We start from the raw sequence: 57,671 nt of genomic DNA on the forward strand, positions 1-57,671 counted from the left end.
CGATGACGGTGCGCTCGCCGCAGCGCGAGCAGAAGCGGTGCAGGCGCTGCCAGTTCTCCAGGGCGACGGCGTGCACCATCAGGCCCGCGTCCCGGGGTGAGAGCAGCAGTCCCGCCTCGCGCAGCCCGGCCGGGCGCGCCGACTGGTCCATGCGGCCCGGCAGGGTGTCCTTCTGGAGCGCGAAGTAGCTGACGCCGTCGTCGTCGGTGCCGAGGAAGTAACGGTGTTCCTCGGTGAGCGGCGCCTCGAAGGCCGGGGTCATCACCAGTTCGGTGCGGCCTTCGGGCGTCTCGTCGATGAGCACCTGGCCGCCGGAGACCACGAAGACCCGGGTGGTCGGGTGGCTCCAGGCGGCGGCCAGCCAGGCCTCGTCCATGCGGTGATGGGCCGCGCGGTCGATGCCGCTCGGCGCGGTCAACGACACGGGGCGCTCGGCGGTGCTGTCGGTCCAGGTGGTCACAGGTGCTTCCTACTCCCCCGGTGGAATGGGTGGTTCAGCCAGGCGTGCGGCAGGACGTGGTCGGCGTCGCGGGGATGGTCAGGGCGCATCGCGCCAGTTCTCCGCGAGATCGCCCCACAGGTAGGCGGCCGTCTCGACGCCCTTGAGGAGGAGGTCGATCTCGACCTTCTCGTTCGGCGCGTGCCAGCCGTCGGACGGGACGGAGATGCCGAGGAAGAGCACGGGTGCGGCGAGGACGTCCTGGAGGTCGGCCGCGGGTCCGGAGCCGCCCTCGCGCGTGAAGCGGATCGGCTGCTCGAAGGCGCGGCCCATCGCGCGGGCCACGGACTTCAGGGCCGGGTGGTCGAGCGGGGTCAGACACGGGCGGGTGCCGGGGCTGAAGGTGACCGTGTGGCGGATTCCGGCGGGCACCTGGTCGGCGGCCCAGGCCCGTACGGCTTCTTCGACGTGCCCCAGGTCCTGACCGGCGACCAGCCGGAAGGAGATCTTCGCCAGGGCGGACGACGGGATGATCGTCTTGCTGCCCTCGCCCTGGTAGCCGCCGCCGATGCCGTTGACCTCGGCCGTCGGGCGGGCCCAGACGCGCTCCAGGGTGGTGAATCCGGCCTCTCCCCGGGTGCCGTGCGACTTCGCGGTCCGCAGCCAGCGCTCCTCGTCGAAGGGCAGCTCGGCGAAGAGTTCGCGCTCGCGGTCGGTCAGTTCCGTGATGCCTTCGTAGAAGCCGGGGATCGCCACGCGCCCGTGCTCGTCGTGCAGGGCGGCGACCAGGCGGGCGATCTCGGTGGCCGGGTTCGGCACGGCGCCGCCGAACGAGCCGGAGTGGATGTCCTGGTCGGGGCCGTGCAGCACGATCTCGCACTCGGCGAGGCCGCGCATGCCGGTGCAGACCGTGGGGGTGTCCCGCGACCACATGCCGGTGTCGGAGACGATCACCGCGTCGGCGGCGATGCGCTCCTTGTGGGCCTCGATCAGCTCGCGGAAGTGCGGGGAGCCGGACTCCTCCTCGCCCTCGACGAGCAGCTTGAGGTTCACGGCCGGCGCGTGGCGGCCGGTGGCGGCGAGGTGGGCCCGGACGCCGAGGGTGTGGAAGAAGACCTGGCCCTTGTCGTCGGCCGCCCCGCGCGCGTGGAGGCGGTTTCCCTGGACGACCGGCTCGAAGGGGTCGGTCGTCCAGCCGTCCTCGCGGGCCGCCGGCTGCACGTCGTGGTGGCCGTAGACGAGCACTGTAGGGGCCTGCGGGTCGTCCGAGGGCCACTCGGCGAAGACGGCGGGCGCTCCCGGGGTCTGCCAGACCTCAGCCGTCGGGAAGCCGGTCTCCTTGAGGGCGGCGGCGAGCCACTCGGCACTGCGGCGCACGTCCCCGGCGTGGTCGGGCTGGGCCGACACGGACGGGATGCGCAGCCACTCGGCGAGGTCGTCGAGGAAGGCGGCACGGTGGTGGTCGATGTACGTGCGGACGGCGCTGTCCGGTGTCTCGCTCATGGTCACGAGCCTATCCGCCGTCCGGGGCGGGCTCGTCCGGTGGTTCCGCGAGGAGCAGGCGTTCGAGCTCGGCGCGGCCCGGGAGGTTCCTCGGCCGGGCCGTCTCCCCGCTGCGCACATACAGGAAGGCGGCCTTCACCGACTCCAGGGGGACGCCCTGCTGCTCGGCCCAGGCGAGGCGGTAGACGGCGAGCTGGAGCGGGTCGGCGCTGTGGGTGCGGCTGGTCTTCCAGTCGACGATCTCGTACGTCGTGTCGTCTCCGTCACCTTCCTTGTAGACGGCGTCGATGCGCCCCCGGATCACGCGGCCGGCGATGACGAACTGGAAGGGCACCTCGACGCGGTGGGGCGTGCGGCGGGCGTACTCGGTGCGTTCGAAGGCTTCCTTGAGGGCTTCCAGATCGCGCTCGTCGGCGATCTCGGCCTCGTCCGGGCCGCCGCCGGGGAGGTCCTCGGGGGCGAGCATCGGCAGGGTCAGTTCCTCGAAGCGGGACTCGACCCAGGCGTGGAAGCGGGTGCCGCGGCGAGCCGCGGGCTGTGGCGGGCGGGGCATGGGCCGGGCGAGGTCCTTGGCGAAACCGTCGGGGTCGGCGGCCAGGCGCATCAGCTCGGACGCGGTGAGCGACGGCGGCACGGGGACGTCCCTGACCGCCTCCCGGGAGCGCAGGAGCTCTCCGGTGAGGGCGTCCAGGTCGCGGTCCCAGGAGGCGAGGGTGCGGGCCTCCTCGGGAGTGAGACGCGTCCGCTCGCCCCGATCGTCTTCGCCGTCAGCGGGGTGCGGGCGTGCTCCGGAAGGCTGCGCGGGGAGCGGTACGCGCGCGTGGGCCGCCGAAGCGGCGGGACCGGCGGGGCCGCTTCCCTCGGCGGGAGGGGCGTCCGCGGGGCGCGGGATCGTGGGGCGCTCCGTCGCCAGGGCGTCCCAGTCCGCGGGGTCGGCGCCGGCTTCGGCGTCGGGGAAAGCGGCGTCCTCGTAGGCGTCGGGGAAATCGACGTCTCCGTAGGGGCCGTCTTCGTCCTCTGGAGGGGGCGGCCACTCCGGGTCCTCGGCCGGCGGGACGTCGTCGTGCGCCGACGGGTGGGCCTCCGTATGGGCGCGGGCGGGTTCCGGCGTGCCGTCGCGGGTCAAGTGCTCCAGATGGTCGAGGACGGTCCGGGCGGCGGCCCGGCGGCGCGCCAGGGAGGCGTCGTCCAGCGGCAGCGGCCACGCCTGGTCGGCGCTCCCCTCGCGCAGGGCGGGGTTCTCCTCGTCCTCGGTCGGCTCGTCGGTCCAGGCCTCGATCTCACCGTGGCCGGCCACGCAGTGGTCGTGCAGGGCCCACAGGAAGTCGGAGGGGCCGCGCGGCTTCTTCTGGGAGGGGCCCCACCAGTGGCCCGAGCCCAGGAGCAGGGAGCGCGGGCGGGTGAAGGTCACGTAGCCGAGGCGCAGTTCCTCGGTGCGCTGGTGGTCCTTCATGGCTTCGTGGAAGGCCTTCATGCCCTTGGCGTCCCACGTCTCGATGTCGGGCAGGGTGGCCGCGTCGCCGCGCAGTGCGTGCGGGACGACCTTGGCCTGGGCGGTCCATTTCTCGCGGCCCTGAGCGCTCGGGAAGGTGCCCTCGACCAGCCCGGGGACGGCGACGACGTCCCACTCCAGGCCCTTGGACCGGTGGGCGGTGAGCACCTTGACGGTGTTCTCGCCGCCCGGCAGGGCGTTGTCGAGGCCCTTTTCGTACTGCGCGGCGGTGCGCAGGAAGCCGAGGAAGGCCAGCAGTGTCGCGCCGCTGTCGTTCGCGGCGAAGGAGGCGGCGACGTCCAGGAAGTTGGAGAGGGTCTCGCGGCGGCGGGCCGCGAGGGCGCCCGGCGACGCGGACAGCTCCACCTCCAGGCCGGTCACGGCGAGCACGCGGTGCAGGACGTCCATCAGCGGGTCGGACAGCGACCGCCGCAGTTCGCGCAGCTCGGCGGCGAGCCGGGCGAAGCGCACCCTGGCGTCGGCGGAGAAGGGCAGGCCGTCGTCCCGCCGGGACGCCTCGTCCGGGCCCAGGGAGGACTCCAGGAAGGTGTCCAGGGCGTCCGCGAGCGATATCACCTCGGCCGGGTCGACCCCTTCGACGGCCTCGGCGAGGCGCCGGTCCGGGTCCTCGGGGGCGGTGTGCCCCGGGCGGACGAGGAGGCGGGCGCGGCGGCCGAGGAGGGCGAGGTCGCGGGGGCCGATCCGCCAGCGCGGTCCGGTGAGCAGCCGCACAAGGGAGGCGTTCGCCCCCGGGTCCTGGAGGACCTCGCAGACGGCCACGAGGTCGGCGACCTCGGGGAGGTGGAGGAGGCCGGAGAGGCCGACGACCTCCACGGGGATGTCGCGGGCGACGAGCGCGCCCTGGATCTCGGCGAAGTCCGTCGCCGTGCGGCACAGGACGGCGATCTCGCCGGGGGCCTTGCCGGTGCGTACGAGGTGGGCGATGGAGTCGGCGAGCCAGTCGATCTCCTCGGCATGCGTGCGCAGCAGCGCGCAGCGCACCACGCCGTCGCGCTCGGCGCCGGGCGCGGGGCGCAGCGCCTCCACGCCCGCGTGCATCGCGCGCAGGGGCTCCGCGAGGCTGTTGGCGAGGTCCAGGAGGCGGCCGCCGCTGCGGCGGTTCTCGCTGAGCGCGTGCCGGGTGGCGGGGCGGCCGTCGGCGTACGGGAAGTGCTCGGGGAAGTCGTCGAGGTTGGCCACCGAGGCGCCGCGCCAGCCGTAGATCGCCTGGCAGGGGTCGCCGACCGCCGTCACCGGGTGGCCCGTGCCGCCGCCGAACAGGCCGGACAGGAGAATGCGCTGGGCGACGGACGTGTCCTGGTACTCGTCGAGGAGGACGACGCGGAACTCGTCCCGCAGGATCTCGCCGACCTCCGCGCGGGTGCGGGCGAGCGTGGCGGAGAGGGCGATCTGGTCGCCGAAGTCGAGGAGGTCGCGGGAGCGCTTGGCCGCGCGGTACAGCCCGACGAGTTCGGCGAGCTCCAGGCGCGCCGCCGCCGTCTCCGGGACCTTGCGCAGGTCGGCGTTGGAGAGCTTCACGCCGTCCAGGGCGCGCAGCAGTCCGGTGTCGTACGCGCGAAGGCTCTCGGGCCGGACGAGGTGCTCCGCCAACTCGCTGTCGAGGGCGAGGAGGTCGCTGACGAGGTCGGGGAAGGAGCGGGTCAGGGCCGGATAGGGCCCTGGGGCCTCGCGCAGCACGCGTGCGGCGAGCTGGAAGCGGGTGGCGTCGGCGAGCAGCCGGGAGCTCGGCTCCAGGCCGATGCGCAGGCCGTGGTCGGTCAGGAGGCGGCCCGCGAAGGCGTGGTACGTGGAGATGACCGGCTCGCCCGGCGGATTGTCCGGGTCCACGGCCTCCGGGTCGGTGACGCCGGCCCTGATCAGCGCCTGGCGCACCCGGTCGGCCAGCTCGCCCGCCGCCTTGTTCGTGAACGTCAGGCCGAGGACCTGCTCCGGGGCGACCTGGCCGGTGCCGACCAGCCAGACCACGCGGGCCGCCATCACCGTCGTCTTGCCGGAGCCGGCTCCGGCCACGATCACCTGCGGGGCGGGCGGCGCGGTGATGCACGCCGTCTGCTCCGGGGTGAACGGGATCCCCAGGAGCTCCTTGAGCTGCTCGGGGTCGGTGATACGAGGTGGCACGTCAGAGAGGCTAGCGGTGGCCACTGACAACCGGGGCGAGCCGGTCGCCCGCGACCACCGCCGTCGCGCGCGTGCGTCAGGAGCTCATGAGTTCCTTGAGGTCCATGATCTCGCCGGCCGGCGGGGCCTTGACCTCGACGGGCTTGCCGTAGTCGGAGAAGTACATCGTGCCCGGGTCGTCCTTGCCCGTGTTGACGACCTTCAGGAAGTAGGGCTTGCCCTCGGTGGCGACGTAGAAGGTGGACTTCTTGCCCGACTTGGTCTTGGTCAGGACGGCCGCCGTCTTGCCGTCGACCTCGGCGTCCTTCTCCCGCTTGAGGCCCTTCAGCTCGCCCGACTTGAACATGTCGTCCGCCTGGCAGGCGCCTTCCTTCTTCTGGTTCGGCGTCTTGACCCACTTGTCCTTGAGACGCGAGGCCTGGGAGCCGCCGCCCATGGCGTCCTTCCAGAACGCCTCGTCGCCCTTCATGTACTGATTGCCGTCGACGACGAGCAGCTCGGCGGCGCCCTGGGCGCCACCGTCCATCTTGCCCTTGCACTCGCCGGACTGGGCGACCGAGAAGTCGACCTTGATCGCCTTGCCGTCCTGCTCACCCTTGCCGGAGACCCGGAAGGAGCCCGCGTCCTTGGAGGCGTCGGACGCCTTCTTGGCGATCTTGTCGGCGCTCATCCCCTCGAAGGGGTCCTTCTTCTCGTCGTCGCTGCCGCAGCCCGCCAGGCCGATGACGGCGGCGGAGCAGGCGACGGCCACCGCAAGGAGCTTCCGATTGGCTGCCATATGTACGTGTCTCCTCAAAAATGGTGCACCGTCGATCGGTGCACAGCATGTCTTTACTGAGACCTTAGATCGCGGGAGGGAGTGCTCCGGCACCAGGTCACTCCACGACCTGCCGCCCCTCCGGGCGCGCGCTGCACGAGGCGCGGAAGGCGCAGTGGGTGCAGTGCTGGCCCGTGGTGGGTGTGAAGCGTTCGTCGAGCACCTTGCCCGCGGCCGTCGCGAGGAGGTCGCCGATCCACTCTCCGGAGAGGGGCTCCTGGGCCTGGACCTTGGGGAGGGTGTCGCCGCCGTTCTTCTTGGCGGCGCCCTGGCGCAGCTGCACCAGTTCGGCGCCGCCCGGCTCGGGGCGGGCGCCCGCGAAGACGTCGTCGGCGGCGCCCTCGCGGACCGCGAGCTGGTAGACGGCGAGCTGCGGGTGGCGGGCGACCTCGGCGGCGGTCGGGGCGTGCTTGCCCGTCTTGAAGTCCACTACGTAGGCGCGGCCTTCCGCGTCCTGCTCCACGCGGTCCATCGAGCCTCGTACGCGTACTTCGTAGGGGCCCGCTTCGAGCGTCACGTCGAAGCCGTGCTCGCTGGCGACGGGTGTGCGGCCGCCGCGCGTGCCGTTGGAGTCGACGTGCCACTGGAGGAAGCGTTCGAGCGCCACGCGCGCGTGCTCCTTCTCCTGGGCCGACTTCCAGGGGGCGTCGAAGGCGAGGGCGTCCCACACGGAGTCGAGGCGCTCCATGAGGACGGCGAGGTCGGCGGGGGTGCGTCCGGAGGCGACCTCGTCGGCGAGGACGTGCACCACGTTGCCGAAGCCCTGAGCGGCGGTCGCGGGCGCGTCCGCCTTCACCTCGCGGCCCAGGAACCACTGCAGGGAGCAGGTGTTGGCGAGCTGGTCCAGCGCGCTTCCGGAGAGCACCACAGGCTTGTCGCGGTCCCGCAGGGGGACCTCGCTCACCGTCGGCTCGTACATGCCCCACCAGCGGTAGGGATGGGCGGAGGGCACCAGCGGGCGCCCGTCGCCGTCGCTGAGCGCGGCCAGGCGGGCCAGGCGCTGGGCGGCCGCCTCGCGCAGGGGCTCCGAGACGCGCGGGTCGACGGTGGTGGCCCGCAGTTCGGCCACGAGCGCGGCCACGGACAGGGGGCGGCGGGGGCGGCCGGTCACGTCCTTGGGCTCGACGCCGAGTTCGGTGAGGAAGCGGGAGGGCTGGTCCCCGTCGTCCGCAGGGGCCTTGACCGCCGTCACGACGAGGCGCTCTCGCGCGCGCGTGGCCGCCACGTAGAACAGGCGGCGCTCTTCGGAGAGGAGCGCTCCGGGGGTGAGCGGTTCGGCGAGACCGTCGCGGCCGATGCGGTCCGCCTCCAGGAGGGAGCCGCGGCGGCGCAGGTCGGGCCAGAGGCCCTCCTGGACGCCCGCCACGACGACGAGCCGCCATTCCAGGCCCTTGGAGCGGTGGGCCGTCATCAGACGTACGGCGTCGGGGCGTGCCGCGCGGCGCGTGAGGGTGTCCGCGGCGATGTCCTGCGCCTCGGTCTCCTCCAGGAAGTTCAGGGCGCCACGGCCGCCGATGCGTTCCTCGGCGCGGGCCGCGGCGGCGAACAGCGCGCAGACCGCGTCCAGGTCGCGGTCCGCGTTGCGGCCCGCCGCTCCTCCGCGCCGCGCGGTGCGCTCCAGGCGCGCGGGCCAGGGTGTGCCGTCCCACAGCTCCCACAGGGCCTCTTCGGCCGTGCCGCCGCCCGCGAGGCGCTCCCGGGCCTTGCGGAGCAGCGCGCCGAGCCGCTGGGCGCCCCGGGCGTAGGCGGGGTCGTGCGCGACGAGCCGCTCGGGCTCGGCGAGGGCGCGGGCCAGCAGCTCGTCGGAGGGCGGCGGCAGGTGGTTGCCCGCCGCGCGCTCCTCCTCACGCAGGGCGCGTCCGAGCCGCCGCAGGTCGGCGGCGTCCATCCCGGCCAGCGGGGAGGTCAGCAGGGTCAGCGCGGTCTCGGTGTCGAGCCAGGAGGGCACGGTACGAGCGGCCGCGGCGGTGCCCGCCGTGGTCCCGGTCGCGTCAGCCGCGTTCCCGGGCGCGCCTACTGCGGTCTCGGGCGCGCCTGCCACGACCCCGCTCGCGTCTGCCGCGGTCTCGGCCGCGCCTGCTGCGATCCCGGCCGTGTCCGCCGCATTCCCGAGGACGCCCGCCGCGATCCGGGGTGCGCCCGGCGCATTCTTGGGTGCGCCTGCTGCAGTCTCAGCCGCCGCGATTCCGGCCCCGTCCGCCGCAATCCCGGTGGTGCCCGCTTCAGAGGGCGTGCCTTTTGCGAGGGGGGCGGCTTCTGCGGAGGACGTCGCTTCGGCGAGGGGCGTCGCCGTGTCGGGGCCGGGCAAGGGCTCCGAGGTCGCTGCCTCCGAGGCGGAAGGCTCCGTGGACGCCTCCGAGATGACCGCCGTGGCCACCACCCGCAGCGCGGTCAGCAGCGGTGTCACCGCCGGCTCGTGGCGCAGGGCGATGTCGTCGCCGTCGATCTCCAGGGGGACGCCCGCAGCGCTGAGGCTGCGGCGTACCGCCGGGATGGTGCGGGCGCCGGCCCTGACCAGGACCGCCATGTCGCCCCAGGGGACGCCGTCCTCCAGGTGGGCGCGGCGCAGGATGTCCGCGATGTTGTCCAGTTCCGTACCGGCCGTCGGATACGTGTACACCTCGACCCGGCCGCCGTCCCTGACCGGCGTCAGCTCCCGGTGGGCCCGCACCTTGTCCGCGGGCAGCCTGGTGAGCGGCATGCGGCGGGTGAGCAGCCGGGTGGCGTCGAGCAGCTGCGCGCCGGACCTGCGGGACGTCGTCAGGACCTCGACCGGCGCCGGCGTGCCGTCCGCGCGCGGGAAGTCGTACGGGAACTCCAGGATGCCGTTCACATCGGCACCCCGGAAGGTGTAGATCGACTGGTCGGGGTCTCCGAAGGCGACGAGGGTCCGGCCGCCTCCGGAGAGGGCGTGCAGCAGCCGTACCTGTGCCGGATCGGTGTCCTGGTACTCGTCGACGAAGACGGCGTCGTACCGCGTGCCGAGTGCCCGTGCCACCTCGGGGCGGCGCGCGAGCAGCACCGCGCGGTGCACCAGTTCCGCGTAGTCGACTACTCCTTGCAGGTCGAGCACGTCCAGGTACTCGGCGAGGAAGGCCGCCGCCGCCCCCCAGTCGGGGCGGCCGCTGCGGCGGGCGAAGGCGTCCAGGGCGGCCGGGCCGAGGCCCAGCTCGCGGCTGCGGGCGAGCACCGCGCGCACCTCGTCGGCGAAGCCGCGGGTGGTGAGGCAGGCGCGCAGTTCGTCCGGCCAGCGGACGTGCCCCCGGCCCTCCTTCGCGAGGTCGATCTGGCCCGCGAGCAGCTCCCGTACCGCCACGTCCTGCTCGGGACCGGACAGCAGCCGCAGCGGCTCGACGAACAGCTCGGCGTCCTGGTGGGACCGCACGAGGGCGTAGCAGAACGAGTGGAACGTCGTGGCCTGGGGGGCGCGCGCCGCCCCTATGCGCAGCGCCATGCGGTCGCGCAGTTCGACGGCGGCCTTGCGGCTGAAGGTGAGGACCAGCAGCCGGGCGGGGTCCGCGCCCCGGGCGACTCGCGCGGCGACGGCCTCCACCAGGGTGGTCGTCTTGCCGGTGCCGGGGCCCGCGAGGACGAGGAGCGGACCGTTCTCGTGGTCAACCACACGGCGCTGACCTGCGTCCAAGCGAGGGGGTTCCGTCCGAGCCGGCGGGGTGCGCACCAGTCGGTAGGCACCCGGGGACCCCTGTCGTACCTGGTGGTGCGACGGGTGCCGGATGTGCCGGGCGGAAGAGGGGGAACTCACGTGGGTCGCCGGTCCTGGTGGGGGTGCTGGTCGAGAAGTGGGCGCGCGGGGGTCATGAGGTGACGGGGATGCGCGCTGTCGACGCTACGCCAGTGGGCACGGGGGACGTGTGGGTTCCCCCGTACGGGCCACCGGCTCCCCGCCGGGCCTCCCGATGCCGGAAGCTGTCAGGTGTGAGCCTTCGGAGCCTGCGGGCGCGCGTCATCCGCGCCGTCGCCCTGCGCCCGCAAGGGACGGACCGACATCACCTCCGCCCCCTCGGCGATGTCACGCATGTCACTCACGTCGCGCACATCACACCCGTCCCAGCGCGCCCGCCGCATGTCGAGCTTCGGGACGTGCCCTTGGGTGGCGCGCGAGGCCTGGCGCAAGGGGGTGCCCTCCTCGCGGTAGCGCTCCAGGGCCCGCAGTTCGTGCCCCGGCAGCAGGACGCCGTCGGAGCGCACGACACGCCACCACGGGACACCTCCTCCGTAGAGGGCCATCACGCGTCCCACCTGGCGCGGGCCGCCCTCCTCCAGCCACTCGGCGACGTCCCCGTACGTCATCACGCGCCCCGGAGGGATCAGTTCCGCGACACCGAGGACTCGCTCCGCGTACTCCGGAAGCGCCTGTTCCGCCTCGGGCGGCGTCTGTCCCGCTCGGCTCTGCTCGCTCATCCGGACCATCCTGCCGTACCCCACCGACACAGCGGCCCGGCTGCCGCGCAGGGCCCCGGAAGGCGGCCCACCGGGCGCCCCAGGGTCCGCGATGTGCCGTTTCGTGACCACTTCGCGTCCTCGCGTTGCCCCCTGATGCCCCCCTGCGGCGACGCGGCATGCCACCATCGTGCGGGCGGTGACTGGTGATACGAGATCAAGAAGAGACGACGGAGCAGCAGGGCGTGCATCCCGATGAGAAGGCGGGCACCTCTGCGTCCGAGTCACACCTGGACACCGGTGAGCCCGCCCTGACGAAGGACGACGAGAGGCTCGGCGGCGACGACTGCGCCGAGGGCGGAGCCCACCCGGACCGCGTGGAGCGCGACGAACCGCTGCTCTCCGCGCGCGTGCACCGCCCCTCCGACCTCATGCGGCTGCTCGTCGGCGTCCTCGCGCTCGTGGTGCTCCTCTCGATCGCCGCGTTCGCGCACGGCACGACGTCCGGGCTCGAACAGGACATCGACAAGGGCACGGACCAGGCCCCCGACCTGCTGATCAAGGTGGCGGGGCTCGTCGCCAGCATCGGCGTGCTGCTCGTCCCCGTCGCGTTCGCGATCGAACGGCTGATCAAACGCGACGGCCTGCGCATCGCCGACGGGGTCCTGGCGGCCGTCCTCGCGCACGGCGTGACGCTGGCGACCGACCTGTGGGTCGCCAAGGCCGCCCCCGACTCCATCCAGGACGCGCTCACCAAGCCGTCCCCGGCAGACCTCCACGCGTTCACCGACCCGGTGCACGGCTACCTCGCGCCCGTCATCGCGTACATGACGGCGGTCGGCATGTCCCGCAGGCCGCGCTGGCGCCTGGTGTTGTTCGTCGTGCTGCTGCTCGACGCGTTCACGATGCTCGTCACCGGCTACACCACGCCGTTCTCGATCCTTCTGACGGTGCTCATCGGCTGGACGGTGGCGTACGGCACGCTCTACGCGGTCGGCTCGCCGAACGTACGGCCCACCGGGCAGACGCTGCTCGCGGGCCTGCGGCACGTCGGCTTCCGGCCCGTGAGCGCCTCCCGTGAGGAGTCCCCGGACAGCGAGCACGGCGACCGGGGGCGCCGCTACTTCGTCACCCTGGAGGACGGCCCGCCCCTCGACGTCACGGTCATCGACCGGGAGCAGCAGGCGCAGGGCTTCTTCTACCGCGTCTGGCGCAGGCTGACACTGCGCGGCATCACGCAGCGGCGCAGCTTGCAGTCGCTGCGCCAGGCACTGGAGCAGGAGGCCCTGCTCGCCTACGCGGCGATCGCCGCCGGGGCCAACGCCCCGAAGCTGATCGCCACCTCCGAGCTGGGCCCCGACGCCGTGATGCTCGTGTACGAGCACACCGGTGGCCGCTCCCTGGACTCCCTGCCGGACGAGGCCGTCACCGACGAGCTGCTGTGCGAGACCTGGCGGCAGGTGCGGGCGCTGCAGTCCCGGCGCATCGCCCACCGCAGGCTGGCGGGCGACGCGGTCCTGGTGGATCGTTCCGGCGCGGTCATCCTCACGGACCTGCGCGGCGGCGAGATCGCCGCGGGCGACCTGGTCCTGCGGATGGACATCGCCCAGCTCCTGACCACCCTCGGCCTGCGCGTGGGCGCCGAGCGGGCGGTCGCCTCCGCCGTCGAGATCATCGGTCCGGACGCGGTGGCCGACTGCCTCCCGCTGCTGCAGCCCATCGCCCTCACCCGCTCCACCCGCGCCACGCTGCGCAGGCTGGCCCGGGAACGGTCCCAGCGCGAGCGCGAGGCCGTCCTGGAGGCCTCCCGCAGGTCCAGGAGCGTGCGCGCCGAGGCGGCCGCGGAGGACTCGGCGCACAAGGCACACCAGGCGCTCCAGACGCCCAAGCCGTCGCAGAAGGCCGAGAAGCAGGCGGCCAAGCAGGAGCAGCAGGCCGAGAAGCAGGCCATAGAAGACGCCCTGGAGCAGGCCCGCGAGGAGGACCTGCTCACCCAGATCCGCCACCAGGTGCTGCTCATCCGCCCGACGGCGCCGGTCGAGCCGGCGCAGCTGGAGCGGATCAGGCCCCGCACGCTGATCAGTTTCATCGCCGGCGCCATCGGCGCGTACTTCCTGCTGTCGCAGCTCACCCACGTCGAGTTCGGCAAGCTCTTCCAGGAGGCCGAGTGGGGCTGGGTGGCCGCCGCCGTCGGGTTCTCCGCGCTGAGCTACTTCGCGGCCGCGATGAGCCTGCTGGGCTTCGTGCCGGAGCGGGTGCCCTTCCTGCGGGCGGTGGCGGCGCAGGTCGCCGGGTCGTTCGTGAAGATCGTGGCGCCCGCCGCGGTCGGCGGTGTCGCGCTGAACACGCGCTTCCTCCAGCGTTCCGGAGTGCGCTCCGGGCTCGCGGTCGCGAGTGTCGGTGCCTCGCAGCTCTTCGGGCTCGGCTCGCACATCCTGCTGCTGCTGATCTTCGGCTATCTCACGGGGACGGAGAAGACGCCGTCGTTCACGCCGTCCCGCACCGTCATCGCCGGGCTGCTGTCGGTCGCGGTGCTCGTCCTCGTCGTGACGGCGATCCCGTTCCTGCGGAAATTCATCGTCACGCGCGTGCGGTCGCTTTTCGCCGGTGTCGTGCCGCGCATGCTGGATGTGCTCCAGCGGCCGCAGAAGCTGCTCACCGGCATCGGCGGGATGCTGCTGCTCACCCTCATGTTCGTGCTCTGCCTGGACGCCTCCGTGCGGGCCTTCGGCAACGAGGAGATGACCTCGCTGAGTCTCGCGAGCGTCGCGGTGGTCTTCCTCGCGGGCAACGCCCTGGGATCGGCGGCGCCGACTCCCGGCGGTGTGGGCGCGGTCGAGGCGACACTGACGGTCGGTCTGATCGCGGTCGGTGTCCCCAAGGAGGTGGCGGCGCCCGCCGTGCTGCTCTACCGGCTCCTGACCCTGTGGCTCCCGGTGCTCCCCGGCTGGCTGTTCTTCAACCACCTCACAAGGAAGGGGCTGCTTTAGCTCCGCGGAGCGCGGGGAGCGGCTCACCCCGCCCCCAGCAGCACACCGCCGCGCCCGCCCGCCCACGCACCCCCACCTCACCCGCTCGGCCCGTGCCCCGAGCGGCCGGGCAGGGCCCCGCGCAGGATGGACACATGCCCTCACCGCCCCAGCCACGCGCCGGCGCCCTGGCCGCCGCCACCCTGCTCCTGACCGTCACGCTCGCGGCGTGCGGCGACAGCGACGCCAAGGACGAGGACCTGACGGCCCAGAAACTGAGCTGGAAGGACTGTCCCGCGCCCGCCACGTCCGAGGGCGGGGGCGAGGCGCCCTCCCCGCTGCCCGGCGGCGCCGAGTGGCAGTGCGCCACCATGAAGGCGCCCCTCGACTGGTCGAAGCCGAAGGGCGACACGATCGACATCGCGTTGATCAAGGCCGCCGCGAGCGGCGGCAAGGGCGAGCGCATCGGCTCCCTCGTCTTCAACTTCGGCGGCCCCGGCGGCTCGGGCGTCACCACGCTGCCCGCCTTCGGTGCGGAGTACGCCAAGCTGCGCACCCGCTACGACCTGGTGAGCTTCGACCCGCGCGGGGTCGGCCGCAGCGCGGGCGTCGCGTGCGAGGACGACGAACAGCTCGACACCTACTTCCAGCAGGACTCCACCCCCGACGACGACGCCGAGAAGAAGAAGCTGGTCGCCAACGTCAAGGCGTTCAACAAGGCCTGCGAGCAGAACTCCGGCAAGACGCTCCCCCACGTACGCACCACCGACGCGGCCCGCGACATGGACCTCATGCGCCAGGTGCTCGGCGACGACAAGCTGCACTACTTCGGCATCTCCTACGGCACCGAACTCGGCGGGGTCTACGCGCACTTGTTCCCGGCCCGCGTGGGCCGAGCCGTCTTCGACGGCGTCGTCGACCCCACCCAGAACGCCGAGGAGAGCTCGCTCGGCCAGGCCAAGGGCTTCCAGCTCGCCCTCGACAACTTCGCGAAGGACTGCACCTCCAAGGTCGCGGACTGCCCGGTCGGCGACACGGAGCGGGACGTCAAGGACAAGATCGCCACGTTCCTGAAGGACCTGGACGCCAAGCCGATCCCGGGCCTGCCCCCGCGCGAACTGACCCAGACGGCCGCCACCACCGGCATCGCCCAGTCGCTGTACTCCAAGGACTTCTGGCCGTACCTCACCCAGGGGCTCGAAGAGGCGTACGACGGTGACGGCAGGATCCTGATGTCGCTCGCGGACTCGATGAACGGCCGGAACGAGGACGGCGAATACAGCAACCTCCAGGCCGCCAACGTCGCCATCAACTGCGCGGACGACAAGGCGCGTTACTCCACTCGGGACATGGAGGGCCGACTGCCCGCCTTCCGCAAGGCGTCACCGCTGTTCGGCGACTATCTGGCGTGGGGCATGGTCAGTTGCACCGACTGGGCCGTCCCGGGCCAGGCCGACCACCCGGACGTCACGGCCAAGGGCGCGCCGCCCATCGTCGTCATCGGCAACACCGGCGACCCGGCCACGCCGTACGAGGGTGCGCGCGCGATGGCGCGGGCGCTCGGCGAGGGCGTCGGCGTCGAGCTGACGTACAAGGGCCAGGGGCACGGGGCGTACGACAGCGAGAACCGGTGTGTGCGCGACGCGGTGGACGGCTATCTGCTGGACGGCAAGGTCCCCGGGGCGGGCACCGTCTGCTCCTGAGAAAAGCCCGGCCACGTCACTGTCAGTGACCCCGCCTACTATGGCGTGACTGTCTTCCAAGGGGGGAAGCGCCACATGCAGCGTTTCGTACGGTCCGCGGCCATGGCCGCCGCAGGAGTGCTGTTGGCGGGGGTCGCCGTCGGCTGCGGCGGCTCTTCCGACGACGACAAGCGCGACGGGAAGCGCGGGGGAAGCGAAGGCAAGGGCGGCGGAAAGGGCCGCGCCGCGCAGAAGCTGGACTGGCACGGCTGCAAGGCCCCCGAGGGCGGCACCGCCCCGGGCGCCGCATGGCAGTGCGCGACGCTCCAGGTCCCGCTGGACCACGCGAAGCCGGACGGCGAGACCATCGGCATCGCCCTGATCCGCGCCAGATCCACCGGCAAGGGCGACCGCATCGGCTCCCTGCTGTTCAACTTCGGCGGGCCCGGCGGCTCGGGCGTCTCCGGCCTGCCGTCCTTCGCCGACATGTACGGCACGCTGCGCGAGCGGTACGACCTGGTGAGCTTCGACCCGCGCGGGGTCGGCGCCAGCGAGGGTGTGCGCTGCCGGGACGACAAGGCCACCCAGGCCGCCGAGGAGAAGGTCGACCTGACGCCGGACACCCGGGCCGAGGAGAAGGCGTACTTCAAGGACGCGGCGGACTTCGGCGCGGGCTGCGCGCGGGGCGCCAAGAAGCTCATCGGGCATGTGTCGACCGTCGAGGCCGCCCGCGACATGGACCTCATGCGCCAGGCCCTCGGTGACGACAAGCTGCACTACATGGGCATCTCGTACGGCACCGAACTCGGCGGCACCTATGCCCACCTGTTCCCCGAGCGCGTCGGCCGCCTCGCCATGGACGCGGTCAGCGACCCCAGTGCGGACTCGGTCGGCCACGCGGAGAACCAGGCGCGCGGCTTCCAGCGCGCCCTCGACAACTACTTCACGGCCCAGGGCGAGAATCCGAAGGCGGGCGCCAAGAGGATAGAGAAGCTGCTCGCGCGCCTGGACCGCGAGCCGATGCGCACCTCCGGCGACCGGAAGCTGACCGAGTCCCTGGCGAGCACGGGCGTCCTCGTCACCCTGTACAGCAAGCAGACCTGGCCCGCGCTGACCGGCGCCCTGCGGGACGCCGAGAAGGGCGACGGCACGGCGCTGCTCCGGCTGGCCGACGCCTACAACGAGCGCGATCCCTCGGGCCGTTACAGCACGCAGAGCCACTCGCAGCGGGCGATCTCCTGTCTGGACGCCAAGGACCGCTCCACTCCGCGGGAGGCCGAGAAGCGCCTGGACCGGTTCCGCGGCATATCGCCGGTCTTCGGGGAGTTCCTGGCGTGGGACACGGCCGGCTGGTGCTACGACTGGCCGGTGGCCGGTCTGCACGACTCCCCCGACGTGCGCGCGCCCGGCTCCGCCCCCATCCTCGTCCTCGGCAACACCGGCGACCCCGCCACCCCCTACGAGGGCGCCCGCAAGATGGCGGACGAGCTGGGCGAGGGCGTGGGCGTCCACATGACCTGGAAGGGCGAGGGCCACGGGGCGTACGGCAACGGCAGCGAGTGCGTGGACGACGCGGTCGACGCCTACCTGCTGCACGGCAGGACGCCGAAGGACGGGAAGGTCTGCGCGTCCTGACCGACGGCATGGCAAGGGCCCCGCACCATCGCTGCGGGGCCCCTCCCGAGCGGACCTGAGCCGCTAGGGCGTGTTGCTAGTAGACCGGCTTCTCGGGCTCGATCTGGTGGACCCAGCCGATCACGCCGCCGCCCACGTGGACCGCGTCGGAGAAGCCCGCCGACTTCAGGACGGCGAGGACTTCCGCACTGCGGACACCCGTCTTGCAGTGCAGGACGATCTTCTTGTCCTGCGGGAGGCTCTCCAGGGCGGTGCCCATGAGGAACTCGTTCTTGGGGATCAGCTTGGCGCCGGGGATCGAGACGATCTCGTACTCGTTGACCTCCCGGACATCGATGATCTCGATGTTCTCGCCCTCGTCGATCCACTCCTTGAGCTGCTTGGGAGTGATCGTGGAGCCGGCTGCCGCCTCCTGGGCCTCCTCGGACACGACACCGCAGAAGGCCTCGTAGTCGATCAGCTCGGTGACGGTGGGGTTCTCGCCGCAGACCGCGCAGTCGGGGTCCTTGCGGACCTTGACCTGGCGGTACTGCATCTCCAGGGCGTCGTAGATCATCAGGCGGCCGACCAGCGGCTCGCCCGTGCCTGTGAGGACCTTGATCGCCTCGGTTACCTGGATGGAGCCGATCGACGCGCACAGCACGCCGAGCACCCCGCCCTCGGCGCAGGAGGGGACCATGCCGGGCGGCGGCGGCTCCGGGTACAGGCAGCGGTAGCACGGGCCGTGCTCGGACCAGAAGACCGAGGCCTGGCCGTCGAAGCGGTAGATCGAACCCCACACGTACGGCTTGTTCAGGAGCACACACGCGTCGTTGACCAGGTAGCGGGTGGCGAAGTTGTCGGTGCCGTCGACGATCAGGTCGTACTGGGCGAAGATGTCCATCACGTTGTCGGCCTCGAGCCGCTCTTCGTGGAGGATCACGTTCACGTACGGGTTGATGCCGAGGACCGAGTCCTTCGCGGACTGCGCCTTCGAGCGGCCGATGTCCGCCTGGCTGTGGATGATCTGCCGCTGGAGGTTGGACTCGTCGACCTCGTCGAACTCCACGATGCCGAGCGTGCCGACACCGGCCGCGGCGAGGTACATCAGCGCCGGGGAGCCGAGCCCGCCGGCGCCGACACACAGCACCTTGGCGTTCTTCAGCCGCTTCTGCCCGTCCATCCCGACATCGGGGATGATCAGGTGGCGGGAGTACCGGCGGACCTCGTCGACGGTGAGCTCAGAGGCGGGCTCGACCAGGGGTGGCAGCGACACGGGGACTCCGTTGGTCGGTTCCTACGTACGGTTGTTCTCTCCGTAACACTGCCACGCCCTTCTTCATTCCGAGACACCCGTTCCGATACGCGAGACAATTTCGTCCCAGTACGCGGGCATGGACTCCCAGGGAGCCCCCGCGCCCGCCCCCTCCACCCGGTCGGTGAAGTAGAGCGTGGAGGCGCCCTGCCAGCGGGCGATGCGCAGCGCCTCCTCCAGGTGCCCGCGCGGCACGCCGTGCACGAAGTGGCAGAAGCGCTCCGGTGGATGCTCGGCGGTCCACTCGGCCACCTGCGACCAGCGGTAATCGCTCCAGGGGCCGGCGAAGGTCACCAACTGGTCGCCCACCTCGGCGTATCCGGGATCCGGGTGCGTCCCGTGACCGAGCACGAGGTGGGCGTCGCCGACGAGCGCGCGCAGTGTGGCGGCGGTCCCGCGCACCTCGGGGAGCGCGGTCCGCTCCGTGGGACAGCGGTCCAGAAAGTAGCCGTCGACCTGGTACCAGTCGACGTAGCGGTGCGCGTCGCGGACCAGCTCCCCGAAGGGGCGTGCGCCGTAGCGCGCGTCGAGCTGGCCGAGCACGCGGACACCGGCGTTCCGCAGCCGTCCCGCCGCTTCCAGGCAGTGCGGGTCGGGCCGCTCGCCCGGCCCGTTCGCGACATTGAGGACGACCCACTTCAAGGGGGTGCCCGGCCGGGTGAGTTCGGCCCATTCGGCGGGTGCGAGGAGCGGGTGGGCGAAGCCGGGGACGCCGAAGCCGACCCGTACGCCGGTGCTCGCGGAGCCCCTGGTGGGCCTGGTCAGATGCGACACGCGGCCTCCATCCAGATGTCGGCGAGCGACTCTTCCAGGTTGATCCGCGGCCGCCAGCCGAGCCGGTCGCGGGCGGTGCGCACATCGGCCTGCTGCCAGCTGCCGCAGCCGTCCGGGTAGGGGTACGCGGCCGGGGGCCCGTGCTCCCCCTCCGCGCGGGGGTGGCCGATGACGCCGCGGACGGGCACCTGGTCGAGTTCGTGCAGGGCGCCGCCGTATCCGGCGACGCGGGCGAGCACGGCGGCCGCGTCCCGCAGGCGCACGGCACGGCCCGAGCCGATGTTCACCACGCCCTGGGCGGCGGAGAGCGAGGCGGCGTGCACGGCGCGCGCCACGTCGCGTACGTCGACGAAGTCCCGCTGCACACCGAGGCCCCCGAGCTTCAACTCGCCGTCCCCCGCCTGCATGGCGCGCCGCATGGCCTCGGCGAGCCGCCCGAGCGGCGAGCCCGCGGGCGTGCCGGGCCCGGCGGGCGAGAACACCCGCAGGACGACGGCGTCGAGCCCGGAGCCGAGGACCAGTTCGGTCGCCGCCAGCTTGCTGACGCCGTAGGGGCCGCCGGGCCTCGGCACGGCGTCCTCGGCGGTCGAGGAGCCCGGCTGGCTGGGCCCGTACTCGGCGCCGCAGCCCAGCTGGACCAGCCGCGCGCCGCAGCCGCTGCGGCGCAGGGCCTCGCAGACGGTGGCGACGGCGACGGTGTTGTGCCGCGTCAGCTCGCGGGCGCCGCCGCGGGTGGCGCCGGCGCAGTTGACGACGACGCCCGGGTGCACGGCGTCCAGGAAGCGGGTGAGCGCTCCGGGGCTGCCGCTGGCGAGGTCGAACCGTACGTCAGAGTCGTCGCCGCGGCCGAGGGCGGTGAGCTGCACCGCGGGGTCGGCGAGCAGCCGGTCGGCGACGAACCGGCCGAGGTATCCGTTGGCTCCGATCAGCAGCACCCTCATCGGGCGCCTCCCGGGATTGCCGCGCGGACGCGGAGTCGACTACCGGTGGTCATCTGTCTTTCTCCTTAGGGATGGTGCCATGGGTCACGGGATGAGGCCCGCGGTGTCGGCCCCGCGGGAGAGTGGTCTGGCCGGTCGGTGGCCGGCGGCTCACATCGCGTCGCCGGGGACGGGGTGGGCCTGGGTGGGACCGGCGTGGGCCGAGGCCAGGGTCAAGGTCCTGAGCGCGTGGCTCAGGAGGGCGAGGGCGGCGGCCCCGCACACGGCGGCGGGGACGGCGCCGGGGCCCCAGGTGTCGACGGCCGCCGTGACGGGTGCCGCCACCGCGTCGCAGCCCGGCAGGCGGCCGGCGAACACGAGGGCCGAGGCTGTGGCTTCACCGGCGCCGGCGGCGCCCAGGAGCAGGGCGGGCGCCCGTACGGAGCCGTACACGCCGAGCAGCCGTGCGAGCAGCAGCAGGGCGCCGAGCGCGCCGGCCCCGGCGAGGGACGCGCCGGTGTCGGAGGTGTCGAGCAGGGCGTTCGTCGCGGCGAGCGACGCCCAGAGGGACACCGTGAGCGCGGCGAGGAACAGCGTCAGGACGCCGAGCAGCAACGGCCGTGCGGAGGCGGTGAAGTCGTCGAGCCCCCGGCTGGTCCGCAGCCGCCCCTGGGCGCGGACGGCGAAGAGCCGGGCGCACCAGGTCGCGGGGGCGACGGCGAGGGCGAGGCCGAGGAGCCCGGCGGTGGCGGGCCGCCAGAGGTCATCCGGCCCGTCGGGACCGCCGGTGACGGCACTGCTCAGCAGGGCGTCGCCCAGAAGCGCGTACGCGAGGAGCCAGCACACCCACGCGCGTGCGGCGGGCGTCAGGCGGGCGCGGGCGCGCAGGGGGCCCTCGCGCAGGGCGATCCACAGCGCGAGGGCTATGGCGAGGGTGCCGGCGAGCGCCACGGCGAGCCGGGTGCCCGCGCTGGTCAGGCCGGTCCCGGCCACCGCCACCAGGCCCACCGCGCCGGGCGCCAGGGCGAACAGGGCCCGGCCCGGCGGTCCTTCGGGCACGGCGGGTCCCACGCCCTCGGGGGCACGGCATTCGTCGTCGCGGGGCACGCGCGCGTACATCTCCTCGGCCAGGGCGAACACATCCCGGTGCCGGTAACGCGCGGCCGCCCGGTCGGTCACGCCGTGCGCCTCCAGGCCGGCCGCGATCTCCAGCGGGTCGACGGCCCGCGCGCACAGCTCGCGATGCCGGTGCATCAGGGCCTTCACGGGATCGGCGGTACCCCGGCGCGCTGCCCCGGCCCACGAGGCCCGCCCTGGCCCGCCCGGACCCCCACCAACGCCGTCCACGCACCCTCCGCCGGTGTCGCCCACGCCGTCCGCGCGGGCGTCCCCACCGGCGGCACCCACGCGGCCTCCCCCACCAACACGCACCCGCCCCACGTCCACGCGCCCCACGTCCACGCGCCCGGCGCCCACGCCGCCCGCGCGCCCCCCGCCGGTGTCGCCTGCACCGTCTGCGCGACCTCCCTCAACGTCACTCGCACGCCCCGCACCCACGCGCCCCCCGCCCGCGTCCCCCGCGCCCCCGGTGACGCCGACGTCCTCCCCGGGAAAAGAGGCCCCGCCGGAGCTGACGCCGGCGCCGAGAACCGACCGCCCCGCAGGGCAAGTGCCCACCCCTTCCGCCGCCCTCGGCGCGTCCGCCGCCGCCCGCACGCCGTCCCGCCGTGTCATACGGCGGCCCCCTTCAGCTGCTCCCGGCCATCCGTCTCGCGCGCGGCCCAGCTGGGCGCGTCGCCGCTCTCCTCGGCCGGCGCGGGGCCCACCGCGACCGCCCAGCGGCCCGGCACGTACGCCTCGGCCGGGGTCGCGAACGGCAGCGGTCCGCCCGCCTCGTCCACGGCGTCCCGGCGCACCGGGCAGTGCGAGACGATCTCCAGGTAGATGTCGCGGAAAGCCGCGACGTTCTGTTCGACGGTGAAGAGTTCGAGCGCTCGCGCCCGCGCGGCCGCCCCCAGGCGCGCACAGCGCTCGGGGTCGCGCAGGAGCGCCCCGCACGCCTCGGCGAGCGCCCGCGGATTGCGCGGCGGCACGACGAGCCCCGTGCCGCCGATCACCTCCACCACCGCGCCGACATCCGTCGAGACGGTCGCGCGCCCGCAGAACATGGCCTCCACCAGGCCGGCCGGAAAGCCTTCGACGACGCTGGAGAGGACCACGACGGCGCCCGTGGCGTAGACGCCGGCCGGCTCCGGTGCCTCGGGACCGCCGATCTCCTCGAACGAGACGGGGTTGTCGCCGACGGCGTGCGCATCCTGTGCCTCGTCGGGGAAGAGCTGCGCGGCGAGCGCCCGGCAGTGCGCGAGATACTCCGCGGCCCCGGGCTCCTCGGCGGGTGCCCCGACGATCCGCAGCCGGGCCCTCGGCTCCCGGCCGCGCACCTCGGCGAAGGCGTGCAGCAGGGAGACCAGGTCCTTGGCGGGCTCGACGCGGCCGACCCACAGGAGGGTGTAGGGGTCGGCGGTGTCCTCGCCCTGCTCGCCGGTCTCGCGGAAGTGGTCGCAGTCCATGCCGGGGTGGACCGTGCGCAGCTTGGCCCGGTCGGCGCCGCAGCGCTCCTGCCAGCGGCGGGCGTGGGCGTCGCCGGGGGTGATCAGGACGGCCCGGTCGTACACCTCGGCGGCGAGGCGGGTGTGGAAGGCGGCGAGCAGCGCCCGGACCGGCGCACTCAGGGCCATGCGGCCCGCGGCGAGGTGGTGCGCGCGCAGCCGCACGCCGTACTCGGTCACGAGCAGCGGCACGCCCGCGAAGTGCCGGGCGAGCAGGCCGGGCAGCGCCGCGGGTCCGCCGGAGGTGGCGTGGCACAGGTCGGCGGCGCCGAGGGCGTCATCCCCGTACCAGTCGAGGGAGAGCGGGCGCAGCGCCCGCTCCATCAGGTCGGCGGCGACGAGCAGGTCGGCGACGCGCGCGGTGCGGGCGGCGGGCAGTGCGCCGGGCGCGCGGCAGGCGCTTTCCAGCGCGCGCACGGCGGCTTCCGAGCGCAGGGCGCCGACCAGGCCGCCCTCTTCGCGGGCGAGGTCGGCGAGGCCGTACAGCGCGCTGGCGAAACGGTCCGCCACATCGTCGGAGTCGGCCCCGTGCGCCGGGTCCGGGCGCGGCGCGCCGCCGACTCCGCCCCGGCAGACCACGTCGGCGAGCTCCGCGAAGCACTCCGCGAACCGGTGCCGCGCCCGTCGTCCACGGCCGCCGCGCGGGCCCGCGCCCTGGAGGGCCGCGTCGTCGATGGTCCACAGCGGCGCCGTGCGCACCCGGGTGACGTGCGGCGGGAGGTCGAGGCGGCCCGAGGCCTCCTGGCGGGCGTCGCGGCCGAGCGCGTAGAGGTCGAACTCGTGCTGCCCGAGCCCGCGCACGAGCCGGTCGCACCAGAGCCGGCCCTCACCACTCACATACGGATAGCCACCCTCCGTAAGCAGTGCAACGCGCACGAGCGCACCCCCGATCTCCCGTTTGGGGAGCCGCCGTTGAGTCGGCGGCCCGCAGCGGGAAGAACGTATGCGGTCCCGCCGGTGGCGCGACGGACGGTTGTCCATCGCGCCACCAAAAGGGGTGAACGGCCGTAACTTTCCCGTGCCGGTGGCGTTCTGGCGCGCTATGGCGGCAGGGAGGGCCCGTTCCGCCGCGGATTGTCAGGCGGCGGCCGGCTCCGTGCGGGCCCCGCGCCGCAGCGCGACCGTCTCCGGATCGAGCGAGGGCACGGCGGTGAGCAGCTGCCTGGTGTACGGGTCGCGCGGTGAGCCGTAGACCTCGTCGACGGGCCCGTACTCGACGAGCCGGCCGCGCCTGAGGACGGCGACCCGGTCGCTGACCTGGCGTACGACCGCGAGGTCGTGCGCGATGAAGACCAGCGCCAGTCCGAGGTCCCGCTGCAGTTCCGCGAGGAGGGCGGTGATCTGGGCCTGGGTCGTCACGTCGAGCGCGGACACCGGTTCGTCGCACACGATGAGGCGCGGTTCGGCGGCGAGCGCCCGCGCGATGCCGACGCGCTGGCGCTGACCGCCGCTGAACTGGTGCGGATAGCGGTCGTAGTGCGCCGGTTCGAGCCCCACGCGCTCCAAGAGCTCCCGCACGCGCCCCCGTACGAAGGTGTCGCTCGCGCCCCTGGCGCGCAGCGGGTCGGCGACGGACTCGCCGATCGAGCGGCGGGGGTTGAGCGAGGCGACGGGGTCCTGGAACACCATCTGCACGGCCGGGTCCACGCGGCCGCCGGGCCGCTCCACGCCTTCGTGGCGCAGCTTCCCCGCGCTCGGCTCCAGGAGGCCCACGAGCATGCGCCCGAGGGTGGTCTTGCCGCTGCCGCTCTCGCCCACGACGCCGAGGGTCTCCCCGCGGCGGACGCTGAGCGTGACGTCGTCTACGGCGGTGACGGCGCGCTTCCCGTGGCCGAACTCCCGGCGCAGGCCCACCGCTTCGAGCACCACTTCCCCGCTCGTGCGGGGCGAGGGGGGTTTCGGCGGTGCGTCGAGCCGTGGCACGGCGCTCAGCAGCTCCCGGGTGTACGGCCGCCGGGGCGCCCTCAGGACGTCCCGCACCGCGCCCCGCTCCACTTCCCGCCCGCCCCGCATGACCAGGACCTCCTCGGCGCTCTCCGCCGCGACGCCCACGTCGTGGGTGATCAGGAGCAGGCCCATCCCGGTCTCGTTCCGCAGCGCGTGCAGCAGGTCGAGGATCTGGGCCTGGACGGTGACGTCGAGGGCGGTGGTGGGCTCGTCGGCGATGAGCAGTTCCGGTTCGCAGGCCAGCGCCATGGCGATGAGCGCGCGTTGGCGCATGCCGCCGCTGAACTCGTGCGGGCGCGAGCGGGAGCGGCGTACGGGATCGGGGATGCCGACCCGGTCGAGCACCCGCACGGCACGCGCGCGTGCCGCCCGCCGGGAGGCGCCGGTGTGCACGCGGTACACCTCGGCGATCTGGTCGCCCACCGCGAAGTACGGGTCGAGGGAGGAGAGCGGGTCCTGGAAGACCATCGCCGCCTTCCCGCCGCGCAGCCGCCGCAGCTGTGCCGGCGACGCCTCCTGTACGTCGACGCCGGCGACCCGCACGGATCCCGCGACGCGCGCGCCCGTGCCGCGGTGCAGCCCGAGCAGCGCGGACGCCACGGTCGACTTGCCGGACCCGGACTCGCCCACGAGGGCGAGCGCGCGGCCCGCCTCCAGGGTGAAGGAGAGCCCGTCCACGGCGCGTACGCCGGAGTCGAACTCCACTCCCAGGTCCCTCACGCGCACGAGGCTCATGTCAGCACCACCCGTCGGTCGGCCACCGCGTACAGCACGTCCGCGACGGCATTGGCGAGCACCACGAAGAAGCCGGTGACCATGACCAGGCCGACCACCACCGGCAGGTCGACGGACTTCACCGCCTGCACGAGTTCGCGCCCGAGGCCGGGGAGCCCGAACAGCGACTCGGTGAGCATCGCGCCGCCGAACAGCGACCCGAAGCCGTTCGCGGTCAGGGCGATGACCGGGGCCAGCGCGCCCCGCAGGGCGTGCCTGCCGACGATCGCCCGCTCCCCGACGCCGTACGCGCGAAAGGTCCGCACATGGTCGTCGGCGAGCGTCTCCAGCATCGCGGAGCGGGTCACCCGGGCGTATGTGGCGGCCTCGACCAGCGCGAGCGCCAGCCAGGGCAGGAGCAGGTTCCAGGCCCACTGGGTCGGGTCGTCGCCGAAGTCCACGTACTGCGGGAAGGGCAGCCATTGGAGCTGACCGCAGACGACGATCATCAGCAGCAGGCCGACCACGAAGACCGGCGTGGCGGTGCCCGCGAGGGTGAGGGCGGTCAGGACGCGCTCGCCGAGCCGACCGCGCCGCCAGACGGACAGGACGCCGGTGCCGACCCCGAGGGCCAGCCACAGCACCATCGCGCCGACCGCCAGCGAGGCGGTGACCGGCAGCTTGGCCGCGATCAGCGCGGTGACCTGCTGGTCGCTCTGGTAGGAGACGCCGAGGCAGGGCGCGCCGCAGTGCTCCACGCCGGTGCCGGTGGAGTAGTCGTGGCCGGTGAACAGGCCCTGGAGGAAGTCCGCATAGCGCACGTACAGCGGGTCGTCGAGGCGCAGTTGCGCGGCGACCTGGTGGACCTGCGCGGGCGAGCAGCGGGGGCCGCAGGTGATCTGGGCGACGTCGCCGGGAGCGACGTAGAACACCGCGTAGATGATCACGGAGAGGGCGAGGAGCGTGCCGAGGGCGCCGGCGAGGCGCCGCAGCAGGAAGGCGGTGAGCCGCCGGGACCCGCTCACGCGGGGGCCTCCTCCCTCTTGCGTCCGGTGCCGATGCGCAGCCGGGAGGCGGCCCGCGGGTCCAGCGCCGTGCGCACGCCGTCCCCGAGCACGGTGAGGGCGAGCACGGTCACGAACAGGGCGCCCGCCGGGAGCAGCAGGTACTGCGGGGCCGCCTGGTACCAGACGTCCGCGGCCGTGAGCATCTGCCCCCACGAGGGGGTCGGCGGTCGCACGCCGACGCCGAGGAAGGAGAGCGCGGCCTCGACGGTGATGTTGGCGGGGGCGAGCAGCGCGGCGTAGGTGAGGACGGGTGCGGCGAGGGCGGGCAGCAGTTCGCGTCGGGCGACGCGCACGGAGCCCCAGCCGCTGAGCCGTGCGGCGGCCACGTGGTCGAGTGCCTTGAGCGTGACCGTCTGCGCGCGCACGACCTTGGCGACGCTGCCCCAGGCGAGGAGGCCGATGACCAGGGCGACGAGCACGGGCCGCGGGAATCCGCTCGGCACGACCGTCATCAGCGCGAGCGCGAGGACGGTCAGCGGCAGGGCCACGACGACGTCGGTGGCGCGGCTGAGCACCTGGTCGAGCCGGTGGCCGCCGAATCCGGCGGCGACGCCGACCGCGACGCCGATGGTCACCTGGACGACGGTCGCGGCGAGCGCGACGCCGAGGGAGACCCGTGCGCCGTGGACGAGCCGGGCGAAGAGGTCGCGCCCGGTCTGCGGTTCGACGCCGAGCCAGTGGTCGCCGCTAATCCCGCCGAAGGGGCCGATGGGCACCCCGCCGCGCGCCGAGTCGACCAGGTCGGGGTGGTACGTGGTGGGGTCCTGCCCCTCCAGGGCCGTGAGGAGGGGCGCGGCGAGCGCCACGAACACAAGCAGCGCGACGACTCCCGCCGCGGCCAGGGCGGCCGGCTGCTCGCGCAGCCGCCGCCAGAGGGCGGTCCTGCCGGTCATGACGACTTCACCGCGACCTGGGAGACGTCGAGGACACCGGTCCAGTCGCTGATCACGACGTTCCGGACGTCCTTGCCGTACAGCCGCTTGTAGACCGGGTGGAGGAGCGGCACGGTCAGGGCCCGGCGGCCGATCTTCTTGTCGAGGGCGCCCCAGCGCGCCGCGGCGGCGTCCAGGTCGGTCAGCTCGTTGATCTCGTCGATCTCGTGGTTGACGGCCTTGTCGTCCAGGAAGCCCGTGTTGAAGTTGGCGCCGTCCTTCACGATCTGGCGTCCGTCGAAGATCGGGGCGATGAAGGGGCCGCCGGAGGGCCAGTCGGCGCCCCAGCCCGAGAGGAACAGGCCGGGCTCGTGGTCGACGTCGTGGATCCGGTCGGAGTAGTCGTTGTCCTCCAGGCCGTCCAGTTCGACCGTGATGCCGGCCTTCTCCAGGGCGTCCTGTACCGCGGTCGCGACCTCCGGGCCCGTCTCGTCGTTCTTGGCGTTGGAGTGCGTGAGCCGGATGGTCAGGCCGTTGTCGTGACCGGCTTCCTTCAGCAGCCGCCTGGCCTTCCTCGGGTTGCCGGAGGCGCCCGCCGGGAAGTGGTCGTACTCCGTGTGTCCGAAGGCCTTCTGGTCCGGCAGGAAGGTGGTGGCGGGCTCGGCGAGCGAGGAGCCGCCGGCGGCGTTGACGACCGAGGAGCGGTCCACGGCGTACGCGACGGCCTGGCGCACCTTGGGGTCGTCGAAGGGCTTCACCTTGGGGTTGAAGGCGAGGTAGTTCGTGTAGCCGAAGTGTCCGGTGCCGACGTGGGCGGCCAGGTCCTTGTCGCCGCTGACCTTGGCGAGTTCGGCCGGGCCGAGGTTGGTGTCGGTGGTGACGGCGGCGGCGTCCGCGCCCCGGCCCGCGGCGAGCCGCTGGTTGATGACGGACGCGTCGAGCCCGGAGCGTACGTCGATGACGTCCGGGTAGGCCTTGCGCTCCGCGTCGGTCGCGGCGGACCAGTGGGGGTTGCGCTCCAGCCGCAGCCGCTCCCCGTCGCGTTCGTTCCCGACGACCTTGTAGGGGCCCGAGGAGAGGGGGTGCTCCTCGTACTTCGTGCCCTTGTCCTTGCTCCTGGGGACGGGTGCGAACTGCGTCTGGGTGGCGAGGAAGGGGAACTCCCCCTCGGGCTTGTTCAGATGGAAGACGATGGTCCGCTCGTCCGGGGTCTCGATCGACGCGAGTCCCTTGCCGCTCTTGTCCTTGTAGGGCCCCTGGTAGGTGTCGCCGCCGACGAGCCAGTCCCGCAAGTAGGGTGCCCCACCGCTGAGTTCGGCGGCGAAGGACCGCTCGATGCCGTACTTCACGTCGGCGGTGGTGATCGGCGAACCGTCCTCGTACTTGAGCCCCTTCTTCAGGGTGTACGTCCACACCGTGGCGTTCTTGCTCGGTCTGCCGAGGTCCGTCGCGAGGTCGGGGACGACCTTCGCGCCCTTCGCGCCGGCCTCGCGGTTGCGGGTGGTCAGGGTGCGGAAGACGAGGCCCGGTATGTTGCCGCCGCCGGAGGTGTAGAGCCGCGCGGGGTCGAAGTCGGTCTGCGGGGCGCTGTTGAGGACGGTGAGCGTGCCGCCCTTGGCGGGGGTCTTCTCCGCGCCACCGCCGGCGTCGGCGTCCCGCGGACCGGCGCAGGCGGCGGTGCCCGAGGCGAGGACCAGACTGACGGATGCCGCGGCCACGCGGCGGGCGATGACGGACGATTGACGCATCGGAGGCGACCTCTCGGGGAAAAACGCCGCGCGAAGGCGGCGGATCAGCGGAAATGAAGCAGAGCTGACCCCGGAGAGGGTGCGGGGAAAAGCGGCACCGGGCCGTGCGGGAAGGCAGGGCACAGGGGCGGCCGGAAATGAGCGACGCACTCGCCGGGGCGGGCGTCAGCAACAGTGGACGTCGGACACGCAGAGCGCGGTCACGCCGAGCAGCGCCAGCTCGATGGCTGCGCTCGAAGGGGCGTGACGGTTCGACATGCGCAGAAATATGAACGAATTCCCGGCGGATGTCAAAGCGCGGATGTCAAAGCGGCGGGCGCCTGCCGCCCGCCGCCACCTCAACTCTTCGGAAAGGCCCAGGGATTGGCCTTGCACTTGATCCCGTCGTGGTCCAGGAACTTGGTCTGCTGCTGCATGACGGGCGCGAGGTCCCCGTCCTTCGCGCAGTCGGTGTGGTCGAAGCCGAGCCGGTGGCCGACCTCGTGGTTGATCAGCATCTGGCGGTAGGGGCGCAGGGCGTTGCCGAAGGTCTTCTTGACCTCGTCGCCGTAGGTCTTGGCACCTTGTGCCCACCGATATCCGTTGATCATCACGCGGTCCGTCGCCGCGGAATCGCACGACACATTGTCCTGCGCCGTGTCGAGCCCCGATTTCGCGCACCAGGCCGCGGTCGTCCCGGGGCTCGCCAGCGTGATGACGAAATCAGGTTTGCCGGACGAGACGCGCTCGAAGGTGCGGGCGCCGTCATGGGCCCAACTCCGGTCGTCGTTCAGGGTCTTCTGCACCGCCTGCGCGAACAGTCCGCCGTCGAGACCGAGCCCCTTTTCGACGTCGACGCGATACCGGAACAGCTGCCCCTTTCCGGGCGCCTTGTCGAATCCGGCGACCGCCTCGAATTCACCGGACGCCTTGAGCTTGGGGTCCAGGGGATATCTCTCGCCGAGCTTCTGCTCGTACGTCATCCGGGCCAGGTCCGGTTTCGCGGCGGGGCCCCCGGGCGGCGGGCGCTCGTCGGAGCGTGAGGCGGAGTCCCCGGTGCCGCGCGCGCCGTCGCCGGGGGCGGCCTGCGGCCTGTCGTCGGAACCGCCCGCGCCGTCGCGGACCTGGCCCGCGAGGAACGCCGCGAGCAGCAGGGTCACGGCGGCCGCGCCCCCGGTGAGCAGGCGCGCACGCCCGCCCTTCCGGCCGCCGCCGACCACGACGGCCCCCTCGCCGCGAGGCTCCGGGACGTCGCTCCAGTCGGTGACGGAGGCGTAGGGGTCACCCTCCGGGAACGCCTCCATGTAGTCCTGCCGAGGAGCGGAACGATCCTGCCGCAGGGCGGTGCGGGCCCGCCGCGGGGTGGGGCGGTCCTGCCCCGGGGTGGGGCGGTCCTGCCGAGGTCGCGGTATGCCGCGCTCGGCACCGCCCGGCTCGCCCTGCTCGGGGTGCCCGCCACGGACGCGCGGGAGCCCATGGGCCGATGTCGCGCGCGCGGACTCATGCGTGGAGGTCTCGTGCGCGGGGGTCTCGTGCGCGGGGGTTCCCTTGGCGGGCGTCCCGTGCGCAGGGATCTCCTCGCCGGCGTCCAAGGCGGTGCGCCTGCGGCGCCCGGTACCGGGCGCCGACTGCGGGGCCGGGGCCGGGGCGCGGCGCGCCGGCGGGGGGCCCGAGGCGCCCGTGCCGTCAGGGGCGCTCTCGTCGGGGGTGCCGTGGTCAGAGGCACTGTGGTCAGGAGAGCCGTGATCAGGAGAGCCCTGATCAGGAGAGCCGTGATCAGGGATGCCGTGGTCAGGAATGCTGGCCGAAGATGCGCTCGCCGGGTCGCGGCGGCTGTGTCGTCCCACGCGCCGCCTCAGCTCCCCGAACCCGTACGGGAGTCACGGGAGGCACTGGAGTCACGGGGAGTGCCGGAGTCACGGGAGGCACTGGAGCCACCGGCGGACTCCGGGGTGCTCGGCTCCTCTCCCAGTTCGACGAGCAGTTCGCGGAATGCCGTGGCCACGCTCTGCGGATCCTCCATCATCGGCAGATGCCCCGCCTCGGGCAGCGTGAGCAGCCGCGAGTCGCGGAACGCGGCATTGGCCTTGCGGGCCATGCGGTACGAGACGAGGAGGTCCCGCCCGCCGTAGACGAGCAGGGTCGGCGCGAGGACCCGCTCGGCCTGCCGCCAGAGGCCGTGCTGGCCGCCCAGCGTGTACGCGTTCACGATGCCGCGCGCCGAGCGGGTCATCGCGTCCCAGAAGTAGGGGAGCCGCAGCCTGCGCTCCATCTCCCGCACCGCCGCGTCGAAGCCCTCCGGCGTCACCTTGGCCGGGTCGCCGTAACAGAGGCCCAGCATCCCGCGCACCCGCTGCTCGGCCGACCACTCCTTGGTGAGCCGCATGAAGAGGGTGGCGACGCCCGGCACGGCGAGCAGCCCCGTCGGCACCGCCGTGCGCTGCACCCGCAGCTCGGGCAGGGCGGGCGAGAGCAGGGTGAGCGTACGGACGAGGTCGGGACGCACGGCGGCGACGCGCGTCGTGATCGCGCCGCCCAGGGAGTTCCCGAAGAGGTGGACGGGACCGCGGGCGCGGGCGTCGAGGTAACGGATGACGGCGCGGGCGTGCCCGGTGATCGAGTAATCCCCGTCGTCCGGCGGGGGCGAGTCCCCGAACCCGGGCAGGTCGATCGCCTCGCAGTCGACGACGTCCTCCAGCAGCGGCATCAGCGCCGACCAGTTCTGCGAGGAGCCGCCGAGGCCGTGCACGTACAGCGCGGGCGGGAGTCCTTCCCGGGCCGGGGGCCGTGAACGCACCGTCAGCGTGAGCCCGGGCAGGCCGATCGAGCCGAGCCGCTCGCCCTCCGCGACCGCCACGGCACCGGGCTTGGGCGCGGCGGTGGCGGCCAGCAGGTTCGGCAGCTCGGTGGAAGACATGCGGCAATGTTACGAGACGATCACGTCCGGACTCACGTGTTCGCCGTCACAGACCGCACACGGATCGCGTAGCGCCTCATCCGGGTGTCTCCTACGCTCATAGAAAGCGGGCGATGAGGGCACTCGCATCACGAAGGGCCGTCAGTACCGCGAGGGAAGAGAGCAACACATGAGTGTCGATCCGACCGATCCCGAGACCTTCGAGACGGAAGAGAGCACGACCGGAGCCGAGGCCGGCGTGGAGGCACCGGAGGCGGACACCGCCGAGCAGCACACCGACCTCGCTCCCAGCGGGGACGACTCGCTGCGGGACGCCGACCCGAACGCCGCGAGCGAGGCGGACCTGGCCGAGCAGGCCCGCGTGGTCGACCTCGACGAGGACGACTACCGCTGACCGCCCGGGGGGCCGGGGCGGCCCGCGCCGGTCCGGCTGGGTCACGCCCACCGGCGGCCGCCCCGCCCCGCTCACCCCGGTCCTGTACACCTCCGTACCCCCTGACCGGCCGACCTGGCCGTGTTTGCCCTGCTACGCACCGCGGCGGAGGCCTTCTGCGGTTGTCCAGTCCATGAAATTCTGCGTCCGCACCGCGCACATCGCTGTTACCGAAAAGTACGATGGCGACGCGGGCGCACACCGCACATCGGACGATTGGGAGGCGGCGTGACAGCCATCGAGCAGACAGAGGCGGCACGCCCGCGGGGCACACGCCTGCCGCGCCGTGCCCGACGGAACCAACTTCTCGGCGCGGCCCAGGAAGTTTTCGTCGCACAGGGTTACCACGCGGCGGCGATGGACGACATCGCCGAGCGCGCCGGGGTCAGCAAGCCGGTGCTCTACCAGCACTTCCCCGGCAAGCTGGACCTCTATCTCGCCCTGCTCGACCAGCACTGCGAGTCACTGCTCCAGTCGGTCCGCACGGCGCTGGCGTCCACCACGGACAACAAGCTGCGCGTGGCCGCGACGATGGACGCCTACTTCGCGTACGTCGAGAACGAGGGCGGCGCGTTCCGTCTGGTCTTCGAGTCGGACCTGACGAACGAGACGGCGGTCCGCGAGCGCGTGGACCGCGTGACGCTCCAGTGCGCGGAGGCGATCTGCGAGGTGATCGCCGAGGACACCGGCCTGCCGAGGGACGAGGCGATGCTGCTCGCCGTCGGCCTCGGCGGCTATTCGCAGGTCGTCGCCCGCTACTGGCTGGCCAGCGGCAGCACGGTCCCGCGCGACAAGGCGGTGGAGCTGCTGACGTCGCTCGCCTGGCGCGGCATCGCGGGCTTCCCGCTGCACGGCACCGAGGGCCACTGACGGCGCGCGCTTTGTTCCCGTTCCGTGTTCGCTACCGGCGTTCATGGCGGCGGTCCTCCGCATCGCCTCACCGGGCTAATGTGTGCTGGGTACGGCGCGGACGGCCGCGCACAGACTGAGCGTCGGAGGGACAAAGCCGTGGAGGTCAAGATCGGCGTGCAGTACGCGCCCCGCGAGATCGTGCTGGAGAGCGGCCAGAGCGCCGAGGAAGTCGAGACCGCGGTGTCCGAGGCGCTGACCGGCAAGTCGCCGCTGCTGAGCCTCGTGGACGACCACGGCCGCAAGGTCCTGGTTCCGGCCGACCGCCTCGCGTACGTGGAGCTCGGCGAGCCCACAGCGCGCAAGGTGGGCTTCAGCGCCCTGTAAGAGGACGCCCGCGGAAGACGCGGACAGGCAGCACGAGTACGACAGTTGTCACAGCAGTCGTATCAAGTACGACGAGTGCGGCCCGGTGGTTGTCGACCACCGGGCCGCACTCGTCTGTTGTTGCTGGAGGGTTGCGTTCCGGCCACCTTGGGTACACCGGCTACGACCGATTCGCACCGGCCGCGAGGGAGGGCATCACCGTGATCCTGGAAGCATTCGGCTCCGCTCTGCTGGGTTTCGCCCTGTCCTGGGCCACCGCGCACCGCCTGGCGCACCGGCTGCCCGCGCGCAGCCTCGTCCTGTCGACGGGCCCCGTGGGCGCCCTCATCGGCGCCTTCATCACCCACATGGCGCTGGGTCCCGGCCACGCGCCCGCGACCCTGCTGGGAGCGCTGACCGTCTCGGTGGCCCTGCTCTCCCTGCTGATCCGCCCCACCCGGGGCAGCCTGCACCGCTCGGCGACGGCGTAGGAAGCGCCCCCCGGAGGGGCGCCCGCCGGCCGCGCGCTAGGCGGCCAGGCCCAGCGCGGCCATCCGCTTGGTGTGCGCCTCGGTGATGCGGGAGAACATCCGGCCGACCTCCGCGAGGTCGAACCCGTCGGCGACCCCGCCCACCAGCATGGTGGAGAGCGCGTCCCGGTCCGCGACGACCCGCTGGGACTGCGAGAGGGCCTCGCCCATCAGCCGCCGCGCCCACAGCGCGAGCCGCCCGCCGAGCCGCGGATCGGCGTCGATGGCGGCCCGCACCTTCTCCACGGCGAAGCTGGCGTGCCCGGTGTCGTCGAGGACGCCGAGCACGAGCCGGCGCGTGTCGCCGTCGAGGCGGGCCGCCACCTCCCGGTAGAAGTCACTGGCGATGGAGTCGCCCACGTACGCCTTGACCAGGCCCTCCAGCCAGTCGGACGGCGCGGTCTGCCGGTGGAAGCCGTCGAGCGCCGCCACGAACGGCTGCATGGCCTCGGTCGGCTCCGCGCCGATCGCCGAGAGCCGGTCCCGCAACTGCTCGAAATGGTGGAATTCCGCCGACGCCATCTTCGCCAGCTCCGCCTTGTCGCCGAGCGTCGGCGCCAGCTTCGCGTCCTCGGCGAGCCGTTCGAACGCCGCCAGCTCCCCGTAGGCGAGCGCGCCGAGCAGATCGACGACCGCGGCGCGGTAGTGCGGCTCGGTGGACGCTTTCGCCCAGTCCTGGGCGGCGATCCCGGTGGGTTCGGCGGGGGTTTCGGCGGCGGATTCAGCGGCGGTGTCAGGCGTCTCCATGAAGCGCACAATAGCCCGCCTGCCGTAAGGCGTAAGGTCCCGGTCAGTCGGTGTGACAACGACCATGTGACGAATTCGCCGGACACGCATGCGAGATTCCGGGGTACAGTGGTAAAGCGCCTGCCGAATATTCGACGGGCGGTATGAATGAGGATGCCCGGTCGGTGGCCCGATCGGCTCCGACCCGACAGCCCTCCGGGCGGTACGCGCAGCTGCGTACGGCACGAGGAGGGAACCTCAGCGGTAAGAGCGCTCGAGCGCAGGCAGTGGTCCCGCGCCCCCGGCCCGCCCCCCAAGCAGCCGGCGGTAGTGGCACGGTCACGACCCCCAGCGTTCGCCTCACGCCGCGTCTCACAGAAGAGGCATAGCCCTGACTACGACTTTCCGAGAGCTCGGGATTCTTCCCGAGACAGCCGAAGCCCTTGAAGCCGTCGGCATCATCACCCCCTTCCCCATCCAGGAGATGACGCTCCCCGTCGCCCTTTCGGGCAAGGACGTCATCGGCCAGGCCAAGACCGGCACCGGCAAGACGCTCGGCTTCGGCCTGCCGCTCCTGGAGCGCGTGATCGTCCCCGCCGACGTCGAGGCGGGCCGCGCCGAGCCCGAGCAGCTGACCGAGGCGCCGCAGGCCCTCATCGTCGTCCCCACCCGCGAGCTGTGCCAGCAGGTGACGAACGACCTCCTGACCGCCGGCAAGGCGCGCAACGTCCGCGTCCTCGCCATATACGGCGGCCGTGCCTACGAGCCGCAGGTCGAGGCCCTCAAGAAGGGCATCGACATCGTCGTCGGCACCCCCGGTCGTCTCCTCGACCTCGCGGGCCAGCGCAAGCTCGACCTCAAGCACGTCAAGTGCCTCGTCCTGGACGAGGCCGACGAGATGCTCGACCTGGGCTTCCTGCCCGACGTCGAGCGCATCATCAACATGCTGCCGCCGAAGCGTCAGACGATGCTTTTCTCGGCGACCATGCCGGGCGCCGTCATCGGCCTGGCCCGCCGCTACATGTCGCAGCCCACGCACATCCGCGCCACCGCGCCGGACGACGAGGGCCAGACGGTCGCGAACACCGAGCAGTTCGTCTACCGCGCGCACAACATGGACAAGCCCGAGATGGTCTCGCGCATCCTGCAGGCCGAGGGCCGCGGACTCGCGATGATCTTCTGCCGTACGAAGCGGACGGCCGCGGACATCGCCGAGCAGCTCGAGCGCCGGGGCTTCGCCGCGGGCGCCGTGCACGGCGACCTCGGCCAGGGCGCGCGCGAGCAGGCGCTGCGGGCGTTCCGCAACGGCAAGGTCGACGTGCTCGTCTGCACGGACGTCGCCGCGCGCGGCATCGACGTCGGTGGCGTCACGCACGTCATCAACTACCAGTCCCCCGAGGACGAGAAGACCTACCTGCACCGCATCGGCCGCACCGGCCGCGCGGGCGCCAAGGGCATCGCGATCACGCTGGTCGACTGGGACGACATCCCGCGCTGGCAGCTGATCAACAAGGCGCTGGAGCTGGGCTTCAGCGACCCGGTCGAGACGTACTCCAGCTCCCCGCACCTGTACGAGGAGCTGAAGATCCCGGCGGGCACCAAGGGTGTACTGCCGCGCGGCGAGCGGACCCGTGCGGGTCTGGGCGCGGAGGAGATCGAGGACCTCGGCGAGACCGGTGGGCGCGGCCGCGGTGGCCGTCCCGCGCGGGGTGGCGGCCGTACGCAGGACCGGGACCGTGACCGTTCTGCCTCGGGCTCGGGCTCGGGCCCCGGCTCGGCCTCGACCGAGCGGGAGCGTCCCGCGCGTACGCCGCGGCGTCGTCGTCGCACGCGGGCCGGCAGCCCGCTGGACGCGGCCCAGGCCACGCCCACGGCGTCCACTGCGCCCACGGCAGCGCCGGTCGCCTCGCCCGTCGAGGCCGTCAGCGAGCCGACGGAGTCGCGCACCCCGCGTCGTCGCCGGCGCACGCGTGGCGGCGCGTCGGAGACCCCGGCCGCGGCCGAGGTCGTGACGGCAGCCGTCACCCCGGAGGCTCCGGTCACCGCCCCCGAGGCGGAGCCCGCGCAGACCCCGGCCCCGGCGACGAAGCCGCGCCGCCGCACGCGGAAGGCCGCGGAGCCGGTGACGGAGGTTCCGGTCGCGGAAGCGGCGGTGGCGGAGGCCCCCGCGGCGGAGAAGCCGAAGCGCCGTACGCGCAAGGCGACCGCCGAGGCCGAGGCCCCCGTGGCGGAGACCCCGGCGGAGGAGAAGCCGAAGCGCCGCACCCGCAAGGCCACCACCGCCGAGGCCCCTGTAGCCGAGGCCCCGGCGGAGGAGAAGCCCAAGCGCCGCACCCGCAAGACGGCGGAAGCCGTCACGGAGGCAGAAGCCACGGCCGCACCGGCCGAGGCCGAGGAAAAGCCGAAGCGCCGCACCCGCAAGGCCACCACCCCGACCGCCGAGGCCCCCGCAGCGGAGACCCCGGTGGAGGAGAAGCCGAAGCGCCGCACCCGCAAGACGGCGGAAGCCGTCACGGAGGCGGAGGCCCCGGCAGCGGAGACCCCGGTGGAGGAGAAGCCGAAGCGCCGCACCCGCAAGGCCACCACCTCCACTGCCGAGGCTCCCGTAGCCGAGACTCCGGCGGAGGAGAAGCCCAAGCGCCGCACCCGCAAGACGGCGGAAGCCGTCACGGAGACGGAGGCCACGGCAGCGGAGACCCCGGTGGAGGAGAAGCCGAAGCGCCGCACGCGCAAGGCCACCACCCCAACCGCCGAGGCCCCCGCAGCGGAGACCCCGGCGGAGGAGAAGCCCGAGCGGCGCACCCGCAAGGCAACGGCCGCCACCCCGGCCGTGGACGCACCCGAGGCGGAAGCCCCGGCGGCGGACAAGCCGAAGCGCCGCACCCGCAAGACCGCGGAAACCGTCACGGAGACGGCCGCCGTGGCGGAGATCCCCGCTCAGTCGACGGAGGAGCCGAAGCCGCGTCGCCGTACGCGCAAGGCGACGGCCGCCGCACCCGCGACGGACGCGCCCGAGGCGGAGGCCCCGGCGCCGCGTCGACGCACGCGCAAGAAGGCGGAGACGGCGGACAGCTGACGCCCACCCTCCCCGGCATACGAAGGCCCGCCCCCACCAGGGGCGGGCCTTCGCCCATCCCGGAAAAGTTCCGAGGCCGCCCCCACCAGCCACCCGACGCAGAGCAACGGGCCGGCGGGCGGAAACCCCGCCGCGAAGCAGCGAAGCACCACACCCACAACCCAACCCGGAGCAACGGGCAGGCGGGCGGAAACCCCGCCGCGAAGCAGCGAAGCACCACACCCACAACCCAACCCGGAGCAACGGGCAGGCGGGCGGAAACCCCACCGCGAAGCGGCAAAGCACCACACCCACAACCCAACCCGGAGCAACGGGCAGGCGGGCGGAAACCCCACCGCGAAGCGGCAAAGCACCACACCCACAACCCAACCCAGAGCAACGGGCAGGCGGGCGGAAACCCCGCCGCGAAGCGGCGAAGCACTACGCCTGCGACTCGACCCAGAGCAACGGGCGGGTGGGGGGGAACCCCGCCGCGAAGCGGCGAAGCACTACGCCTGCGACTCGACCCAGAGCAACGGGCGGGCGGGTGGGAACCCCGCCGCGAAGCGGCGAAGCACCACGTCCACAACCCAACCCGGGGCAACGGGTGGGTGGGTGGGAAATCCGCCGCGAAGCGGCGAGGCACCCCTCACGAAACGGCGCGGCCCGGCCGCAAAGACCCCGGCCCCCCAAGTCCGCCCAAGGCCCAGGGGCCAGAACCCGTTAGCCTCAACCCCATGAGCAGGCCACCCACCTTCACGCCGCCCCCTTGCGCGACCCGCCGCACCCTCCACACCGCCCGCGGCGACTTCGCCGTCCTGGACGCCCTCCCGCCCGCCGGCACCGAGGTCAGCGGCACCGCTCTCCTGCTCCCCGGCTTCACCGGCAGCAAGGAGGACTTCATCGCCCTCCTGGCACCTCTGGCCGCCGCCGGCTACCGCGCCGTCGCCGTGGACGGCCGCGGCCAGTACGAGACGCCCGGCCCCGACGACGAATCGGCGTACGCGCAGGCGGAGTTGGCCCAGGACGTCCTGGCGCAAGCGGCGGCCCTGGCGCAAGCGACGGCCCTGCCGGAGACGGCGGCCCCGTCACAGGCGGCGGAGGCGAAGCCCCACCTCCTCGGTCACTCCCTCGGCGGCCAGATCGCCCGCGCCGCCGCCCTCCTGGCGCCCGGCGCCTTCGCCTCCCTCACCCTCATGTCCTCCGGGCCCGCCGCGATCGTCCCGGCCCAGCAGACCCGCGCCAAGATGCTGGCGGACGCCCTCACAGCCCTGTCGATGGAGGTGGTGTGGGAGGCGATGCGGGCCATGGAGCCGCCGCCCCCGCAGGACGCGGACACCGGCGGCGCCAGAACGGACGGCGGGGACGACAGCGAGGCCCTGCGTGCCCGCTGGCTGCGCCACAATCCCGCCCAGCTCATCGCCACCGGCAGGCAGCTCTCCACGGAGCCGGACCGGGTGGCCGAGCTGGCCGCCGTCCCGCTGCCCAAGCACGTGATCTCGGGCGAGCGCGACGACACCTGGCCCGTGCCGCTCCTGGACGACATGGCCCGCCGCCTGGACGCCCACCGCACGGTGATCCACGGCGCCGAGCACTCCCCCAACACGGACCGCCCCGAGGAAACGGCCGCGGCCCTGATCGCCTTCTGGGACGGCCTCACCCCCCGCCGGGACGGCTGACCCGGGCCCGGCCCGCACCGCCCCGGGGGCCGGGCCTCAGTACTGCGTACGCAAGTGCTCCCAGAACCCGTCCCGCAGGGCCCTGCGCAGCTCGGACTGCCCCCGCAGCGAGTACTCCAGGAGCCGCTCCGCCTCCACCAGCAGCTCCTGGTCCACCGAGCCGGGCAGGTACGGATGGCCGGGCAGCAGCCCGACGAGCGCCTCACGCCCCCGGGCCGCCAGCCACTTCGCGGCGATCTGCGCGCCGACGAAGCGGACGTCCTCACGGGAAGGCCGCTGCGGGGAGGCCCCCGACTCGTACGCCAGGACGGCGCGCCGCGACACGTACGGCTTGAAGAAGTCCAGGTCGAACGTCCGCTGGCTGTCGACCTCCCACAGCAGCGGCTCCGCCTGGTTGCGCCCGTCGGGCGCCTCGATGCCCCACAGGTGCACCCGCGCCCCGTACCCCTGCGCCGCCTCGACCGCCGACACGAGGTCCTCGTCGCCGCCGATGAGCGCCGCGTCGCTGATGGCGCGGTGTCGGGCCAGTGACTCCAGGTCGCTGCGGATGAGGGAGTCGACGCCCTTCTGCTGGTTGTTGGCGTTGAGGTTGCCGAGCCGGACCTTGACGTCGGGCAGCTCGGCGATCGACTGCTGCTCGGCGGTGTGGATGCGGCGCCTGGCCCCGTCGTACCAGTAGACGCGCAGCAGGCGGCTGTCCGCGAAGATCGTGCGGGCCTTGTCGATGAGCGCGTCGATGAGGCCCTGGGCGTCGAGGTCGAAGGACCGCCGGTCCTCGGTCCCGGCGACGAGCCGGCCCGCGGCCGCGTACAGGTACCCGGCGTCGACGAAGATCGCGTGCGTCGACGGTGTCTTCGCCACCTCGGCGAGCACGCGGGCGAGCAGCGCGTTGGCGCGCTCCAGCTGGGCGCTGATGTGTTCCGCCATGTGAGCGGCGGAGTCGGCGGTGCCGACGGTTCTGTGTTCGACGTCGTCCATAGGGAACCCAGTCTCCCGCTGGTCACACAGCGAACACAAACGGTGCCGCTACCAGCGAGTAATTAGGGACTCGAAAAATTTCTTTAGCGTAGGGAATGTTTGCAGGGGGCAACTCGTTGTACCCATCAGGAACGCGGGGCACTGTAGCCACGCGACCCCCACTTCACGGGACGGGCAGCAGGCCCGACCGACCCCAGTAGTTCTCCTCCAGGAGGATGACCAGACGAAGGGAGAAGCCATATGCGCTTCGAAATCATGCGACTCGACGACGTCGACGGCAATGCCGTGGACAGTACCGTCGTGGACGCCGCCTCCGTCAACCGGATCGTGCAGCAGGCCGCAGCGATCGGCCAGCGGATCTACATCCGCCCGGCCGACTCCTCGGCCTCATGACGCAGTAACGCAGTAACGCAGACGTCGCAGGGCCCCCGTACGCACGCCGTACGGGGGCCCTTCGTGTGTCCGCGCCCGGGGCGGGCCGGGGCCTCAGCTCCCGTTGATCACCTGCGTCACGCCGTTGATGATCTGCTGCACCGCGATCGCGGAGAGCATCATGCCGGCGAGTCGCGTCACGAGCACCACGCCGCCGTCCTTGATGACCCGGATGATCAGCAGCGAGTACCGCATCACCAGCCACAGCACCACGTGCATGGCCACGATCGCCGACCAGACGGAGATCTGCGTGCCGATGCTGTCGGCGTCCTGGACCGCCAGGATCACCGAGACGATCGCGCCGGGCCCGGCGAGCAGCGGCATGCCGAGCGGCACGAGCGCGACATTGACGTCCTTGGTCTGCTTCGGCTCGTCCGTCTTGCCGGTGAGCAGGTCGAGCGCGATGAGCAGCAGCAGGAGGCCGCCCGCGATCATCAGCGCGGGGACGGAGACGTGCAGGTAGTCGAGGATCTGGTGGCCCACGACGCCGAAGACGGCGATGACGCCGAAGGCGACGCAGACGGCCTGGAAGGCCATCCGCTGCTGCACCTTGGCGGGCCGGCCCGCGGTCAGGCCGAGGAAGATCGGGGTGATCCCCGGGGGGTCCATGATCACGAAGAGGGTGAGGAAGAGGGAGCCGAAGACGGCGACGTCGAACACAGTGATGGCCTTGCGGAGAGTCGTACGAAGGAGCCGCGCCGGAGGTCGCCGGGCGCAGGGCGCGACGGCCACCGGCCCGGAACAGCGGAACGGTGGAGCGGAGGGTGGGGTGAGGGCGGGGGCGGGCGTGGGGCCGGGCGCGCGGACGCGCGGGCGTTACGCGGCCGGGCTTCCGCCCGCGCCGGGCACGGGGAACGCCCCGGTGGCGCGGCGGGTGATCTCGCCGTAGATCTCGGGATCGGTGGTGAACTCGCCGAGCACGCAGGTCTTGCGGCTGCCGTGGTAGTCGCTGGAGCCGGTGACCAGCAGGCCGAGGTCCGCCGCGAGGGCGCGCAGCCGGGTGCGGGTCTCGGGGGCGTGGTCCATGTGATCGACCTCGACGCCGTCCAGGCCCGCCGCGGCGAGTGCGGCTATCGCGTCCTCGGGCACCACCTGGCCGCGCTTGACGGCGGCGGGGTGCGCGAAGACGGTGACGCCGCCGGCCGCCTTGACCAGGCGGATCGCCTCGAAGGGGTCCAGCTCGTGCTTCTGGGCGTACGCGCGGCCGCCGTCGGCGAGCCACTCGGGCGTGAAGGCGTCGGAGACGGTGGGCACGACGCCCAGCTCGACGAGGGCCTCGGCGATGTGCGGGCGGCCGACCGAGCCGTCCCCCGCGATGCGGGCGACCTGTTCCCAGGTCACGTCGACACCCAGCCGCTGGAGCCTGCCGATCATGGCCTTCGCGCGCGGCACCCGGTCGTCGCGCACCAGTTCGCGCTCGCGGGCCAGTTCCGGCTCGTCGGGGTCGAAGAGGTACGCCAGCATGTGCAGGCCCACGCCGTCGAGGCGGCAGGAGAGTTCGGCGCCGGTGACGAGGGTCAGGCCGGGCGGCAGGGCGGCGATCGCCTCCGCGTACCCGCGCGTCGTGTCGTGGTCGGTCAGCGCGACGACGTCGAGACCGGCGGCCGACGCGTTGCGCACCAGCTCGGCCGGGGTGTCCGTGCCGTCGGAGGCGGTGGAGTGAGTGTGCAGATCGATGCGCACGGCGCTGACTCCAGGCTCTGACGGGGCGGACGAAGGGGACGCTCAAGGATAACGGGAATCGAACGCTCCCCCTCCCGACCCGAAAGAGGCCTCGCTCACCTCGCGACGGCCCCGGACAGCGCCTCCTCACGGGGCGAACGGCCCCGCCGCGCCCACTCCCCGCGCATCCGGACGGCACCCGCTCACGGCGTGAGCAGTCTCGGGGAGAGCGCGCCGCACGGGAGCAGGTCCACCTCCGCGCCCGCGTCCCGCAGGTCCGTCAGGACCAGCTCGTCGTACATGAGGAGCCCCGACTGCTCGGGCCACGCGATCGCCCACAGCCACAGGCCCCGCGCCTCTCCCGCGAACACGGCGCGGTCGTCCGGCGTCCCCGACACATGCCACAGCGGCGTCGGCCGCCCGGCGGCGTGCACCTTGGCGTGCGGCGGCTTGTCGACGCTCATGAACGGGCCGGGGTCGGGTCCGTCGACGCCGGCGTACCGCGCGCCGAGGCCGACGCCCAGCTCCTCGGCGACCAGGACCAGCTCCCCGACGCCGCCGAGCGGCGCGGGCCCCGAGCAGGCCACGGCGGTGGCCCGGCCGCCGCTGCGGTCGTCGCCCGCGCAGGCCACGCCCGTGAACAGCCAGCCCACCGGCAGCGGCCACGGCATCCACACCGGGACCTGCGCGCGGTGCACGACGACCTGGAGGGCCTCGACGCTGGGCGGGATCACGGGCTGCAGCGGGTGCACGGTGCCGTCCACGTCGCACTGCCAGGAGTCGGCAAAGAGGCCGGGAGCCCTGACCCGGCCACCACACTTCGGGCAACTGGGTTCGCCCCTCATAACGACCAACGGTCCTCTCCGCTCGTCGCCCCGTCAAGGACGATCACCCGTCCGGTGGCCCTGTCACCGGGGAAAAGTAGATGTAGCTTGCACTCTTTAGCCTCCCTAACTTAATATGTGCATACGTCAACGAACTCTCCGGACGCAGTGAAGGAGCGGCCGCATGAACAGCAGCAGCACGGGAGGCCCCGCCGAGGCGGACCCGTTCGACACCGGGGCCGGCGGCCTCCTGCGGCAGCCGAAGGCGGTGTGGGCCACCGCGGGCGCCTCCGTCGTCGCCTTCATGGGCATCGGCCTCGTCGACCCGATCCTGCCCTCCATCGCAGAGGGCCTGGACGCGAGCGCCGGCCAGGTCTCCCTCCTGTTCACCTCGTACTTCCTGATCACCGCCCTCGCCATGCTGGTGACCGGCTACGTCTCCAGCCGCGTCGGCGGCAAGAAGACACTGCTCCTCGGCCTCGCGCTCGTCGTCGTCTTCGCGGGCCTGTCCGGCACCTCGGGCTCGGTCGGCGAGCTGGTCGGGTTCCGCGCGGGCTGGGGGCTCGGCAACGCCCTCTTCGTGTCGACCGCGCTGGCCGTCATCGTCGGCGCCGCGGCCGGGGGCAGCGCGGCCGCGATCCTGCTGTACGAGTCGGCGCTCGGCCTCGGCATGGCCTGCGGGCCACTGGTCGGCGCCCTGCTCGGCGACGCCAGCTGGCGCTATCCGTTCTTCGGCACCGCGGTGCTGATGGCCATCGGGTTCCTGTGCATCACGGCGTTCCTCAAGGAGCAGCCGAAGCCCGCGCGGAAGACGTCCCTGCTCGACCCGCTCAGGGCCCTCGGCCACGGCGGTCTCGCCTCGGCGGCGGCCTCCGCGTTCTTCTACAACTACACGTTCTTCACCGTGCTGGCCTTCACGCCGTTCGTACTGGACATGACCCCGTACAAGTCCGGCGCCGTCTTCTTCGCCTGGGGCGTGCTGCTCGCCGTCTTCTCGGTGCTCGTCGCGCCCCGGCTCCAGGAGCGGTTCGGCTCGCTGAGGGTGCTCGGCGGTTCGCTGGTGCTGCTCGCCGCGGACGTCCTGGTCCTCGGCTACGGCAACCACACCGCGGCCGTCGTCTGCACGATCCTGTCCGGCGCCTTCATCGGCGTGAACAACACCGTCTACACCGAACTCGCCCTCGGCGTCTCCGACGCGCCGCGGCCGGTGGCCAGCGCGGGCTACAACTTCGTGCGGTGGTTCGCCGCGGCCGCCGCGCCGTTCTTCGCGCCGAAGATCGAGGAGTGGAGCGACATCCACATGCCGTTCGTGGTCGCCGCCGTCACGGCGGTACTCGGCGCGGCCGTGGTCCGGGTACGCCGCACCTCCCTGACCCGCGAGGCCGAGGAGCTGGAGCCGAAGCACGCCACCGAGGACGGCGTCACCGTCTTCGCCGGCTGAGCCTCCCCGGTACGGAACCTCAGTCCAGGGACACGGACTTGCGCAGGGGATCGCGCAGGTCCGTCCCGCCGCTCAGCCAGCGCTCCTGGAGGGCCGCCGCGCCGTGCACCCGCTTCCACGCCGCCTCGTTCGGCGTCATCGGCAGCAGCGGCAGGAACCGGACGGGGTCCATCGGGTCGTCCAGGTCGAGATCCTCCACCAGGCCGCCGGACTCCGCGACGAGGACCGAGGTGAAGGGCGCGCCCGGCCACAGCGGGTCGCCCACGTCCAGCGAGGCACCGGGCGCCACGACGAGGCCCTCCACCTGCGGCGAGGCCGCGAGCACCGCGAGGGGGCGCAGCACCTTGTCCGTGTCGGCGAGCCCGGCCCGTACGGAGAGCACCAGTTCGGCGCGCGGGCCCTTGACCGGGTCGGCGAGCACGGCCGTCGGATCGGCCATCGGCTGGGCGGACATGCCGAGCGTGGCGTAGCGGACCACGTCGCCGTCCGTGAACCGCAGCACTTCGACGCGGTCGGTGCCGAGGAAGGTCACCGCGGCGCGCGCGTCCGGTTCCCCGAGGCCGGTACGGAGACGGGCCTCGACCAGCGCAAGAACATCAGCCATGACATGAGCATAGAACTCGCCAGTGATGGGCAAAGCGGGGACTTGACACCGCGGTCGGCTGATAGTGTTGGCCGCCGGCCCAGGGCAGCACGCAGAAGCGTCGCTTTCAAGCCCTGAGCACAGACACTGACTTCGCGCCACGGGTGCGAGGGGCGCATGGGACTTCCCTTACGGGGGACCGGCCGGAGGAGGTGGGGCTGCAATGGACCGAAGTCGACCGTGCAGTACCACCCGCTCTTCCGCCCGCTGAATCAAGCAGCCCCGTAGCTGCAGGAGCACACACGCGCGCACCTCAAGCGGTGTCCGTGCCGTGTGCGACGGAAGAGCACTTCGTTTCCACCTGATCTGTCTGAGTTCCCTGATCTGTGTCAGTAGCGAAGCTGCCACCGCGTCGGTGCGGTGCTCCCCGCTTTGTGGACGTGCCAAACATCCCGCAGCAGGACGTCCCCATTCCGGGTAGTTCCACCCGCCGTAGGCGGCCTCCCCCGAAGGAGCCTGCCCATGTCGATGATCCGTGACCTTCGTGCCGCCGTCCGCCCCTCGCTCCGCAAGGACGGCACCTCTTTCGCGACCGCCTCCCCCTCCTCGTACGACACCTACGACGCGACCCGCGAAGCCGCGTCCGCCGTCGTGGACTGCGCCGTCTACCAGGACGGCCGGCGCGTGGCGAGCGCCGACGCCCTCAGCCCGCGCGAGGCGATGCTCAAGGTGCGCGGCGAGGGCGGCTTCGCGTGGATCGGCCTGCACGAGCCGACCGAGGCCGAATTCGCGGGCATCGCGGCCGAGTTCGGTCTGCACCCCCTCGCCGTCGAGGACGCCGTCCACGCCCACCAGCGGCCCAAGCTGGAGCGCTACGACGACACCCTGTTCACGGTCTTCAAGACCATCCACTACGTCGAGCACGCCGAACTCACCGCCACCAGCGAGGTCGTGGAGACCGGCGAGGTGATGTGCTTCACCGGACGGGACTTCTTCATCACCGTCCGGCACGGCGGGCACGGCTCGCTGCGCGCCCTGCGCCGCCGCCTCCAGGAGGACCCCGAGCTGCTCGCCAAGGGCCCCTCCGCGGTCCTGCACACCATCGCCGACCACGTGGTCGACGGCTACCTCGCGGTCGCCGACGCGATGCAGGACGACATCGACGACGTCGAGAGCGAGGTCTTCTCCGCGCCGAGCAAGGGCAAGGGGTCCGCGCGCGGCGTCGACGCCGGACGGATCTACCAGCTCAAGCGCGAGGTCCTGGAGTTCAAGCGGGCCGTCTCGCCGCTCCTTCGCCCGATGCTGCTGCTCAGCGAGCGGCCGATGCGGCTCGTGGACCCCGACATCCAGAAGTACTTCCGTGACGTCGCCGACCACCTGACACGCGTCCAGGAACAGGTCGTCGGCTTCGACGAGCTGCTCAACTCGATCCTCCAGGCCAACCTCGCGCAGGCCGCCGTCGCCCAGAACGAGGACATGCGCAAGATCACCTCCTGGGCGGCGATCATCGCCGTGCCGACGGCGGTCTGCGGGGTCTACGGCATGAACTTCGACCACATGCCCGAGCTGCACTGGCGGTTCGGCTACCCGATGGTGCTCGCCCTCATCGGCGGCGCCTGCTTCGCCATCCACCGGACCCTGAAGCGCAACGGCTGGTTGTGAGCGCCACTCGGTAGGCTGCCCGCATGACTGGGACTGCTGACATGCCGCTGGGCCGCGCCCTCGTGGAGGAGGCCACCAAGAAGTCCGGCCTCATCTGGGTCCAGGGCGAGGGCTCCCCCGCGCGGGCGCTGTGGCACGTCTGGCACGAGGGCGCCGCGCACCTGGTCGGCGACGGACCCGGCGAGCAGCCGCTGCCCGGGCTCGTCGACGGCGGCCTCGCCGAGGTGACCGTGCGCAGCAAGGACAAGGGCGGGCGGATCGTCGCCTGGACGGCGCGGGTCACGGAGCTGGCGGCCGGCTCCGAGGAGTGGGAGGCGGCCGTCGCCGAGCTGAAGGGGAAGCGGCTCAACGCGGTGGACGCCGAGCGGATGCCCGCGCGGTGGGCCGCGGAGTGCCGGGTCGTGCGGCTCACTCCGCGTGCGGCGGTCACGGAGTTTCCCTCGGGGTCGCTGGCGGCGGCGCCGGTGCCTACGGCGGTCACCACTCGGCGGGCCGTTCCCGCGGGGCTGCCTCGCTTGCTGTTTCGGCGCAAGCGCCGTTGAGCGTCTGCGGTTCGTGAGTCCGCGCGGGTGCGTTCTGGTTGCTCGCGCCGTTCCCCGCGCCCCTGACGCTCGCCCCTTCGGGGCTCGCCTCTCGGAGGCTCGCTTCGGCCTATGACGTGGGGAGCTGTTTGCCGTAGTCGACCATCTCGGTCTTCGCCGGCTCCTGGAGGGGGAAGTCCCTGTTCCAGTCCGTGAGCTTCAGGGTGCCCGCGTGGCCGCCGCGCTCCAGGCGCAGGGGGTAGGGCTTGCCGTCCAGGGAGACGCTCAACGTGCCGCCCGCGCCCTCGTCGCCGGTGATCTTGATGGTGCGTACCGCGCCCGTCTTGCCCCGGTCGCCCTTGGCCAGTTCGCCGTGCAGGGTGAGCAGCCCCCCGAGGAGCACGCTCTTGTCCGTGAAGCCGCTCAGCTGTTCGTAGGCGGGATCGCCCTGCGGGACCTTCACGTACTTGCCGTCGAGCTTGGCCGCCGCGGCGTCGTCGCCCGCCCCGGGCTTCCCGTCGCCCTGGCCCCCCTGCTCGCTCTTGTGCGCCCAGAACCGCGAGTCGGCCTTCAGGAACAGCTGCTCACCGACGCGCAGCAGCTGGAACGTCTGCCCCTTGGAGGTGACCGAGCCCGTGCCGCCCTCGTCCTTGAGGCGCATGTCCAGGGTGTACGTGTGGCCCTTGCTCACCACCGTGCCCGAGAGCCGGACCGCCGACGCCGCCGCCGCCACCTTGGTCGACCTGCTCTGGATCTTCGGCGCCGGCAGCTTCCCGACGCCGTTCGTACCCGCGTCCGGGTCCTCGGCACCGCCGCAGCCGGTCAGACCCGCGACCGCCGCGACCACGCCGGCGCACATCGCACTCACGAACACTGCCCTGCGGCGGGCGCGGCCGGCCAGGGGAAGTACGGTCACAGGTGGCGCTGCCTCTCGTGCGGTCGGCCTCAACGGCTGGGGGCGTACGGCAGCGTACCCGGGTCGGCCGGGTGGATCGGAGCCAGTCCGTCCGGACCCTCCGCCGGGGCGTGTCCGAGCGGGACGGGCTAGCCTGAAGCCCGTATTGCCGGACGAAACGGCAGAAATCACTTCGGAGAAGAGGAGGCGGACCCATGGCGGCAGGCGCGCCCCGGATCTTCGTCTCGCACCTCTCCGGCATCCCCGTCTTCGACCCGAACGGCGACCAGGTCGGGCGGGTGCGCGACCTGGTGACGATGCTCCGCGTCGGCCGCAAGCCCCCGCGGCTGCTCGGCCTCGTCGTCGAGCTGGCCACCCGGCGCCGCATCTTCCTGCCCATGACCCGCGTCACCGGCATCGAGTCGGGCCAGGTCATCACCACCGGCGTGCTGAACGTGCGGCGCTTCGAGCAGCGGCCCACCGAGCGGCTCGTCCTCGGCGAGATGCTCGACCGCCGGGTCCACCTGGTCGAGTCCGGCGAGGAGGTGACGGTCCTGGACGTCTCCGTCCAGCAGCTGCCGGCCCGCCGCGACTGGGAGATCGACCGGGTCTTCGTGCGCAAGGGCAAGGGCGGCACCTTCCGGCGCAAGGGCGAGACGCTCACCGTCGACTGGTCCGCCGTCGACGGCTTCTCCCTGGAGGAGCACGGCCAGGGCGCGGAGAACCTGCTGGCCACCTTCGAACAGCTGCGGCCCGCCGACCTCGCGAACGTCCTGCACCACCTGTCGCCCAAGCGCCGGGCCGAGGTCGCCGCCGCCCTCGACGACGACCGGCTCGCCGACGTCCTCGAAGAGCTGCCCGAGGACGACCAGATCGAGATCCTCGGCAAGCTCAAGGAGGAGCGCGCCGCCGACGTCCTGGAGGCCATGGACCCCGACGACGCCGCCGACCTCCTCGCCGAGCTGCCCGAGGAGGACAAGGAGCGGCTGCTCGCCCTGATGCAGCCGGCCGACGCGGCCGACGTGCGGCGCCTGATGGCCTACGAGGAGCGCACGGCCGGCGGTCTGATGACGACCGAGCCGATCGTGCTGCGCCCCGACGCGACGGTCGCCGACGCCCTGGCGCGCGTGCGCAAGGAGGACCTCTCCCCCGCCCTCGCCGCGCAGGTGTACGTGTGCCGGCCGCCCGACGAGACGCCGACGGGCAAGTACCTCGGCACCGTGCACTTCCAGCGGCTGCTGCGCGACCCGCCCTACACGCTGGTCGGCTCGATCCTCGACGACGACCTGCAGCCCCTCGCGCCCGGCGCCACGCTGCCCACCGTCGCCGGCTTCTTCGCGGCGTACGACATGGTGGCCGCGCCGGTCGTGGACGAGGGCGGCGCGCTGCTCGGGGCGGTCACCGTGGACGACGTACTGGACCACATGCTGCCCGAGGACTGGCGCGAGACGGAGTTCCACCTGGCGGAGGACGGAGCGGACCATGGCGGCGGCTGACCGGGAGCGCGAGAACCGCGCCGAGACCCGCAGCCCCCGGTTCCGCCTCGACCAGCCCCGGCCGCCGCGCCGCAAGCTGCTGCCCGACTACGACCCGGAGGCGTTCGGACGGCTCTCGGAGCGGATCGCGCGCTTCTTGGGCACCGGCAGGTTCATCGTCTGGATGACGGTCGTCATCATCATGTGGGTGGTGTGGAACATCGCGGCGCCCGATCATCTGCGCTTCGACCAGTACCCCTTCATCTTCCTGACGCTGATGCTCTCTCTCCAGGCGTCCTACGCCGCCCCGCTGATCCTCCTCGCGCAGAACCGCCAGGACGACCGGGACCGCGTCAACCTCGAACAGGACCGCAAGCAGAACGAGCGTTCCATCGCCGACACCGAGTACCTGACCCGGGAGATCGCCTCCCTGCGCATGGGCCTCGGCGAGGTGGCGACCCGCGACTGGATCCGCTCCGAGCTCCAGGACCTGGTCAAGGAGCTGGAGGAGCAGCGCGTCGAGCAGCGTGACGCAGGCGACCGCTGACGGCCCTTCCCCCGGCGGGGTTACCGCGCCGTACTATCGGGTCTATGGCTACGGAAGACGCGGTGCGTGAAGCACTGGCGACGGTGAACGACCCCGAGATCCAGCGACCCATCACCGAGCTGGGGATGGTCAAATCGGTGGACATCGGCGCCGACGGGGCGGTGGCGGTCACCGTGTACCTGACCGTCTCCGGCTGCCCGATGCGCGAAACCATCACCAAGAACGTGACGGACGCGGTCGCCGCCGTCGAAGGCGTCACGCGCGTCGACGTCACCCTGGACGTGATGAGCGACGAGCAGCGCAAGGAGCTGGCCTCCGCGCTGCGCGGCGGCACCGCCGAGCGCGAGGTGCCCTTCGCCAAGCCCGGCTCGCTGACCCGCGTCTACGCGGTCGCGTCCGGCAAGGGCGGCGTCGGCAAGTCCTCGGTGACGGTGAACCTCGCGGCCGCGATGGCGGCGGACGGCCTGAAGGTCGGCGTCGTGGACGCGGACATCTACGGCCACTCCGTGCCGCGCATGCTGGGCGTCGACGGCACGCCCACCCAGGTCGAGAACATGATCATGCCGCCGTCCGCGCACGGCGTGAAGGTCATCTCCATCGGCATGTTCACCCCGGGCAACACCCCGGTGGTGTGGCGCGGCCCGATGCTGCACCGCGCGCTCCAGCAGTTCCTCGCGGACGTCTTCTGGGGCGACCTCGACGTGCTGCTCCTGGACCTGCCGCCGGGCACCGGCGACATCGCGATCTCCGTGGCGCAGCTGGTCCCGAACGCCGAGATCCTCGTCGTGACGACGCCTCAGCAGGCGGCGGCCGAGGTCGCCGAGCGGGCCGGTTCCATCGCCGTGCAGACCCACCAGAAGATCGTGGGCGTCGTGGAGAACATGTCGGGGATGCCCTGCCCGCACTGCGACGAGATGGTCGACGTGTTCGGCACGGGCGGCGGCCAGAAGGTCGCCGAGGGCCTCACCAAGACCACCGGCGCCACGGTGCCGGTGCTCGGCTCCATCCCGATCGACGTGCGGCTGCGCGAGGGCGGCGACGACGGCAAGCCGGTCGTCCTGACCGACCCCGAGTCCCCCGCCGGCGCGGCGCTGCGCACCATCGCGGGCAAGCTGGGCGGCCGCCAGCGCGGCCTGTCGGGCATGTCGCTGGGCATCACGCCCCGCAACAAGTTCTGATCGCTCAGGGGCGCGGGGAACCCCCACGCGCCCCTGGCGGCGTCACGCGTACGCGCCGATGTCCTCGATCACCGAGAACCCCAGCCCGTACGCACTCATGCCGCGCCCGTACGCGCCCAGGTGCACGCCCTGCCCGGTGGAGCCGGCGAGCACCCACCCGTACTCGGACTCCCGGTAGTGGAACGGCGTCGGCTCCCCGTCCACGGGCAGGGAGAGCGACGACCAGTCGGCCCCCTCCAGGTCGTCCGCGAGGACCCACGCCGTCTCCGTCTGCTGATCCAGCCAGTCGTCGCGCAGGGAGTGGTCCATCTGGGTGGGCCAGGTGCACGAGAGCAGGCCGACCCCGGCCAGCCAGGCCGCCGAGGAGACCGAGGTCGCCTCCAGGACACCCGTGCCGTCCGCGCTGCGCCGCACCGGGTTGGCCGCGACGGTCACCACCACCGCGAAGCGCTCGTTGTCGCTGTTGCCGAGGGTCCCCTCGGCGCGGACCGACGGCTCCTCGCCGTGGCCGATCGAACCGTGCTCCACACAGCCGTCCGCCGTCGCGCCGACCCGCATCAGCCAGCGCGGCCCCGTGAACGCCTCGTCGAGGCCGTACCAGGGGAAGGGCGCCAGCAGGTAGCCGTCGACCGTGCGCCGGACGGAGGGCGCCGTCTGCGCGGTGCCCTCCGCGGCCGGCGCCTGCGCGCCTACGCGACTTGTCGTCTCCATGTACCCGGCCGCCTCCTGTCTCTGTGTCCGTCCGGAGCGGCCCGCCCCCCTCGGGCGTCCTCACGCCGGACAACAAGGCAGGATAGCCACACCGGTCGGCGGCGACGGTTCAGGCGAGGCCTCAGGTGGCGTCCGCGTCGAACGGCGGGCGGTCGCCGGAGTCGGACTTGGCGGGCTCGGCGGACTTCTTCCGCATGTCCACGCTGGACGCGCCCGAGGAGGCGGCGACGGCCGGTGCGGAGGAGTCGGACGAGTCGCTGTCGCGGCCGTGCACGGCGTCCGCGACCTCGTTCATCTCCTTCTTCAGGTCGAAGCCGTTGCGGATCTCCTTGAGACCCAGCTCGTCGTTGTCGAGCTGCTTGCGGATGAACTTCTTCGGGTTCAGGTCCTCGAACTCGAAGTCCTTGAACTCCGGCCCCAGCTCTTCCCTTATGTCCGCCTTCGCGCTGTCCGAGAACTCGCGGATCTTGCGGATCGTGCGGGAGATGTCCTGGATGACCTTCGGCAGCTTGTCGGGGCCGAAGATGAGCACGGCGAGGACGACCAGCGCCACTATCTCGAGTGCGCCAATGTCATTGAACACCTAGAGCTCCTTGCGATGTCCTCAGCCCGCAACAGGTCGTCGTCCGAGGTCTGGACCGTGCCCACGGTACCCGGCGCCCGTGTCCGTCCGGTAGCCGCTGCGCCACAACGGGGCGCAGACGCGCTCCGGCCGCCGCCCGGCCGGCTCAGTCACCGTCCGCCGAGCCGAGCACCAGGGTCACCTCGCGGTCGCGGCCGCCGCCCTTGACGGTCAGGTCGAGGTGGTCCCCGGGGCGGTGGGCGCGGACCTTGACGATCAGTTCGTCACTGGAGTGCACGGGCGCGCCGTTCACCTCCGTGATGACGTCGCCCGGCTTCAGGCCCGCCTTGTCGCCGGGGCCGTCCGTGTTGACCGCGGGGCCGCCGTCCCCGCTCTTGTCGGCGATGCGGGCGCCGTCGCCGCTGAACTCGGTGTCCAGCGTGACGCCGATCACCGGGTGCGTGGCCTTGCCGACGTTGATCAGCTCTTCGGCGACGCGCTTGCCCTGGTTGATCGGGATGGCGAAACCGAGGCCGATGGAGCCGGCCTGGCCGCGGGCCGGGTCCGCGCCGTCGTCGGCGGAGCGGATGGCGCTGTTGATGCCGATGACGCGCGCCTTGGAGTCGACCAGCGGGCCGCCCGAGTTGCCCGGGTTGATGGGGGCGTCGGTCTGGAGCGCGTCGACGTACGAGACGTCGCTGCCGTCGCCCTTCTCGCCGCCCGCCGTGATGGGCCGCTCCTTGGCGCTGATGATCCCGGAGGTCACCGTGTTGGCCAGGTCGAAGGGGGCGCCGATGGCCACGACGGGGTCGCCGACGCGCACGTTCTCGGAGTTGCCGAGGGTCAGCGGCTTCAGGCCCCGGACGCCCGAGACCTTGACGACCGCGAGGTCGTAGCCGGAGTCGCGGCCGATCACCTCGGCCTCGGCGGTGTCCCCGCCGCTGAACGTCACCGTTATCCGGCCGCCCCGGCCGGCGGGCTCGACGACGTGGTTGTTGGTGAGGATGTGGCCCTTGCCGTCGAGGACGAAGCCGGTGCCGGTGCCCTGCGCCGAGCCGCCGCTGACGTGCAGCGTCACGACTCCGGGGAGGGCCGTGGCGGCGATCGCGGCCACGCTGCCCCGGGGGCGGTCCTTGGACTCGACGTCGGCCTGCGGCAGTTCGATCTCGTCCAGGCCGTTGCGCTCCAGATACGACCCGAGCGCGCCGCCGATGAGGCCGGACACGAGGGCGATCAGGGCGACCCCGACGACGAGGACCCGCCTGCCGCGCTTGCGCTGCTGCTCCCTGGTCTCCGGAGGCAGCGACCCGATCTGCTGGAGCGGCACGTTCCAGGGGTCGTACGTGGGCCTGGGCGCCCCCTGAGCCGCCTGCGGGACCGGTGCGGCCTGCGGGGCGCCGGAGACCTGAGAAGCGCCGCCGTAGGGGCCGGAGGCAGCCGCGGGCACGCCGTGCGGGGGCGTCCCCCCGTGCACGGGCACGGGGTCGGCCGTATTGGGCGGGGGTGTCACACCGTGCGGGGGCGTCGTGCCCTGCGCCGGCATGTTCCCGGGTGGGGGCGTCGTGGCGTGCGCCGGCGGGAGCGTGGTGCCGTGGGTCGGGGTGGTCGCCGGGTGTTGGACCGGGGGCGCGGGTGCCCAGGGGCCCGGCTCCCCGTACGGCGGGGTGCTGTAGGGGTCCGGGTCGTGCAGGGGGCGGGGCCGCTCGCCCTGGACGGAGGAGGCGGCGTCACCGGGGGTCACGCCACCGCCGGACGGCGCACTGGCGGCGGGACCCCGTGCCGGGGCCGCGCCCGGCTGCTCGGGCACGCCCGGCCGGGACGCGTCGAGCTGCTGGGTCACCCCCGGCTGCGGGGCGGCGCCCTCGGGGGCCGCGACGGGCGGCTGAGGCGGGCCGGCCGCCGTCTCCGGCCGGGGACGGCTCCACCACTTGGCCTTCGCGGGCCTGCCCTCGTCCATGCTCTCCCCACAACTGGCCCGCGGCGGACGCCGATCACCTGCTCGCCGCCTACCTGCTCGACAACTCCGCGCCCGCCGGATCCCCCGACCGGCACGGTCCACCGAGATTCAACCAGGTTCCCGCACCGGAGCGCAGGGCTCCCGGCGCGTCAGTGGACCCGCGCGGTGCCCCGCAGCGGAACCGGGACGGGGTTCACCACGGTGGCGTCCACCGAGTCCGCGGCGCCCGGGCCGACGTGGCCCACCACGGGCGGCCGCACGACGCGGGGCGTCACGGGGACGCGATGCGGCAGCTGGGGCGGGCGTATCAGAGGAGAGAGCAGGGCGGCGCCCGCCGGCATCGGCGCCGTCAGCTCGGGCACGGCGCCATGGGCGCGGGGCGGCCGCGCGCCGCCGGGCAGGAGGGGGCCCAGCACCTCGGTCGGGGCGAGCGGGGCCGCCAGGACGCCGGAGCGCCGGCCCTGCGCCGCCGCCGAGGTGCCCGCGCCACGCCGCCGCACGGAGTCGGGCGTCGCGGCGACACCGGAGCCCTGGGTGCGCTGCGGCGTGACGTTGCTGGGCGCCTTGGAGCCGCCGGCGCGCGGGTCACCGAGGTCCGCGGGGACGCCCGCGGTGACCCCGCCCAGCGCGATCGCGGCCAGCGACACCGCGCCCGCCGCGGCGAACGCGAAGCGGCGTCCGCGCCAGAGCGAGCGGTCGCCGTCCTGGCGGGTGACGTCGTGGACGCGGAAGCCGCGCCCCGTGCCCGGCAGCACCGCGGCGTGGGTGCCGGTCGGCGCGTACCCCACGAAGGAGTCGGTGCGCACGCCGAAGAGCCCGGGCCGCGGCAGCCCCGTGGAACCGGTCGCTCCGGTGGCGAAGCCCTCTCCGTCCTCGCCCCCGGGGCGTCCGAGGTCGTCGGGCGGCTCGAAGCCGCCCGCGGGAAGGCCTTGCAGTCGGGCGAGGAAACTCTCGCTGGGCGGCGGTGGAGCGGCCTGCGCGAAGACGCTCTTCAGGCGGCGCTGGGCGTCGGCCTCTGTCTTGCACATCGGGCAGGTCGCCAGGTGGGCGAGGACCCGCTCGCGCGCGTCATGGCCCAACTCGCCGTCCACGAGGGCGGCAAGACGGTCCCCCAGATGCTGCTCGGCGTCGGACAGCTGCCGCTCGGCAGGATTCGACCGTGATCCACTCACGCGGTCGCGCCCCCTCCTCCCAGCGCCACGGCTCCGGTGACCGCGAGCGAGCGACGCTCGGCACGGGCTTCGGGAGAGCGGTGCTGGAGGGCCTTGCGCAGCTGCGAGCGGCCCCGGTGGATACGGCTGCGGACCGTGCCGAGCTTCACGCCGAGGGTGGCGGCGATCTCCTCGTACGAGAGGCCCTCGATGTCGCAGAGGACCACGGCGGCGCGGAACTCGGGCGCGAGGGTGTCGAGCGCCTGCTGGACGTCCGCGTCGAAGTGCGTGTCGTTGAACACCTGCTGGGGGGAGGGCTCGCGGCTCGGCAGGCGCTCCGCCGCGTCCTCCCCGAGGGCGTCGAAGCGGATGCGCTGCTTGCGGCGCACCATGTCCAGGAAGAGGTTCGTGGTGATGCGGTGCAGCCAGCCCTCGAAGGTGCCGGGCGTGTAGGTCGACAGGGACCGGAAGACACGGACGAAGACCTCTTGGGTGAGGTCCTCGGCGTCGTGCTGATTGCCGGTCAGGCGATACGCCAGGCGGTAGACCCGGCCGCTGTGCGTGCTGACGATCTCCTCCCAGGTGGGCGGAGTCCACGCCTGCGCATCCGCGTCAGCGGCAAAGGTCGCGGTCTGAGCGGAGTCGTTGGCACGGATGCGGTCAGCGGTGTCGGTCACGGATTTCGGCTCACCCGCCAACCCGAGAAAACGCCGGAGCGCTCCTCCCCGAACCGCGGACGCAGCCGCACCTCCCCTGTCGGCTCTGGTGGTGTCCAGTGGAGCCCCTACCATAACCACCTCGCCCGTTAGCTCCGGATAAGCGTTTTTACGTGAATTTGGTACGGGCTTCGCCGTGCGTGTCCTGCCGCTCGGGCGTGCCCGCTTCCGGTCCTGGTCCATACCGATCCCCCCGCCGTCCTCCCACTCCCTGTAAACGCCCGGTCCCATCTGCGGGTTCCCGGCCCAACGGATACAGTCACGGCCAGGCAACCATGGGGACAGGAGAGGGCCATTACCGGCAACCGGCAGACGAGCTGGGCGTTCGCCGACGCCTTTGTCGCCGAGGACGAAGCGCTGCGCTGGGCCCGCGACCGGGCCCGGGAGGCAGGGCTGCCCTCGGTGTCGCCCGGCACCGGCGCCGCGCTGCGGATGCTCGCCGCCACGGCCGACGCGAAAGCGGTCGCCGAGATCGGTACCGGGACGGGAGTGTCGGGGATCCACCTGCTGCACGGCATGCGGCCCGACGGCGTGCTCACCACCGTCGATCCCGAGCCGGACCGGCAGCAGTTCGCCCGCGAGGCCTTCCGTGCCGCGGGCTTCGCCGGCAACCGGGCGCGGTTCATCCCGGGGCGGGCCCTCGACGTTCTGCCGCGTCTGGCCGACGGCGGTTACGACCTGGTGTTCTGCGACGGCGACCGCATGGAGTCCCTGGACTATCTCGCTGAATCGTTGCGCCTGCTGCGACCTGGCGGACTGGTCTGCTTCGAGGGTGTCTTCGCGGACGGCAGGACGGTGGACTCGGGGCCGCAGCCCGTGG

The 57,671-nt window shown here is 72.9% G+C and carries 47 protein-coding genes (2 of these 47 running past the window's edge); 17 read left to right on the top strand and 30 right to left on the bottom strand.

All coding sequences use genetic code 11. From position 1 onward, the window contains the following. The 6 genes from nudC to ACZ516_RS23270 all read right to left on the bottom strand — a co-directional run. Positions 1-460: the 5' portion of an NAD(+) diphosphatase gene (gene nudC / locus ACZ516_RS23245; RefSeq protein ID WP_358583261.1), read on the bottom strand. 488 nt of this gene lie to the left of the window's left edge; only the first 460 of its 948 coding nucleotides appear in the window; its start codon is at positions 458-460; its stop codon lies beyond the left edge, outside the window. 78 nt (positions 461-538) lie between these two features. Next, positions 539-1,942, bottom strand: coding sequence for a dipeptidase (locus tag ACZ516_RS23250; protein WP_361079564.1), 1,404 nt, complete (start codon positions 1,940-1,942; stop codon positions 539-541). A gap of 10 nt (positions 1,943-1,952) precedes the next feature. After that, positions 1,953-5,573 (bottom strand): UvrD-helicase domain-containing protein, encoded by a 3,621-nt coding sequence (locus tag ACZ516_RS23255; protein WP_469011552.1) that lies wholly within the window; start codon positions 5,571-5,573, stop codon positions 1,953-1,955. 76 nt (positions 5,574-5,649) lie between these two features. Then, positions 5,650-6,351 carry a hypothetical protein gene (locus ACZ516_RS23260; protein ID WP_469011553.1) on the bottom strand — a complete coding sequence of 234 codons (702 nt, stop codon included), beginning with the start codon at positions 6,349-6,351 and terminating at the stop codon, positions 5,650-5,652. Between the two features lie 97 nt (positions 6,352-6,448). Next, positions 6,449-10,153: an ATP-dependent helicase gene (locus ACZ516_RS23265; RefSeq protein ID WP_469011554.1), complete on the bottom strand. Its 3,705-nt coding sequence runs from the start codon at positions 10,151-10,153 to the stop codon at positions 6,449-6,451. A gap of 167 nt (positions 10,154-10,320) precedes the next feature. Continuing rightward, positions 10,321-10,812 carry an MGMT family protein gene (locus tag ACZ516_RS23270; protein WP_358583252.1) on the bottom strand — a complete coding sequence of 164 codons (492 nt, stop codon included), beginning with the start codon at positions 10,810-10,812 and terminating at the stop codon, positions 10,321-10,323. Positions 10,813-11,036: 224 nt separating this feature from the next. Between ACZ516_RS23270 and ACZ516_RS23275 the strand changes: the two genes are divergently transcribed. The 3 genes from ACZ516_RS23275 (at position 11,037) to ACZ516_RS23285 (ending at position 17,077) form a co-directional block, all read left to right on the top strand. After that, complete coding sequence (locus tag ACZ516_RS23275; protein ID WP_467464556.1) at positions 11,037-13,781, top strand: lysylphosphatidylglycerol synthase domain-containing protein; 2,745 nt, start codon at positions 11,037-11,039, stop codon at positions 13,779-13,781. Positions 13,782-13,915: 134 nt separating this feature from the next. After that, positions 13,916-15,463, top strand: a complete 1,548-nt coding sequence (locus ACZ516_RS23280) for an alpha/beta hydrolase (protein ID WP_469011555.1) — start codon at positions 13,916-13,918, stop codon at positions 15,461-15,463. Between the two features lie 75 nt (positions 15,464-15,538). After that, positions 15,539-17,077 carry an alpha/beta hydrolase gene (locus ACZ516_RS23285; protein ID WP_361079574.1) on the top strand — a complete coding sequence of 513 codons (1,539 nt, stop codon included), beginning with the start codon at positions 15,539-15,541 and terminating at the stop codon, positions 17,075-17,077. Positions 17,078-17,153: 76 nt separating this feature from the next. Here the strand turns inward: ACZ516_RS23285 and moeZ are convergent, their stop codons facing one another. The 12 genes from moeZ to ACZ516_RS23345 all read right to left on the bottom strand — a co-directional run bounded on the left by moeZ (position 17,154) and on the right by ACZ516_RS23345 (position 31,918). Further along, positions 17,154-18,332 (bottom strand): adenylyltransferase/sulfurtransferase MoeZ, encoded by a 1,179-nt coding sequence (gene moeZ / locus ACZ516_RS23290; RefSeq protein WP_358583245.1) that lies wholly within the window; start codon positions 18,330-18,332, stop codon positions 17,154-17,156. A gap of 63 nt (positions 18,333-18,395) precedes the next feature. Next, the gene (locus ACZ516_RS23295; RefSeq protein WP_358583243.1) at positions 18,396-19,145 is read right to left on the bottom strand and encodes a spherulation-specific family 4 protein; all 750 of its coding nucleotides are present in this window, start codon (positions 19,143-19,145) and stop codon (positions 18,396-18,398) included. Beyond that, positions 19,133-20,086 carry an NAD-dependent epimerase/dehydratase family protein gene (locus tag ACZ516_RS23300; protein WP_358913643.1) on the bottom strand — a complete coding sequence of 318 codons (954 nt, stop codon included), beginning with the start codon at positions 20,084-20,086 and terminating at the stop codon, positions 19,133-19,135. Before ACZ516_RS23300 ends, ACZ516_RS23295 begins: the two co-directional genes overlap by 13 nt. Positions 20,087-20,236: 150 nt before the next feature. Then, complete coding sequence (locus ACZ516_RS23305; RefSeq protein WP_469011556.1) at positions 20,237-21,319, bottom strand: hypothetical protein; 1,083 nt, start codon at positions 21,317-21,319, stop codon at positions 20,237-20,239. Positions 21,320-21,795: 476 nt separating this feature from the next. Next, positions 21,796-23,655: a DUF3492 domain-containing protein gene (locus tag ACZ516_RS23310; protein WP_469011557.1), complete on the bottom strand. Its 1,860-nt coding sequence runs from the start codon at positions 23,653-23,655 to the stop codon at positions 21,796-21,798. A gap of 96 nt (positions 23,656-23,751) precedes the next feature. Beyond that, positions 23,752-25,356 (bottom strand): ABC transporter ATP-binding protein, encoded by a 1,605-nt coding sequence (locus ACZ516_RS23315; protein WP_361079580.1) that lies wholly within the window; start codon positions 25,354-25,356, stop codon positions 23,752-23,754. Further along, positions 25,353-26,360: an ABC transporter permease gene (locus tag ACZ516_RS23320; protein ID WP_358589924.1), complete on the bottom strand. Its 1,008-nt coding sequence runs from the start codon at positions 26,358-26,360 to the stop codon at positions 25,353-25,355. Before ACZ516_RS23320 ends, ACZ516_RS23315 begins: the two co-directional genes overlap by 4 nt. Next, a complete protein-coding gene (locus tag ACZ516_RS23325; protein ID WP_469011558.1) occupies positions 26,357-27,295 on the bottom strand; it encodes an ABC transporter permease in 939 nt (312 codons plus the stop codon). The genes ACZ516_RS23320 and ACZ516_RS23325 overlap by 4 nt, the downstream gene beginning before the upstream one ends. After that, positions 27,292-29,022 carry an ABC transporter substrate-binding protein gene (locus ACZ516_RS23330; RefSeq protein ID WP_469011559.1) on the bottom strand — a complete coding sequence of 577 codons (1,731 nt, stop codon included), beginning with the start codon at positions 29,020-29,022 and terminating at the stop codon, positions 27,292-27,294. Before ACZ516_RS23330 ends, ACZ516_RS23325 begins: the two co-directional genes overlap by 4 nt. 165 nt (positions 29,023-29,187) lie before the next feature. Next, entirely contained in the window at positions 29,188-29,280 is a 93-nt protein-coding gene (locus ACZ516_RS23335) for an Ms4533A family Cys-rich leader peptide (RefSeq protein ID WP_358589930.1), read from the bottom strand. A gap of 80 nt (positions 29,281-29,360) precedes the next feature. Next, a complete protein-coding gene (locus tag ACZ516_RS23340; RefSeq protein WP_469011560.1) occupies positions 29,361-30,593 on the bottom strand; it encodes a DUF3152 domain-containing protein in 1,233 nt (410 codons plus the stop codon). A 263-nt stretch (positions 30,594-30,856) separates the two neighbouring features. Further along, positions 30,857-31,918 carry an alpha/beta fold hydrolase gene (locus ACZ516_RS23345; protein ID WP_469011561.1) on the bottom strand — a complete coding sequence of 354 codons (1,062 nt, stop codon included), beginning with the start codon at positions 31,916-31,918 and terminating at the stop codon, positions 30,857-30,859. A 169-nt stretch (positions 31,919-32,087) separates the two neighbouring features. Between ACZ516_RS23345 and ACZ516_RS23350 the strand changes: the two genes are divergently transcribed. The 4 genes from ACZ516_RS23350 (at position 32,088) to ACZ516_RS23365 (ending at position 34,057) form a co-directional block, all read left to right on the top strand. Further along, on the top strand, positions 32,088-32,312 hold the full coding sequence (locus tag ACZ516_RS23350) for a hypothetical protein (RefSeq protein ID WP_358590207.1): 225 nt from the start codon (positions 32,088-32,090) through the stop codon (positions 32,310-32,312). A 267-nt stretch (positions 32,313-32,579) separates the two neighbouring features. Beyond that, positions 32,580-33,221, top strand: a complete 642-nt coding sequence (locus tag ACZ516_RS23355; RefSeq protein WP_358590205.1) for a TetR/AcrR family transcriptional regulator — start codon at positions 32,580-32,582, stop codon at positions 33,219-33,221. A gap of 138 nt (positions 33,222-33,359) precedes the next feature. Continuing rightward, a complete protein-coding gene (locus ACZ516_RS23360) occupies positions 33,360-33,587 on the top strand; it encodes a DUF3107 domain-containing protein (RefSeq protein WP_358590202.1) in 228 nt (75 codons plus the stop codon). 200 nt (positions 33,588-33,787) lie between these two features. Further along, positions 33,788-34,057: a hypothetical protein gene (locus tag ACZ516_RS23365; RefSeq protein ID WP_358590200.1), complete on the top strand. Its 270-nt coding sequence runs from the start codon at positions 33,788-33,790 to the stop codon at positions 34,055-34,057. A gap of 36 nt (positions 34,058-34,093) precedes the next feature. On the opposite strand, the gene ACZ516_RS23370 is transcribed toward ACZ516_RS23365, so the two are convergent. Continuing rightward, positions 34,094-34,843, bottom strand: a complete 750-nt coding sequence (locus ACZ516_RS23370) for a ferritin-like fold-containing protein (protein WP_467464543.1) — start codon at positions 34,841-34,843, stop codon at positions 34,094-34,096. 463 nt (positions 34,844-35,306) lie between these two features. On the opposite strand from ACZ516_RS23370, the gene ACZ516_RS23375 reads away from it, so the two are divergent. Continuing rightward, on the top strand, positions 35,307-37,898 hold the full coding sequence (locus tag ACZ516_RS23375) for a DEAD/DEAH box helicase (RefSeq protein WP_469011562.1): 2,592 nt from the start codon (positions 35,307-35,309) through the stop codon (positions 37,896-37,898). 716 nt (positions 37,899-38,614) lie between these two features. Continuing rightward, entirely contained in the window at positions 38,615-39,556 is a 942-nt protein-coding gene (locus ACZ516_RS23380; protein ID WP_361079593.1) for an alpha/beta fold hydrolase, read from the top strand. A 36-nt stretch (positions 39,557-39,592) separates the two neighbouring features. Here ACZ516_RS23380 and ACZ516_RS23385 read toward each other — a convergent pair whose 3' ends face one another. Further along, the gene (locus tag ACZ516_RS23385) at positions 39,593-40,483 is read right to left on the bottom strand and encodes an NYN domain-containing protein (RefSeq protein ID WP_469011613.1); all 891 of its coding nucleotides are present in this window, start codon (positions 40,481-40,483) and stop codon (positions 39,593-39,595) included. A gap of 291 nt (positions 40,484-40,774) precedes the next feature. Between ACZ516_RS23385 and ACZ516_RS23390 the strand changes: the two genes are divergently transcribed. Next, complete coding sequence (locus ACZ516_RS23390; protein WP_164551819.1) at positions 40,775-40,927, top strand: hypothetical protein; 153 nt, start codon at positions 40,775-40,777, stop codon at positions 40,925-40,927. Positions 40,928-41,020: 93 nt separating this feature from the next. On the opposite strand, the gene ACZ516_RS23395 is transcribed toward ACZ516_RS23390, so the two are convergent. From ACZ516_RS23395 to ACZ516_RS23405, 3 genes are all read right to left on the bottom strand, one after another. Further along, entirely contained in the window at positions 41,021-41,626 is a 606-nt protein-coding gene (locus ACZ516_RS23395; RefSeq protein ID WP_358696709.1) for a MarC family protein, read from the bottom strand. 156 nt (positions 41,627-41,782) lie between these two features. Then, positions 41,783-42,649 (bottom strand): PHP domain-containing protein, encoded by an 867-nt coding sequence (locus tag ACZ516_RS23400; protein WP_361079595.1) that lies wholly within the window; start codon positions 42,647-42,649, stop codon positions 41,783-41,785. A gap of 182 nt (positions 42,650-42,831) precedes the next feature. After that, positions 42,832-43,473, bottom strand: coding sequence for a DUF6758 family protein (locus tag ACZ516_RS23405; protein WP_358585488.1), 642 nt, complete (start codon positions 43,471-43,473; stop codon positions 42,832-42,834). 163 nt (positions 43,474-43,636) lie between these two features. Here ACZ516_RS23405 and ACZ516_RS23410 point away from each other — a divergent pair, with 163 nt between their 5' ends. After that, positions 43,637-44,893 (top strand): MFS transporter, encoded by a 1,257-nt coding sequence (locus tag ACZ516_RS23410; RefSeq protein WP_469011563.1) that lies wholly within the window; start codon positions 43,637-43,639, stop codon positions 44,891-44,893. A 19-nt stretch (positions 44,894-44,912) separates the two neighbouring features. Here ACZ516_RS23410 and ACZ516_RS23415 read toward each other — a convergent pair whose 3' ends face one another. Next, positions 44,913-45,497, bottom strand: coding sequence for a suppressor of fused domain protein (locus ACZ516_RS23415; protein ID WP_358585492.1), 585 nt, complete (start codon positions 45,495-45,497; stop codon positions 44,913-44,915). Positions 45,498-45,998: 501 nt separating this feature from the next. Here ACZ516_RS23415 and ACZ516_RS23420 point away from each other — a divergent pair. Both ACZ516_RS23420 and ACZ516_RS23425 read left to right on the top strand, forming a co-directional pair. Further along, positions 45,999-47,138: a magnesium and cobalt transport protein CorA gene (locus ACZ516_RS23420; protein ID WP_358585494.1), complete on the top strand. Its 1,140-nt coding sequence runs from the start codon at positions 45,999-46,001 to the stop codon at positions 47,136-47,138. 23 nt (positions 47,139-47,161) lie between these two features. After that, positions 47,162-47,680, top strand: coding sequence for a hypothetical protein (locus tag ACZ516_RS23425; RefSeq protein ID WP_469011564.1), 519 nt, complete (start codon positions 47,162-47,164; stop codon positions 47,678-47,680). A gap of 109 nt (positions 47,681-47,789) precedes the next feature. Here ACZ516_RS23425 and ACZ516_RS23430 read toward each other — a convergent pair whose 3' ends face one another. After that, on the bottom strand, positions 47,790-48,575 hold the full coding sequence (locus ACZ516_RS23430; protein WP_469011565.1) for a hypothetical protein: 786 nt from the start codon (positions 48,573-48,575) through the stop codon (positions 47,790-47,792). Between the two features lie 194 nt (positions 48,576-48,769). Between ACZ516_RS23430 and ACZ516_RS23435 the strand changes: the two genes are divergently transcribed. The 3 genes from ACZ516_RS23435 to ACZ516_RS23445 are packed head-to-tail and all read left to right on the top strand — an operon-like array spanning position 48,770 to position 51,754. Further along, a complete protein-coding gene (locus ACZ516_RS23435; protein WP_358585498.1) occupies positions 48,770-50,050 on the top strand; it encodes a magnesium transporter MgtE N-terminal domain-containing protein in 1,281 nt (426 codons plus the stop codon). Then, positions 50,037-50,576 carry a DUF1003 domain-containing protein gene (locus ACZ516_RS23440; protein ID WP_358585500.1) on the top strand — a complete coding sequence of 180 codons (540 nt, stop codon included), beginning with the start codon at positions 50,037-50,039 and terminating at the stop codon, positions 50,574-50,576. The genes ACZ516_RS23435 and ACZ516_RS23440 overlap by 14 nt, the downstream gene beginning before the upstream one ends. Before the next feature lie 44 nt (positions 50,577-50,620). Continuing rightward, a complete protein-coding gene (locus tag ACZ516_RS23445; RefSeq protein ID WP_361079605.1) occupies positions 50,621-51,754 on the top strand; it encodes an Mrp/NBP35 family ATP-binding protein in 1,134 nt (377 codons plus the stop codon). 42 nt (positions 51,755-51,796) lie between these two features. Here ACZ516_RS23445 and ACZ516_RS23450 read toward each other — a convergent pair whose 3' ends face one another. The 5 genes from ACZ516_RS23450 to sigE all read right to left on the bottom strand — a co-directional run bounded on the left by ACZ516_RS23450 (position 51,797) and on the right by sigE (position 56,926). Continuing rightward, entirely contained in the window at positions 51,797-52,465 is a 669-nt protein-coding gene (locus ACZ516_RS23450) for a hypothetical protein (RefSeq protein WP_358585504.1), read from the bottom strand. Between the two features lie 121 nt (positions 52,466-52,586). Beyond that, the gene (locus ACZ516_RS23455; protein WP_358585506.1) at positions 52,587-53,048 is read right to left on the bottom strand and encodes a sec-independent translocase; all 462 of its coding nucleotides are present in this window, start codon (positions 53,046-53,048) and stop codon (positions 52,587-52,589) included. A gap of 145 nt (positions 53,049-53,193) precedes the next feature. Next, complete coding sequence (locus ACZ516_RS23460; RefSeq protein ID WP_469011566.1) at positions 53,194-54,984, bottom strand: S1C family serine protease; 1,791 nt, start codon at positions 54,982-54,984, stop codon at positions 53,194-53,196. 149 nt (positions 54,985-55,133) lie between these two features. Further along, entirely contained in the window at positions 55,134-56,156 is a 1,023-nt protein-coding gene (locus ACZ516_RS23465; protein ID WP_469011567.1) for an anti-sigma factor family protein, read from the bottom strand. Then, positions 56,153-56,926 (bottom strand): RNA polymerase sigma factor SigE, encoded by a 774-nt coding sequence (gene sigE, locus ACZ516_RS23470; protein ID WP_358585512.1) that lies wholly within the window; start codon positions 56,924-56,926, stop codon positions 56,153-56,155. The genes ACZ516_RS23465 and sigE overlap by 4 nt, the downstream gene beginning before the upstream one ends. Positions 56,927-57,082: 156 nt before the next feature. Between sigE and ACZ516_RS23475 the strand changes: the two genes are divergently transcribed. After that, positions 57,083-57,671 carry the 5' portion of an O-methyltransferase gene (locus tag ACZ516_RS23475; RefSeq protein ID WP_358585532.1) on the top strand. 107 nt of this gene lie beyond the right edge of the window, so 589 of the gene's 696 nt are visible here — the first part of the coding sequence; its start codon is at positions 57,083-57,085; its stop codon lies beyond the right edge, outside the window.

Source organism: Streptomyces sp. NPDC034037 (assembly GCF_055575715.1).

What these genes read in the sequence shown, in the direction of transcription:
- ACZ516_RS23250 (WP_361079564.1), bottom strand. Translation starts at nt 1,942, where the DNA reads ATGAGCGAGACACCGGACAGCGCCGTCCGCACGTACATCGACCACCAC.
- ACZ516_RS23260 (WP_469011553.1), bottom strand. Translation starts at nt 6,351, where the DNA reads ATGGCAGCCAATCGGAAGCTCCTTGCGGTGGCCGTCGCCTGCTCCGCC.
- ACZ516_RS23270 (WP_358583252.1), bottom strand. Translation starts at nt 10,812, where the DNA reads ATGAGCGAGCAGAGCCGAGCGGGACAGACGCCGCCCGAGGCGGAACAG.
- ACZ516_RS23280 (WP_469011555.1), top strand. Translation starts at nt 13,916, where the DNA reads ATGCCCTCACCGCCCCAGCCACGCGCCGGCGCCCTGGCCGCCGCCACC.
- ACZ516_RS23285 (WP_361079574.1), top strand. Translation starts at nt 15,539, where the DNA reads ATGCAGCGTTTCGTACGGTCCGCGGCCATGGCCGCCGCAGGAGTGCTG.
- ACZ516_RS23300 (WP_358913643.1), bottom strand. Translation starts at nt 20,086, where the DNA reads ATGAGGGTGCTGCTGATCGGAGCCAACGGATACCTCGGCCGGTTCGTC.
- ACZ516_RS23305 (WP_469011556.1), bottom strand. Translation starts at nt 21,319, where the DNA reads ATGCACCGGCATCGCGAGCTGTGCGCGCGGGCCGTCGACCCGCTGGAG.
- ACZ516_RS23310 (WP_469011557.1), bottom strand. Translation starts at nt 23,655, where the DNA reads ATGGACAACCGTCCGTCGCGCCACCGGCGGGACCGCATACGTTCTTCC.
- ACZ516_RS23315 (WP_361079580.1), bottom strand. Translation starts at nt 25,356, where the DNA reads ATGAGCCTCGTGCGCGTGAGGGACCTGGGAGTGGAGTTCGACTCCGGC.
- ACZ516_RS23325 (WP_469011558.1), bottom strand. Translation starts at nt 27,295, where the DNA reads ATGACCGGCAGGACCGCCCTCTGGCGGCGGCTGCGCGAGCAGCCGGCC.
- ACZ516_RS23330 (WP_469011559.1), bottom strand. Translation starts at nt 29,022, where the DNA reads ATGCGTCAATCGTCCGTCATCGCCCGCCGCGTGGCCGCGGCATCCGTC.
- ACZ516_RS23335 (WP_358589930.1), bottom strand. Translation starts at nt 29,280, where the DNA reads ATGTCGAACCGTCACGCCCCTTCGAGCGCAGCCATCGAGCTGGCGCTG.
- ACZ516_RS23345 (WP_469011561.1), bottom strand. Translation starts at nt 31,918, where the DNA reads ATGTCTTCCACCGAGCTGCCGAACCTGCTGGCCGCCACCGCCGCGCCC.
- ACZ516_RS23350 (WP_358590207.1), top strand. Translation starts at nt 32,088, where the DNA reads ATGAGTGTCGATCCGACCGATCCCGAGACCTTCGAGACGGAAGAGAGC.
- ACZ516_RS23370 (WP_467464543.1), bottom strand. Translation starts at nt 34,843, where the DNA reads ATGGAGACGCCTGACACCGCCGCTGAATCCGCCGCCGAAACCCCCGCC.
- ACZ516_RS23375 (WP_469011562.1), top strand. Translation starts at nt 35,307, where the DNA reads ATGACGCTCCCCGTCGCCCTTTCGGGCAAGGACGTCATCGGCCAGGCC.
- ACZ516_RS23380 (WP_361079593.1), top strand. Translation starts at nt 38,615, where the DNA reads ATGAGCAGGCCACCCACCTTCACGCCGCCCCCTTGCGCGACCCGCCGC.
- ACZ516_RS23385 (WP_469011613.1), bottom strand. Translation starts at nt 40,483, where the DNA reads ATGGCGGAACACATCAGCGCCCAGCTGGAGCGCGCCAACGCGCTGCTC.
- ACZ516_RS23390 (WP_164551819.1), top strand. Translation starts at nt 40,775, where the DNA reads ATGCGCTTCGAAATCATGCGACTCGACGACGTCGACGGCAATGCCGTG.
- ACZ516_RS23405 (WP_358585488.1), bottom strand. Translation starts at nt 43,473, where the DNA reads ATGAGGGGCGAACCCAGTTGCCCGAAGTGTGGTGGCCGGGTCAGGGCT.
- ACZ516_RS23410 (WP_469011563.1), top strand. Translation starts at nt 43,637, where the DNA reads ATGAACAGCAGCAGCACGGGAGGCCCCGCCGAGGCGGACCCGTTCGAC.
- ACZ516_RS23415 (WP_358585492.1), bottom strand. Translation starts at nt 45,497, where the DNA reads ATGGCTGATGTTCTTGCGCTGGTCGAGGCCCGTCTCCGTACCGGCCTC.
- ACZ516_RS23420 (WP_358585494.1), top strand. Translation starts at nt 45,999, where the DNA reads ATGTCGATGATCCGTGACCTTCGTGCCGCCGTCCGCCCCTCGCTCCGC.
- ACZ516_RS23425 (WP_469011564.1), top strand. Translation starts at nt 47,162, where the DNA reads ATGACTGGGACTGCTGACATGCCGCTGGGCCGCGCCCTCGTGGAGGAG.
- ACZ516_RS23435 (WP_358585498.1), top strand. Translation starts at nt 48,770, where the DNA reads ATGGCGGCAGGCGCGCCCCGGATCTTCGTCTCGCACCTCTCCGGCATC.
- ACZ516_RS23440 (WP_358585500.1), top strand. Translation starts at nt 50,037, where the DNA reads ATGGCGGCGGCTGACCGGGAGCGCGAGAACCGCGCCGAGACCCGCAGC.
- ACZ516_RS23445 (WP_361079605.1), top strand. Translation starts at nt 50,621, where the DNA reads ATGGCTACGGAAGACGCGGTGCGTGAAGCACTGGCGACGGTGAACGAC.
- ACZ516_RS23450 (WP_358585504.1), bottom strand. Translation starts at nt 52,465, where the DNA reads ATGGAGACGACAAGTCGCGTAGGCGCGCAGGCGCCGGCCGCGGAGGGC.
- ACZ516_RS23460 (WP_469011566.1), bottom strand. Translation starts at nt 54,984, where the DNA reads ATGGACGAGGGCAGGCCCGCGAAGGCCAAGTGGTGGAGCCGTCCCCGG.
- sigE (WP_358585512.1), bottom strand. Translation starts at nt 56,926, where the DNA reads ATGGTAGGGGCTCCACTGGACACCACCAGAGCCGACAGGGGAGGTGCG.